The following is a 54,494-nucleotide window of genomic DNA, read 5'->3' as shown; positions in this document are numbered from 1 at the left end:
AAGCACCTCATCGGCGATGATACTGCAGAGTTGTCTGTGGGAAAGTAGCCCGTCGCCAGGACTTTTTTTTCGCCTTCTGAACCCCGCGCCATCCCCGATGGACGCGTCGCCTGACGGCCGCGTCTTCAGAAAGGGAGTTCTCCTGGCGGAAGTGCCTTCTAACGGCAGTGCCACTCCAAACGGGGACTATTTCTGTGGCATCACCAAACGGCCAGGCCTCCCATCAAAGACACGACGCACTCTCGAAAGAGAAAACGCCAAAACGCCCGCGTATCGTATGATGCGCGGGCGTTTTGGCGTTTGTGGGCTTGTAATCTGCGGGAGGATGGAAGGGCGAGACGGTGAGCGGATCGACTCCGATTCTCTACTGAACATCTCTGCCCTGAGGGGGACATGTGGGCAGAGACTCTCCCGTGTCTCGGGCGCAACCACAATCTCGCAGCTAGGCATATGACTCCCGTGCTGCCAGGATTCATGGATTTCCAAACGAAAGAGGAGATTCGGCGTGGAAACACCCAGCCCTCGGTCACTCCCCGCCTCGTCATATCGCCTCATGGCGGCCTGCCTGCGCTCTGTCTCAAAGGAAGAGGAGATTTTGGGCAATTCCTTATTTCCGAGCCACATACAAAATGCTCATCCCGGGCTGAGACGCTTCCTCAACGATTCACAGTTTCTCACCCAAGGTCCAACGCCGTCGTTGAATCGTCTGCACGATTTCGACCGTGGGATACTCGTTAGCACTATCTCTGGACATACCTCCAGCACTACCTCCTAGGTTGGCGGGGGTGTCCGGTCAAAATGGGGACCACCTCTGGGCTACTTTGCACATTCGATTGTCGGACTTGAAAACATTTCCCACCTCTCGGTGTTTTATTCAATTTTTCATCACAAAAACCGTGTGTCTTGAGGCGGAAATGCCGCTTTTCATCCCTGTCTTCCCACTATGGGGGTTATTGGGTTTTGTACCGGTTTGCAACAAGTGGTGATCGTGATCACCATACTGATATTCTTGGAAAAACTTGGCCTGAAAAAAGTGAAAAAACAGCTTTACATTCGGGGCAATCTGCCTATTTTCCATGCCTCCCTAGTCGGTATTGAAGGCATCCTTTCACCAGCTACACAGGACGCCAAACGTGGCGTCCTGTACGGTACTACAATGACACAGACAGATTCAAAGAAGGCGACCACGGGTCTGCTCGCGCTACTCGGGGCGTACTTCATTTGGGGATCCCTGACCCCCTATTGGAAGAGCTTGTCCCATATCGACATTTACACGGTGCTGTCACACCGCCTGATATGGCTTGTGGTGTTCACCTTTGTCGTTCTGCTGCTTCAGGGACGCCTTGGCGAGGTCCGGGCTATTTTGAGGGACAGAAAGACCACTGTGCGTCTTGCGCTGTCGTCCGTGATGTTCGCCATGAACGCGATGACGTTTTATATCGCGGTGAACTCCAACCGTGTTCTGGAAGGAAGTCTTGGCGACTTTCTCACGCCGCTCATGACAATTGGCCTGGGCTGCGTCATCCTGCGTGAACGGCTTTCGCTGTTGCAGGGGCTTGCCGTGCTGCTGCCGTGTCTGGCCATGGTTTCCAGCTTCTTCACCTTGGGCACAATTCCGGTGATGGCCCTTATCATTGGCGCGTCGTTCGCGTTCTATGGGCTTATTCGCCGCGAAGTCACGGCCAAGCCGTTGCCCAGCATGCTTGTGGAGAGTCTGACCCTGCTGCCCGTGTCCATTGCGTATCTGGCCTACCGCAAGGTTACCGGATTCGAGGTCTGGGGCGGAGCCGACGCGCCCACCGTGCTGCTGATCATGGGCACCGGTGCCATCACGGGTTTGGCGACGCTCCTCTTTGCCCTTGGGGCGCCTCATGTGCGTATGGCCACCCTTGGCATCGTCCAGTACCTGTCCCCGACACTCATTTTCTTGATGGGAGTCATTCTGTACGATGAAACCTTGACCCTTTCCACCGCGCAAACCTTTGCTCTGACGTGGACGGGCATCATTTTGTATACCTTTGACAGCATGAGGGCCCGGCGCAGGAACCGCCGCAAGCTGTATCAGCCCAAGCCTGCCCACGCCTAGAGCTCATCAGCGACGCTTGCACAGCCCGCCAGGTCATGGAACCGGCGGGCTGATTTTTTTTGAGGATCACCTCTGTTTGTTCTTGGGCGGCATGTTTCGTGGGGATAAAAGCAAAAAGCCCTTCAGTTGAACTCAACTGAAGGGCTTTTAAGCCTTGGTACCCGGGGCGGGGCTTGAACCCGCACAGACCGAAGTCCGAGAGATTTTAAGTCTCTTGTGTCTACCAATTCCACCACCCGGGCAGGTGCGTTTTTCCTCTATACCGAGGCGCGCCTCATCGTCAATGATTCTGGGTGAGAGGTTTTGGTGTGCCGGGGCCGTTATTCGGAGTGTTTTGCCAGTCGGACGAGGGTTCCGCCGTGGCAGGCGATGAGCGGCGTTCCGTCTCTGTCGATGGTCAGGGCCAGTACGGCGGGCAAGCCTTTTGCCGCAAGCGTGCGTTCGCCGGATGGCGTAATCGCCCAGACTTCTCCCGACAGTGTTCCCACGAAAACGGTTCGCAGTCTGTCCACCGCGATGGCGCTGGGGCGGTCGAGTCCTTGGGCAAGGGGCGTTCTGCTGCCGTCGGCCCACACGCAGTCGATCTGCCCGCTGTCATGGTTGGCCATGTAGACGACGCCCTTCGCGTCCAGTGCGATTGCGGTCGGCAGGATGGGCGTGTCGTCGTCCGCATGGGCGGGGGCGGTGAGCATGCACAGAATGAGAGCCGCGCAGGAGATGTATACGGCGAAGAGACGGATTGATTTGTGAACGATATTGATCGATACTTTTTTAATCATGTTGTCCTCCATTGATTGACAGGTATGGTCTGAATTTGCAGAAGGTGGGCGAAGAGGTCCAATACCTGTTTTGCGTCGAACGATATCTCGGAGGTATCGAAGATGGAGTTGAGGCATTTGCGATACTTCGTGACGGTTGCGGAGGAACTGCACTTCGGGCGTGCCGCGAAACGGCTCAATATGTCGCAGCCGCCGCTAAGTCAGCAGATTCGGCAGCTTGAGGACGAGCTTGGCGTGACGCTTTTCGAGCGCACGAGTCGAAGCGTGGAGCTGACCCGTGCCGGAGAGGCGTTTCGGGACGATGCCTACCGCGTGCTTTCCGAATTGGACAAGGCGGTCAGGCATGCGCGCGACATTGAAGCTGGCGAGGAAGGGCGTCTGCGGATCGGTGCTGTCAGCAGGGCGTACATGACGGATTACCCACTGGCGCTGAAGGCCTTTCGTGAAGCGTATCCGCGTATCGCTCTCGACCTCGGTGAATATTCGACATCCCGGCAGCTTCGGATGTTGCGGGAGGGCGAGCTTGACGTGGGGTGCGTCGGTGTCGTGGACAAGCCGTGTTCCGCCTTCGAATCCATGCTGCTCGATGGACGGCAGGAGGCGCTCATGGTCACGCTGCCGGATGGTCACAGGCTTGCCCGGCGCGACAGTCTGTTCTTTAAGGATTTGGACGGCGAAGCGATGATCACCTTCCCGAGATGTCAGCACCCCGAATGCTACGACGTGCTGTTCAACGCGTTTCGCGATGCCGGGGTGGAGCCGAGAGTCGTTCAGGAAACAGAGCAGTTGGAGACGGAGCTTGCGCTGGTGGCCAGCGGCCTCGGTTTTGCCGTGCACTTTTCGTCGGCACCGCTTGTGGCGCGCAGGGGCGTGGTTTTCGTGCCGCTGGACGAAAACCTGCCCAGCCCGACATTGTGGGTCGTCTGGCGCAAGGATGAGAAGAATCCGGCCGTCCACAAGTTCATAGAGGTGGTGAGGGCGCGTGTGGAAGCGGGCGAATAGGCTACTTCGCCTTTGCGGACGTTTGTGATACCCCATCGCCCATGCAAACGACCGAACGTCCCCGCATGGTCGTCCTCGGATTGGACGGCATGCCCCTGTCCCTGCTGCGCGAGCTCTGCGAGGCTGGCGTCACGCCACATCTCGCCCGCCTTGCCCTGTCCGCTCAGGCCCACGAAATGCGGGCTGAACTGCCCGAGCTTTCGCCCGTCAACTGGACCTCTTTCGCCACCGCCGCCGGACCCGAGGAGCACGGCGTATTCGGCTTCACCCGCATCGACCCGCGCAGCTACGCCGTGGGCATCGTCGATTCCACCGCCGTACGCGTGCCGACCATTTTTGACCGCATCGGCGAGCGCGGCTTGTCCTCGCGCGTCGTGAATCTGCCCAACATGTACCCGGCCCGCCCCATGCGCGGCATGCTGGTGGCGGGCTTCGTCGCTCCGGAGCTGTCTCGCGCGGTGTTTCCGCCTTTCCTTGCCGGACAACTCCGTGCCATGAACTATCGCCTCGAAGCCGACACCGTGCGAGGGCGAGATAATCATGACCTGCTGCTTTCGGAGCTGTCGGCCACCCTCGATGCCCGACTGGCTGCGCTCGATCTCTTTTGGCGCGACATGGCGTGGGATCTGTTCGTGTTCGTGCTCACTGAGCCGGACCGGCTCTTCCATTTTCTCTTTCCGGCCATGCGCGACGTTGCGCATCCCCTGCATGGCGCGTGCATGGAGCTGTTCCGGCATCTGGACCGCGTGGCTGGCGCGCTGCTGGAGCGCTACGACGCCCTGCCCGGACCGAAGCGCCTCGTGGCCCTTGCCGACCACGGCTTTACGGATCTCGTCACCGAGGTGGATATGAACGCGTGGCTGGCCGGGCATGGCTATCTGCGTCTTGAAGGCCATGCGCTCTCGGAGCTGGATGCCTCGGTCATCACGCCATCGACCACGGCCTTCGCGCTCGATCCGGGGCGCATCTATCTGCACACGGCGGAGCGTTTCGCGCGCGGGCGGCTTGGCGCTGTCGACGCCATGGCCCTGCGCCACAGGCTGCGCGAGGAGTTGCTACGCATGGAATACGCCGGACGTCCCGTGATGCGGGCCGTGCACCTGCGTGAGGAACTCTATCCCGGCCCCATGGCTCCCTTCGCTCCGGACCTCGTGTGCGAGGCGCAACCGGGCATGAGCCTCACCGCGAAGTTCGATGGTCGAAGCGTGTTCGGGCTGCACGGGCGCAGCGGAGCGCATGCAGCGGACGGCGCATTCTTCTACGACAGTGCAGGCGAGCGAGCGCACACCACGCGCGACGCGGGCAGGCTGGTGCTGGACTTTTTCGGGTGCAGCACGCAGTATTGACGACCCGCTCGCTGGCGGCGCGCTCCGGTGCCCCGGCCTTGTGCGCACTCGTTGAGCCTTTCGCCGGGCGGCCCGCCGTCCCTGCCTTTTCACGCCGCCTTTGCGGATAAACACGAAGACCATCGCATTCGATCGAACATGATAGATTTCAGGAAAGAATTGAATCCGGCCCAGCGCGAGGCCGTGGAGACTCTCGACGGCCCGGTGCTGGTCATTGCCGGTGCCGGTTCGGGCAAGACCCGCACCATCGTCTACCGTATGGCCAACATCGTGCAGCAGGGCCATTCGCCGGACAGCATCCTGCTTCTGACCTTCACCCGCAAGGCGGCGCAGGAGATGCTCGACAGGGCAAGCCTGCTGCTCGGTGCGCAGGGACTGTACGGTGTCACCGGCGGCACCTTCCATTCCTTCGCCTACGCGTGGCTGCGTCGCTATGCCGAGGCGATGGGCGCGAAGAATGGCCTGACGGTCATGGACCAGTCCGATGCCGAAGGCATCCTGCGCGACATTCGCGACGATCTGCGCCTTGGCAAGGGCGACCGCTCGTTCCCCAAGCGCAGCACGCTGCTGTCGCTCATCAGCAAGAGCCGTAACAAGGAAATGCCCATCGCCGACATCCTGCGCGGTGAGGCCTACCACCTGTCGCGCTACGAGGACGAGATCGGCCTCGTGGCCAAGGGCTACGAGAGCTTTAAGACGCGTCACGGCCTGCTTGACTATGACGATCTGCTTTTCGGCCTCGAACGGCTGCTCTCGGACCACGCTCCGGCGTTGGAACTGGCCCGTGCGCGCTACCGCTTCGTCATGGTCGACGAATTTCAGGACACCAACCTTGTGCAGGCGCGCATCGTCCGGCTTCTGGCCGGGGATGGCGGCAACGTCATGGCCGTGGGCGACGACGCCCAGTCCATCTACGCCTTTCGCGGGGCCAACGTGCACAACATTCTGGATTTCCCCAACCAGTTCCCCGGCGCGAAGATCATCCGGCTGGAGCAGAACTACCGTTCCGCCCAGCCCGTGCTGGATCTGACCAACGCCATCCTCGAACAGGCGCAGCTGAAGTTCCGCAAGCACCTGTTCTCCGAGCGCAAGGACGGTCCGCTTCCGCAGGTTTTCCGCACCCTGTCGGACCGCTCGCAGGCCAACGCAGTGGTGAACAAGGTTCTGGAGTTGTCCAAGAAGTACCCGCTGCACGAGATCGCCGTGCTGTTCCGCGCGGGCTATCACTCCTACCCTGTGGAAGTGGCCCTGAACAAGCTTGGCATGCGTTTTCAGAAGTTCGGCGGCCTGCGGTTCTCCGAGGCGGCGCACATCAAGGACGTGCTCGGCTTCATGCGCCTCGGCCAGAATCCGGCGGACGTGCCTTCGTGGCAGCGCGTGCTGTCGCACATCAAGGGCGTGGGACCGAAGACGGTGGGGCGCATCTATGAGGCGGTTTTAGCGGGAGACAACGCCCACCTCGCCGGAGTGCGCAGGCGTTCGCCCGAGATCGGCGAAGTTCTCGATTTTCTCGACGAGCAACGCGCGCTTGGGGGGACCCCAGCGGCCATGCTCGCCCGCGTGCTCGAATTCTACACGCCGATTCTCGAACGCAAGTATCCGGACGACTATCCGCAGCGCCGGTCAGGGCTTGAGCAGCTGGAGCGCATCGCCTCGCAGTATTCGGACCTTGAGGCCTTTCTTGGCGACATCAGCCTTGAGAATCCGCAGGACGAGGACGAGCGGGGCAAGGAGCACGCGCTGGTTCTGTCCACGGTGCATTCCTCCAAGGGCCTCGAATGGTCGGTCGTGCTGGTCATCGACCTCGTGCAGGACCGCTTCCCCTCGCGCCATGCGCTGAACAGCGCCGACGACCTTGAGGAGGAGCGCAGGCTGCTCTACGTGGCCTGTACGCGCGCCCGCGATTATCTGGGGCTGTTCGTGCCGTCCACGGTCTACAATCAGTACAATCACTCAAGCGAGCCGGCCCTCGAAAGCCCGTTTCTCGCCGAGTTGCCGGAAACCGTGTACGAGTCGTGGCGTGAGAATTTCTCGGGGACCATGTCCCGCGCCCGCGATGCCGCACCGGCGCAGGCCCTGGCCTCGCCGCGCTCCTTTGGCGCGTCCGCACCCGCCGCACCCTCCGCCCCGGCTACCGGAAAGGTGCCGCCCTCACGCCTCGGCTATTGCCGACACAAAATCTTCGGGCGCGGAAAGATTGTCGCCACCGTGGATGGCGACAAGTACCGCGTCAATTTCCCCGGCTTCGGCCTCAAGGTCATTCTGGCCAACTTCCTCGAACTCGAATAGCGCAGTGGCGCGGACCGGTCTCCGGTCCGCGCCACTGTTCGACTTTTCCTCCACCATCCCCCTCACTTCGCGAAGTCGTCGCGTGAATCGCGTCGAACTCGTTTTGTGTCGCTTGCTGTGATGCATTGCGTCTGCATGGTGCGAATAGTCGCATCATATCCGAATGTTGCATGGTTGAGCGCGTGTCGTGTGCTGTGCATCCCATCATAGTGTGGTGCGCTGCGCGTTTCTCCCGTGCTGCTTGATATTTTCTTCAGATTCCTTTTTAGTATGGAGTTGAGTCTCTATGCGTCGGGGTATGTGTGATCATGGTCGCGGAGCAAGGAGAAGGGCATGTCCTTTTTCAGGGAACTATCGGAGAAGATGCGCGAGATGTCCGCGCCTGATGAACTGATGGGCGAGGTGCTCACGCGTGAAGGGGTGATAACCGAGGCCCAGCTGGCCAAGGCCGTGGAACATCAGCAGGCGGCAGAGCAGCGCGGCGAGCCGGAGAATCTCGCCAAGGCTGTTGTCTGTCTCGGATTTGCCGAAGAAGGCCGCGTGCTGGGGGTGCTGAACCGAGCATACGGCATCGAGGCCAAATCCGTGGATGAGGACATCGAGAAGCTCATCGAGGAGCAGGCGAACAGGAATTTCTTCACGCGCATGCGGGTACCCATCAGGTTCAAGCTCTCGGTCACGCTGGCCTTCTTCCTGCTTCTGTCCATGTTCGTCCTCAGCTATTTCCTGCTCCAGCGTCAGGCCAACAATCTCTACAAGGAAAGCATCAAGGCCGGGAAGATCAGCCTGACCTACTTCGCGGACGAGGCCAAGGTCCCGATCATCAACGAGGACACGCTGCGGCTCAATTCGCTGGTGCGCAAGGTTACCGAGGTGGAGGGGCTGCTTTATGCAGCCATCGTGGACCGCGAGAATCTGACCCTCGCCCACAACGACCTTCAGAAGGTGGGTAAGCCCCTTACCCTGCCGGGGCGAGTGGGAGCGGAAACGCAGGAGGGCAACCTGTCCTACTTCCGGCGCGTCACCGTGGACGGCAGGGAAATCCTCAACATGTCCAGTCCTGTTACCTTTCAGGGCAAGGAGCTGGGCACGGTCCATGTGGGCATATCGCTGGACTTCATTCAGGACCGCATAGCCCACGAGAAGGTGTTTATCTACGTGGTCACCGTGGCCTTTTTCCTCGCGGGGATGGCCGTGGCCGGGCTGCTCGGCACCAACTTTTCGCGGCCCATTTCGCGGCTGGTGGTGGCCACGCGCGAGATTTCCAGCGGAAATTACCATCACAAGGTTGATTTCAAGCGCAAGGACGAGTTTGGCGACCTCGCCCGCGCGTTCAATTTCATGAGCCATGAGCTGTGGCTCAAGTCCATCATGCGCGAGAGCTTCGGGCGTTACGTGTCCACCACCATCCGTGACCTCATCCTTGCGGACCCGCAGAGCGTGTGGCTCAAGGGCGTGCGCAACGAGGCCACCATCATGTTCGCCGACGTGCGCGGATTCACCAAGTATTCCGAGGCACACGAGCCGGAGGTCGTCGTCGAGCAGTTGAACGAATTCTTCGACACCGCAGCAAAATATATCGCCCAGTACGGCGGCTACATCGACAAGTTCATCGGCGACGAGGTGCTGGCCGTGTTCGGCGGGTTGCCCAATTCCACGGGTGACCACGCGCAGAACGCCGTGCGCGCCTCGTGGGCCATGCAACAGGAGCTGGCGTCGCGCGCGTCGGACCGCAATCCGGTCCTCGGGCGCGTGGGCGTGTCCATCAATACCGGTACCGTGGTTTCGGGCAACATCGGCTCCGAGGTGCGCATGGAGTACACGGTCATCGGCGACTCCGTGAACGTGGCCTCACGCCTGAACGGATTGGCCGGGCCGGGGGAAATCGTGCTCAGCGAATCGACCTTCGAGCGTGTGCAGAGCTTCGTGGCCGCATCGCAGCTTCAGCCGCAGATGGTCAAGGGCAAGACCGCACCCTTGCAGCCCTACAGCGTGGACCGGGTGCTCGCCCCGGACGAGGGGCCAGCTCCGCCGCCGAAGTTGTTTTCAGGGACCGGGGTGGCCGCACCGCCGCCGCCCAAGGCCGGGCCTGCCGCCGCCGCGCCGCCTCCGCCGCCGAAGACGCGCCCCGTTGCTCCGTCGGCTCCTGATGCGGGAAAGACGGCAGCTCCCAGACCTTCCGCGCCAAAACCGGCGGGAGCGAAACCGGCGGGAGCGAAACCGGCCCAGCCAGCGGCAAGGCCCGCTCCGAAGCAGGCTCCGTCCGCATCCGGCACACCGCAGGACACCCAACAGCGGCCCGCGCCCAAGCCCGGACCGCCCAAAAAGTGAGGGAGAAATCGTGAACAGCCGCTTGTCGCGCATGCTTGTGCAGCTGGTCGCGCTGGCCGTGACCCTGTCCATCCTGTCCGCCTGCGCCACCACGTCGCGCCGGGTGGTCAGCACCACCCGCTCGTCGCGCACGTATACGGTGGTCAAGCCACGGGCTGGCGATTCGCTGTCCTCGCTGGCCAATCGATTTTTGGGCGATCCGCGCAAGGGATGGGTCATCGGCGACTTCAACGAGACGGTCGAGGTCTCGCCCGAGCGCTTCCTCATCGTCCCGCTGACGCCGGTCTATCGCGGCGGTCTGTCGGCTGATGGCTACCAGCGGGTTCCCGTGCTCGCCTATGGCGCGTTCAACGAAACAGGACGCGACGTGTTCGCCATCGACAGGGCGGGCTTCGCGGAGCAGATGCGCTATCTGAAGGACAATGGCTACACGCCGATCACCCTTGCCGAGTTCGTGCGCTTCATGACCTTCGAGGACCAGATTCCGGAGCGCTCCGTGCTCATCACCATCGACGACGTGGGGCAGAACACCTACGAGGTCGCCTTTGACGTCCTGAAGTCCTTCGGTTTCCCGGCCACGGTCTTCGTGTGTACGGACCTGTTGGCGGAGCGGCAGGGCGCGCTGGACTGGAACCGCATCCGCGAGATGCGCGACGCGGGGCTGTCCATCCAGCACCGCACCAAGACCCTGCGTAACCTGACGCGCCGGATGACCGGCGAAACGCTTGAGGATTACATTGTGGCGGTGGACCGCGAACTGACCGTGGCGTCCCTCGCCTTTCGCGCCGAACTGGGAGAGGAGCCGCAATGGTTCGCCTATCCCTACGGTGCCACTAACGAGATGGTCATCGAATTGCTGAAGAAGAATGGCTTTCGTGGGGCCTTCACTCTTGGTGGTGGGGCGGTTCCGTTCTTCGCGGATGACTACCGCATGGACCGCATCACCGTCTCGGGGGATTATTCGCTGGATCAGTTCGTCAAGCTTCTGGATACCGGAGCCGCGCATCCGGGCGGCGGGGGCGTCATTCCGTCCATGCAGGCGCTGTTCGACCCTTCGGGCGGCGATCCCTACGAGGCCGTGTCCGCGCGGTTTCTCGAACTCGCCAAGGAGCGCGAGCAGGCGGGCGACAACATGATGGCCCTCGAATACTTCCGCATCACCGGAACGCTGAATCGCAACGCTCCGGGGGTGCGCAAAAGCGCCATCGAGGTGCGGGACCGGGTGGCGGCTGACGCCGTGGAGCATCTGGTGGCGGCCCGCGCGGCGCGAGATGGTGGGAATGCCGATGAGGCCGTGGCCGAGTATCTTGAGGCATTGCGCCATGACCCGGAGAATGCTGAAGCGCTCGGCGAACTGAAGGACATGATGACCCTCGAAACGGGCAGGGCATATGAGATTACGCAGAATGACGTCCTGCGACGCATAGCAGAGCGCGAGTACGGCAATTCCGATGTCGAAATTTTGCTGTCCAAGATCAACAACATCTCCGTGGCCGAGATTCTGGAGCCGGGCGAACGCATCGTGCTGCCCCTTCTGTCGGCGGAACTGTTGCAGGTCAGCGAGGAGGCGGCCAAGGCCACACCGGCGGTGACTGTCGTACATCCCGAGGAGCCGTCCGGAGCGGGAGTCGCCCACGCCGCAGTGCCGGTGGCTGCGCCCGTCGCCGAAGTGCCCATGGCGGACCGCATCGCGCCGCTGGTGGCCATGTGCAAGCTCCAGTTCGCCAATGGCAACTACGAGACCGTCGCCTCCATCACGGATGAGATTCTCCAGATGGACCCTGGGCATGCGGACGCCGTGGAGATCCAGCGCGCGTCGTACTACGCCATGGCCACGGACTACTACAAGCAGGGTAGCAACGTGCGCGCCATGAGGATGTTGCGCAATCTGCCCGGTAGCTACAAGGATACCGCCGCCAGAATGGCCGACGTGCAGAAGGCGCTGGATGACTCGGCGGAGCCGCTCTATCTGCAGGGCGTCAACGCCTTCATCAACGAGGATTTGGAGAAGGCCGTGGAGTCGTGGGAACTGACGCTTCAGGCCAACCCGTGGCACAAGAAGGCCAAGCAGGATCTGGACAAGGCGCGAAAGCTCCTCGAAGCTGTGCGCGGTCTCTAGCCGAGCGGGTGCATAAGACATGAGAAACGGCCGCCGTCCGATGGGACGGCGGCCGTTGTCGTTTCGGCGAATGATTGGCTGCGGTTCAGCGGCGCGACAGCTCGGCGAGGATGTCCTCGATGTCCGGTTCGAGGATGACCGGGACCGGCGCGATGCGCGCGATGTCGAACCCGGCGGCGAAATCCTGTGGGCGGGCCGGGGCTGGCGCGGCGAGGAGACCGGCGCGTGCCGCGAGATAGCCGATGATGGCCTGCGCGGACACGCCACGTTCGCGTAGCATGCGGATTTCGTAGTGGCGGTGGCGTTTGGCCAGTCGTTCGCCCTGCGCGTCGAGGACGAGGGGAACGTGGGCGTAGAGCGGTGGTGTCGCGCCCAGCAGTTCGTGCAGCAGAATCTGGCGCGGTGTGCAGTGCAGGATGTCGTCCCCGCGCACCACGGACGTGATGCGCTGGTCCATGTCGTCCACGGCCACGGCAAGCTGGTAGGACACGACGCCGTCGGAGCGGCGCAGGGGAAAGTCTCCGCCGCATTCGGCCCAGCTCATGGTCACGGTGCCGCGCAGGCGGTCGGTGAAGCTGACATTGTCGTGCGTGCCGTGCAGGCGGATGGTGGCGTGGCGGCCCTCGGCGACGAGGGCGGCGCGCTGTGCGGGCGAAAGATGCAGGCAGGTGCCGGGATAGGCGGGGCCGAAGTCCCCGGCGTGCGGTGCGGACGCGAGGGAGCGCAGTTCCTTGCGCGTGCAGAAGCAGGGATAGGTGAGTCCCATGGATTCCAGCCGGTCCATGACCTCGGCGTAGCGGTCCAGCCGTTCGCTCTGGGTGTAGGGCCCGTAGGGACCGCCGCGGTCCGGGCCTTCGTCCCAGTCGATGCCTAGCCATTCGAGGTCGCGCATGATGTCTTCGGCGTACTCGGGGCGAGAGCGGTCCGGGTCGATGTCCTCCATGCGCAGGACGAGCGTGCCGCCCGCGCTGCGCACGTCGAGCCAGCAGAGCAGGAAGGACCAGATGTTGCCGAGATGCAGATGCCCGGTGGGGCTTGGCGCGAGCCTGCCGCGAACCGGGGCTTTGGGCTGGTGAACCGTGCTGTCCATAGGCGATGTGGAAGCATGGCGGGTGGCGATTGTCAAGCGACGCTCCGTGCGGGCTACCAGCGTTTGGGCTTGGTGCCGAGGGTGATGGGAGCGCTCGCGCGGCCCTCGCGCAGGGCGGCCATGTCGTCAGGGGTGTTGATGTTGACGAAGGAGGCGAGTTGCGGGTCCGCGCCCCGTAGGGCGTCGATGGCGACGGCGCGGGTGCGGACGTGGTCGAACAGGCGGATGACCTGCCGCATGCCCTGCGCGGCCAGCGCCTCGATGGCCGGGATGCAGGCGCGGGAATAGACGGCGGTCAGCGGATGCCAGAATCCGTCATCCTGTCGGGGTACGGCGGCGTCGCAGTCGTCGGTCGCGGCGTCGCGCAGCATGCGCAGCAGGTCGGGATTGAGAAAGGGTGCGTCGCACGGGACCACGAGGACCCATTCGTGCCGGGCGTGGACGAGGGCAGAGTGGATGCCCGCCAGCGGTCCTGCCACGGGGAGCATGTCGGGCACGCGGCGCAGGGACGGCGGCAGCGGTCCGCCGCAGTGCCCGGCGATCATGATGTCGTCCGAAAGCTGGCGCAGGATGTGTGTCTGTCGCTCCAGCAGGGATTCGCCGTCGATGGCGATGAGGGCCTTGTCCGCGCCGCCGAGGCGTTCGCCGTGGCCACCGGCCAGAATGGCGGCGGACAGGGGCGGCTGGACGGGATGGAATTCATGTTCGCGCATGGCCGCGTCGTAGCACGATGCGTGGGGATTGCCCAGAGCGGGCGGCCGTCAGCTTGGCGTGCCTTCCCAACCCTGTAGATAGGGAACGAAGCGCTGCGGCCAGTCCGTGATCAGTGCGTTGACGCCCATTGCCGCCAGTTCCTCTGCCCGGTCCTCGCCGTTGACGGTCCACGTGTTCACGGCGATGCCCGCCGCGCGAAATGCCGAGACGAGGATGGGGACGAGGAGCGTGTGGTCCGGATGGAAGGCCGCCGCGCCGAGGTCTGCCGCGTAACGGACTGGGGCTTCCGGCAGCGAGCCTTCAACGAGCACCCCGCGCGGGATTTCCGGGGCGAGTTCTCGCGCCCGGCGGAGGTAGCCGTGATTGAAGGACGAGAGGAGTACCATGCGGGGCATGCCCAGTTCGCGCACGCAGTCGATGATCTTGTCGGTGACTGTCGCGTCGCCGGGGCGTCCGGCGTGGTCCTTGATTTCGATGTTCACGGGAAAGGCGTTGTCGCGCGAGAAGATGAGCGCCTCGCGCAGGGTGGGCACGTGTACGCCGCGTAGCGCATCGGGCGCTTCGACCTCGCCGGTGGCGATGGTGCCGTAGGGGTCGCGGTCCACGAACCATGATCCGGCGTCGAGCTGGCGGATTTCGTTCAGGGCTAGCGCGTCGGCGCGGTATGGGGCGAGATGGGTCAGCTCCGCGCGGACGGCGGCGTCCGTGGTGCGCGTGAGTTCGTCGTCATGATGGACCACCAGTTCGCCGTCGGCGGTCATCTGCACGTCGAGCTCCCAGAAGTCCGCCCCGGCGGCAAGCCCGGCCTTTGCGGCGGCGAGCGTGTTTTCGGGGGCGATGGAACGTGCGCCACGGTGGGCGCAGACAAGGGGCCATGCCTCGCGTGTGCGGAAGGAGAAGAACATTCAGCGATCCTCTCGGGACAGAAGCAGGCTCGTTAGCGCCAGCGCCGCCGTGCCCATGATGAGCAGCAGCGAAATGGCGTTTATGACCGGCGTGGAGCCGTCGCGGACCTGCAGGTAGAGGTTGATGGGCAGGGTGGGCTGCGGCCCAACTAGAAAGAGCGTGGTGTTGAAGTTCTCGAAGCTCATGAGAAAGGCCACGGCGGCGGAACTGATGATTGCCGGACGCAGGAAGGGCAGCGTGATGTGCCGGATGACTTGCATCCTGTTTGCCCCGAGGTTCATGGCCGCCTCTTCGAGGCTGCGGTCGAACTTTTTGAGCCGCGCCGAGACCACGAGGGTCACGAAGGTGGTGATGAACGAGAACTGTCCCAGCACCACCAGCCAGAAACCCGGTCGCAGTAGCCCCACGTCCCAGCCGAGGCGTTCCTCAATGAACAGGCCAGCTGTGTTGGCGGCGAGGAGGATGGAGATGCCGAGAATCACGCCGGGGATGACCAGCGGCGCGAGCATGAGCAGGTAGAGCGCTTCCTTGCCGGGGAATTTTTCCTGCTCGAAGAGGAAGGCTCCGCAGGTGCCGACTGTTGTGGACAGAAGCGCCACCCAGAACGCCGTGTGCGCGCTGACGCGGATGGAGCGCAGGTTGTGGGCGTCATGCAAGATGCCGATGCGCTCCGGGCCAGCGCTGGTGAACCAGTCCAGCGTGAAGCCGTACCACGGCAGCGAGGGAAAGGGCGAATCGTTGAAGGCCAACAGGCACGTCACCCCGAGCGGCGCGAAAAGAAACACGAAGAACGCGCCGACGTAGATGCGGTAGAGCGCGGTGTACGCGCCGGAGCGTGGCAGGCTGCGGATCATCGCGCCACCTCCCCGAGGGTTTGGCGGGTCAGTTTCAGCCCTATGCGGATGATGATCGTGGACAGCGCCAGCAGCAGGAAGCCGAAGGCGGAACCCTGGTTCCAGTTGAAGCTGGCGATGAACTGGTTGTAGATCTGCTCCGTGAACCACAGGGAATTCTTGCCGCCGATGAGGTTCGGGGTGAGGTAGTTGCCGAGCGAGAGCATGAACACCACGATGCAGCCCGAGGTGATGCCCGGCTTGGCATGGGGGATGATGATGGTGCGCCAGATGGCGATCGGACCGGCACCGAGGTCGTGCGCGGCCTCGATGAGGCTGTCGTCCAGGCTGTCCATCACCGAGACGAGCGGCACGACCATGAACAGCATGCAGGTGTAGACGAGGCCCATGATCATGGTGGCGTCGTTGTAGAGCATCTCCACTGGTTTGGCCAGTAGCCCGGAGGCGACGAGGATGTGGTTCAGCACCCCGCTTTCGCGCAGGAGGATCATCCAGCCGTACACCCGTACCAACTCGCTGACCCAGAAGGGGAGCAACAATAGGATCATCAGCATGCCGCGCAGGCGCACGGCCGCGATCTTGACCACGAAGAAGGCCACCGGAAGCCCGATGGCGAGCGTGATGAGCGTGGTGAGGATCGAGTAGACGCAGGTGCGCAGGAAGGTGTTCCAGTAGATGGGCTCTGCGAAGAACGTGGCGTAGTTGGCGAGCGTCCATTCCGGTTCGCCCATGCCGTTGCCCCGGCGCAGGGACATGACGAGCAGGTCCACGTGCGGCAGCACGATGAGGAGCACCAGCCACGCCAGAACCGGCGCGAGGAACAGCCAGAACAGGTGGCTGCGCCGCATCAGTCGCCGTCCTTCGCGCCGAAGCACAGCGCGGCCTGCGTATGCCAGCCCACCCGCACGCGGCTGCCGGGAACGAGATGGTCGAAGCGGCGGTTCTGCGGCAGGGCGATAGTGAGTTCCGTGCCTGTCGCGTCGTCGGCGCGGGCCAGCAGGCGGCTGTTGGCTCCGTCGAAGAGCACCGAGTCCACCCGTACGGTGATAGCCGTCAGATCCGGGGTGTCGTCCGGTTCGATGATGAAGGCCTCGGGCCGCACGAAGAGGAGCGCCCCTTCGCCGCTTCCGACTCCGGCCCCCGCGCGGCAGCGGCAGGCAAGGCCGGACTGCGTCTCGACGAGGGCCGTGTCCGCGTCGGCCTCGCGCACGCGGCCGCGCAGGATGTTGGTGTCGCCCACGAAGCCCGCCACGAAGGGCGTGGCCGGGTTGTCGTAAAGGTTGCGCGGGGTGTCCACCTGCTCGAATCGGCCGCTGTTCATGACGGCCACCGCGTCGGACATGACGAGGGCCTCGGACTGGTCGTGGGTGATGTAGACGAAGGTCGTGCCGACCTTGGTTTGCAGGGCGCGTAGCTCCACCTTCATCTGCTCGCGCAGTTTGAGGTCCAGTGCGCCGAGCGGTTCGTCGAGCAGCAGCACCGACGGTTCGAGCACGAGACAGCGGGCGATGGCCACGCGCTGCTTCTGACCGCCGGAAAGTTGGTCGATGCGCTTATCGCCGAATCCGCCGAGGTCCACGCGCTCCAGCGCCTCGGCCACCTTGCGGCGGATGTCCGGCGTGCGTTCGCGGCGTCGGCGCAGACCGAAGGCCACATTCTCGGCCACGTCCATCATGGGGAACAGCGCCAGATGCTGGAAGACGAGGTTCACCGGGCGGCGGTTGGGCGGTATGCCCGCCATGTCGCGCCCGCGGATGGCTATCGTTCCGCCGGTCGGCGTTTCGAAGCCCGCGATCATGCGCAGCAGCGTGGTCTTGCCGCAGCCGGAGGGGCCAAGGATGGAGAAGAAGCGCCCCTGCGGCACCTCGAAGGAGACGTTGTCCACCGCGGTGAACGTGCCGAAGCGCTTCAAAAGTTCGTCAACGCGAAGATCGGTGTCCATGTTTTCCGTCCGTGGGAGGTCCGGGCGCGGGGAGAGGACGCGCCCGGACCGATGGGGCTATCGGGAGGCCTTGACCTTGTCCAGAATGCGGCCCTCGATGGCCTCGATCTCTGCCGGAACAGGCGGGTACCAGCGGATGCGCTCGATGTCCTGCTGGCTGAAGGAGCGCTCGAAGTTGGCGCGCACGGCTTCGTCGAGGAAGGGATTCACGCCTTCGCAGGCCGTGGCGTACTTCTCCATGTTGGTGAAGACGGCCGCGTTCTCGGGGCGCATCATGAAGTTGATCCACTTGTAGGCCGCGTCCACGTTCTTGGCCTTGGCCGGGATGGCGAAGGTGTCGATCCAGCCGAGGGCGCCGCTGGCCGGGGCGATGAAGTCGATGTCCGGGTTCTCGTCATGGAGCTTCCAGCCGCCGTTGTCCCACGCCATGGCCACGTGCACCTCACCGGAGCGCATGGACTGGAGCAGGGCGTCGCCGTTGGTCCAGTAGTTCTTCACCAGCGGCTTGGCCTCGATGAGCTTGTCGCCGATCTTATCCATGAGCGCGGTGTAGGCTTTCGTGTCGCCGTATAGGGCGAAGGGGTCGTCACCCAGCGCGAAGGCGAGGGCGATGAGGGTGGGGCGCTTGAGGCGATAGCTCACGCGGCCGGAGTAGGCAGAGTCGAGCAGGGCGGTGTAGTCGCGGGCCTCGGGCGCAGCCTTGGCGTTGACTACCAGCCCGGAAGTGCCCCAGCAGAAGGGCGCGGCGTGGGACTTGCCGTCCACCATGGTGTTCTGCTTTACCGCAGCCAGCATGGAGGGAACGAAGAGCTTGGCGTCGAGTCGGTCGTAATCCATGGGCTGATAGATGCCGAATTCCTTCTGCACGGAGGAGATGCGGTCCTGACTCGGCTGGGCGAGGTCGAAGCCCGCGCCGCGCGTGGCGCGCAGCTTGGCGATCATCTCCTCGTTGTTGGAATAGGTGACTTCGACGGTGATGCCCGTCTCGGCCTTGAATTTGTCGATGAGCTGCTGCGGGGCATAGCCTTTCCATGTCAGCAGCTGCATGGTTTCGCCTGCCATGACGAGCTGGGCCGAGGCAATGAAGACGGCTGCGGCAAGAAGCAGAATGCGTTTCATCGTCGTTTCCTTTTGTTGCATTTGTGGAATGAAGACTTTGAAATGATTGCAACTATAATTGCATGTATCGGTTTGTGCAAGCCCGTTGCGTTTCTTTCGTGTGACGATGTGAGGAAAATTCTTCGCACATGGGAAGAAAGACCCGCCGAAGGCTGAAGGGAAATGGTCAGGATTGAGGGGAAGCGTTTCGATTGCGGGCGGTTGTGCGCGCGGCTAGCGGGCCACGATCATGACCACGGAGGCCTGAACCGTGTTGGCGTGGTGCGCCAGCGTGTTCGGTTCGGGGAGGTTGATCTTCGGGCAGCCGAGTCCGAAGGTCTTGCGTAGCGTGGACGCCAGCCCAGTGCGACCGTGCGGCACACGCGCCAGCAGGGCGCGCACGAGGTCCGCCCGCAGGGCATAGTTCATCTCGCCCGGCAGTTCGCCCGTTTCCATGAAGACCTTTTCGGCGTTGATGCGGGCCTGCACCACGCCGACGACCTCGCCCGAGAGGTTGACCAGTGGCCCGCCGCTGTTGCCTGCGCTCACCGGGACGGAGATGGTGTAGGTGCGTGGGTCGTCCTGGATGCCGAGCATGCCGCTGATGCGTCCTGTGGCGAGTTTTGGTGACGAGCCGAGAATGGCCGCCTGCGGGAAGCCGACGGTGAAGACATCCGCACCCAGTTCGGGGGCCTTGGCGGCCAGTGGCAACGCGGGCGGAAGCGCGCAGGGATCGTCCACGGCGAGCAGGACCAGATCGTTTCGCTCGTCAACATGGGCGATGGCCGCGTCGAGTTGCGTGCCGTCCGAGAGGAGCAGGGTGATGCTCGTCGCCCCTCGGACCACATGAAGGTTTGTGACCACGAAGCCTTCGGCCACGGGCCAGCCCGTGCCAGTGGAAAGGGATGCGTCGTCGCGGGTTCCGTCCCAGCCGCCCCGGCGCAGCATTTCGGTGATGGCCTTCACGGAGGGGTGTCCGGGCGTGATGGCGCTGATGGCGCGGGCGCATTCGAGGGCCAGATTCGTGCGGCCATGCGTGGCGAAGGCCACCCCCGCATCGGCCAGCATGCCCACCGCCTGCGCCGTGTTGCGCTGCATTCCTTCGCCGTGGGCGCTCATCATGCCCAGCAGGTATTGCGCGTCCGGCACGCGTTGCTCCGCTGCCAAGCGAAGCCACGGCAAGGCGGCGGCAACGTCGCGATTGGTGCCAAGCCCCTGCGAGAGCAGGTAGCCGAGGGCGAATTGCGCCTGCGGGTGCCCATGTTCCGCCGCTTTGCGAAACCATGTGCTGGCCTCGCGGTAGAGCATGCGGGCCTGCCCGCGCCATCCTGCGCGGTTTTCCTCCTCGGCCCTTACCGTCAGCACCACGCCGAGAATGTACTGGGATTCGGCGTTGCCCTGCTGGGCGGAGCGGCGAAGACGCGTGTCGTCAGTGCGGTTCGGTGCGCAGTCGCTGAAGAAGGGCGAATCTGCGGCGCACGGGTGGGAGAGCGCGAGGAGAAGCGCCGTTGCGGCCAGCAGGATCAGGGGGATGAGCCGGGGCAGTACTGACACGCGGGGCCTCCGTGCTGTGGGCATCTAAAAAGTCAGGAACTCCAGTCATCGTAGCATTCACAAAGGGTCGAGAGCAACTGTGGCGGGTTTTCGCGGGGCTGATGCTTGACTCTTGCGTGCGCAACGTTTAAGACGTGACCACACGTGCGGCGGACAGGTTTCGCCGCGTGAAAAGGATGGAAACGATGACGCAATTCACGAGAACGCTTCTGGTGCTGGCGATCCTCATGGTCTGGAACGCCACGCCCTGCGTGGCCTAGCGCCGGTTGTCGCATGCGCCGCGCACGACGCGCGCCGCCGACGGACCGCAGGTCCACACGAACAACGACGAACGGGTGCCGCTTCCTTTGGAGGCGGCACCCGTTCGCTTTTTGTCGTGGTGTTGGGCTGGTGGTCAGCCGTTGGCCTGCGGCAGGCCGACGTTGATCCAGAATTCGACGTTCGTTCCGACACCCACGCGGCTTTCGACGGTGATGATGCCCCCCATCCGGGACACGAGGCGCTTGACGATGCCGAGCCCGAGACCGGTGCCTTCGTACTTGCGAGACTTGCCCCAGTTGAGCTGGATGAACGGATCGAAGATGGTTTCGATTTGATCCTCGGGGATGCCGATGCCGGTGTCGCGCACGGAGAAGAGCAGGCGCGCGGTGTCCGGGGCCGTGGATTTGCGCAGGAAGTGCACGTTGACGCGCACATGGCCCTTGCGGGTGAACTTCACGGCGTTGCCGATGAGGTTGAAGAGAATTTGGCGGATGCGCCCTTCGTCCCCCACGAGGTGCTGCGGGACGCTTTCGTCGAGTTCGTACGAGAGGCTAAGCCCCTTGCGGCGGCTCTGCTGGAGGAACGTGTTGGCGACCATGCGCATGGTGCGCCGCAGGTCGAACTCGTTATGGGAGAGGGTGATCATGTCGGCCTGGAGTTTCGAGAAGTCCAGTATGTCATTGATGATGGCCAAAAGGCCCTCGCCCGCCTGAAGCGCCGTTTCCACGCAGTCCTTCTGTTCGGCGTCGAGCTGCGTGTCGAGCAGCACATCGAGCATGCCGAGCACGCCGTTGAGCGGCGAGCGCAGCTCGTGGCTCATGTTGGCCAAAAATTCCGTCTTCATCTTGTTCGCGTTTTCGGCGAGGTCGCGTGCGCGGCGCAGGTCGTCCTCCATGCGTCGCGCTTCAGTGATTTCGCGCGAGACCTTGATCAGGCTGCCCATGCTGCCGTCGGCGGCCGGGATGGGATAGCTGTGCACTTCCCACAGGGAGCCGTCCGCGTGGCAGACCTCGCTGCGGATGCAGCTTCCGGCGCTGGCCGCGCGCGGCATGGGGCAGTCCGGGCACGGGGAGTCGTCGTGCATGAAGACTTCATGGCAGAGCCTGCCGACCATCATGTCCGAGGGCATGCCCGCCGCGCGTCCGGCCGCCGCATTGGCCCAGATGATTCTGAAGTCCGGCGTCTGGTGGACCACGGTCTCGGTGATTGTCGAGAGGATGAGCCGTTTTTCGGCTTCGGCTCGTCGTAGCGCCCGTTCATGGCCGATGCGCTGCGAGATGTCGTTGATGGTGACCACGGACAGTTCGCGGCAGCCGTATTCGTCGTAGATGGCGTTCACGCGGACATCGGCCCAGAAGCTGGTGCCGTCCTTGCGCAGGTAGCGTTTCTCGACGTGACGGGTGGGTTCGCCGCCGTCCGTGGCGGCGATGACCATGCGCGTGGTTTCCATATCCTCGGGGTGGGTCAGGGCGTCGGGCGTCAATCCGAAGAGTTCCGAGCGGTGATAGCCGAAGAGCTCGCAGGCCTTGCCGTTGGCGTCCACGATGCGGTTGGCCGCGTCGACGATCATGATGGCCGAGGGCGAGCCGTCGAAGATGGCCTTGAACAGGTTGGAACGGACGCGCGCCTTGCGCGTGGCCTCCCGCTGGGTGGTGATGTCGATCCATATTCCGGCGATGCGTGGCTGCCCGTCAGGAGCGTCCGCGTCCGGGACGCATTCGTCGCGCAGCCAGCGCCATGAGCCGTCGGCATGGCGGAATCGGTATTCGTGCACGCGGCCCTTGGGCGGCACTGGCTGGGCGAAGTCGATGCGACGCCGGTCGTCGGGATGGACGTGGGAGAGCCAGAAGTTCGGTGTGTGGCGCGCGATGTCGCTTGGATGACCGAGAACGCGGGAGAAATTTGGGCTGAGCGAGAGGAGCGGGAAACCTGGGATGGGCGAGGCGGTGTAGATGATGACGGAACTGCGGGAGAGAAGATCGTCGAAGGGGACGGATGCGTAGCGTGGGGTGCCGATGTCGCATCCGGCGCGGACGACGTCGTCGTTCATGGGCAACGTGCGTGCTGTCGGTTCCTTGCGGGGCAGGTGCTCGTGCATGGCTCGGTCTTCATCGCGCCCTTGCGGGCGGTTTCGGGAGTTGCTGCTGCGGAGTCCTGTCTGGAGCGCTACGGATATATGCCGCTCCGGGCGAATATGTCAATGCGAGGGGAAAAAGTGGGAAAAGTCTCTGAAATTCGGCCAATGTCGGGTGTTTCCTTGCGCTGTCGCAAGTTTTTCGCGATTTGCGGTCCATTCGGGGCGGGAATTCGTCCATGCGCGACGTGTGTTGTCTATGTTTGCAAACTCGGGTAAGGATTTGCCATTCTTGCACATGGAGGCGTGAGGTGGAGTTTCAGGAGACGGATTTTCCCGGGCTGTTCGTCATTCGGCCCAAGGTGCACGGCGACCGGCGCGGATTCTTTCTGGAGAGCTGGAGCCGTCGCGAGTTTGCCGCTCATGGCGTCGATGTCGATTTCGTTCAGGACAACCATGCCCGCTCGCTCAAGGCCGGGGTGCTGCGTGGGCTGCATTTCCAGACGCCGCCCGCAGCGCAGGCCAAGCTGGTGCGCGTGACGCGCGGCGCGGTCTACGACGTGGTCGTGGATCTGCGCGTCGGTTCGCCGACCTATGGCCGCTGGCACGCCGAGACGCTGAGCGACGAGAATTTTCTGCAGATGTTTGTGCCCGCGGGCTTCGCCCATGCCTACGTCACCCTGTGCGACGAGGTGGAGTTTCAGTACAAGGTCGATGCGTTCTACGCGCCGGGGAGCGATTCCGGAATCATCTGGAACGATCCGGACCTTGCCATCACGTGGCCGGTGGAGAATCCGGTCCTTTCGGACAAGGACCTGAAGCTTCAGCGGTTCCGGGATTTCGTGTCGCCGTTTAGCTTCGATCCCCGCTGAGTTCTGGCGCTGGCGGCACGCCGCACCACTGGTTTTTACACGTCAACGGAAGGAATCATCCGATGAGCGAACGCGCACATGCCGCAGGCATTCTTGAGGGCTGTCAGGCCATCGTGCTGGCCGGAGGTTCCGGAACGCGCCTGTGGCCGTATTCCCGTAGCCTTTTTCCCAAGCAGCTTCTGGCGCTGACGGGCGAGAAGACGCTGTTGCAGGAGACGGTGGACAGGGCGCTCGACGTCTTCGACGCTGCGGATTTGTGGGTCGTCACCAACGAGGAGCATGTCTTCGAGGTGCGCGGCCAGTTGCGCAGCATGCATCCCGGCTTGGACGCGCAAGTGCTCGCCGAGCCGATGCGTCGCAATACGCTGCCCGCCATCATGCTCGGAATGGAGCGCGCCGTGCGGCGCGATCCCGACGCCGTGGTGGCCGTGTTTCCCTCGGATCACACGATCCACCGCCCGGAATTGTGGCACGGGGCGCTCGAACGCGGTGTGCGGCTCGCCCGCGAGGGCTGGTTCGTCACCTTCGGTGTGACGCCCGACAAGCCCGAAACCGGCTATGGCTACATCCACCGGGGCAAGGCGCTTGGCGACGAGTGCTACGAGGTTGCGGCCTTCGTCGAGAAGCCGGACCTCGCCACCGCCCAGCGCTACCTCGATGGTGGTGAGCACTACTGGAACAGCGGCATGTTCGTGTTTTCCGTGAAGGCCTTCATGGAGGCCGTGGCCGCCTTCCAGCCCGAGTTGGACGCATGGTGGAAGGCGCGCGACGAGCGGCCCCTCGTGGACGGCTACGCTGGCATCCCGGACATTTCCGTGGACTACGGCATCATGGAGAAGGTGGGGCGACAGGCCGTGGTCCGGGCCGATTTCGGCTGGGACGACCTCGGCAGTTGGGAGGCCCTGCATCGCCTCGGCGAGAAGGACGCCGACGGAAACGTCGTCAAGGGCGACGTGCTCCAGATCGACTGCTCCAACAGCCTGCTTTTGTCGCGCGGCGGCAAGCTCGCCGTCGTGGAGGTGGACGGGCTCATCGTCGTGCAGACGCGTGACGCCACGCTGGTGTGCCCGGCGGACAAGGTTCAGCGCGTCAAGGACGTTGTATCGCAGCTCAAGGCCGAGGGAAGCCCCCTTGTCGAGGCGCATGTCACCGTGCGCAGACCATGGGGGAGCTACACGGTCCTTGAGGACGGGCCGCACTACAAGATCAAGCGTATAGAGGTTCTGCCCGGAGCCAAGCTTTCCTTGCAGAAACATCACCATCGCAGCGAACACTGGGTCGTGATCAGCGGAACGGCACAGGTGCTCGTGAATGATCGGGAAATGCTTCTCTACGAGAATCAGTCCGTAGATATCCCGAAGACGGCAATGCACCGTCTGGGCAATCCCGGAAAAGTCCCTGTAGAGATCATCGAAATACAGAGTGGCCCTTATCTTGAAGAAGATGACATCGTTCGGTTCGACGACGTTTATGGGCGCATAAAAGAGGTAAACGAACCCGGAAAGATTGATGATTGATGATCGTGAAATTTTTCATTAGGCCTTGACACGTCTTGGTTCTCATGACTAGAACTGCACCGGCCATAATGGGAAATTTCTAGGATTTTCGCTCCGGTGGGGGCGCAGTGCGGCACGTGAAAGCGTACCGACGAACCGGACTGCGCTTCGCGGGGGTTGTGGCGAGGGCCTTAGGGCAGTCTTTCCCGGAACCGGGAGGGGCCGGGGCTCCCCGGCGGTCGTAACTTTCTACCTAAGGATGAGGCGAGAGCATATGGTGAAGAAAACTTCGAGCAGTGGAGGGGCGTTGCCATTTTTCGTCGGATTTGTGGCGATGCTCTTCGTGGGATGGTGGGCTTTCCCGCGCATGTTGTTCAGCGAGGTGCAGCAGCCGATCCGCTTCAGCCACGTCGTGCACGTGGAGGAGCAGGAGATGGCCTGCGAGGACTGTCACTTCCTCAATGAGGATGGGTCCTTCAACGGCATTCCTTCCACCGCGTCCTGTGCCGAGTGTCACTCCGACGTGCTTGGCGAGGATCCGGATGAAGCGAAGTTCGTGGAACAGTATGTGAACGAGGAGAAGGAAGTCGAGTGGCTGGTCTACCAGTATCAGCCCGATAACGTCTTCTTCTCCCATGCGGCTCACCAGGGCAAGGATTGCACCACCTGTCACCCCGACGTGGCCAAGTCCGACACGCCGCCGACCTACTACCAGAACAAGCTCACCGACTACTCCAACGGCGGTTACAAGATCGTCTTCGGACGTGGCGTGGGTGTGGACCCGGCTTACAGCCGCGGTACCATGAAGATGTGGGAATGCGAGCGGTGCCATGCCGAGAACGGCCAGAGCAACGCGTGCTACGTCTGTCATCGATAAGAGTGAGGTGGCGCAATGCTGAATAGAAGAGCTTTTCTGTCGTTTTCCGCGGGTGCCACTGTGGGGCTGATGATCACCCCCATTCCGTGGAAACTGACTGACGACGCGTCCATCTGGACGCAGAACTGGAAGTGGAACCCCAAGGTGCCCAAGAGGGCGATCTATTTCGCCGAAATGGCATCCAAGATGGATCCCTCCGGCGCGGGCATCCGTGTGGCCTCCGTCGAGGGCTGCCCCGTCGGCGTGGCTGGAAATCCCGACCATCCGATGGGCAAGGGCGCCGTGTCCGCCATGGCGGCGGCCGAGATCGGCCTGCTCTACAGCCCCTCGCGTGTGAAGACCCCCATGGTCCGCACCGAGTCCGGCTTCGCGCCCATCTCCTGGGAGAAGGCCGAGGCCATGCTCACCGAGAAGCTCGGTGAGGCCCGTGGCCGCGTGGCCATGGTCAGCGGTGACGAGACCGGTTCCGCCAATGAAATCTTCAACGCGCTGGTTGCCAACCTCGAGGGCGAGTTCTTCATGATGCCCGGCGAGGCTCAGAGCGCCGCGCGTTCCTGGAAGATGATGGGTGGCGAAGGCCAGATTGGCTACGACATCGAGAACGCCGACCACGTGCTGTTCCTCGGCGCCGACGCGCTGGAGTCCTCCGGCACCGCCGTGCGCAACGCTCGTGCCTTCTCCGCCACGCATCCCTCCGGCAAGGAAGCCCTCGCCAAGTACGTCTACGCCGGTCCGGTGCTCAACAGCACCGCCACCGTCTGCGACGAGTGGGTGCAGGCCCGTCCCGGCATGGCCGCCACCGTGGCCATGGGACTCGCCAACATCCTCATGTCCGAGGGAATGACCGCCGCGTTCTCCGGCTTCGACGCCTTCCGCGCCGAGGCTGCCGCGTTCACCCCGGCCCGCGTCGAACGCGAGACCGGCGTGCGCGCCCGCGATCTCATGCGCATGGCCGCCGAACTGCGTTCCGCTCGCCGCCCGCTGGTGGTTGCCGGTTCCGAGTTCGGTCAGGGTGCCGGTGCCCGTGCGGTGCTCGCTTCCCTGGGCCTCAATGCCGTTCTGGGCCGCATCGGCGCAGAGGGCGGCGTGAAGGCCGTGGCCGAGGCTCCGGTGGTGGTGCCCGGTGCCGCGTCCCGCAGCGAGATGTTCCAGGCCGACTTCGTCGCCTTCATGCAGAAGGTGGCCGAGGGCCGTGCCGACGTCGACGTGCTCATGGTGTACGACGCCAACCCCGCCTACGGTCTCCCGCAGGCAGAGATGATGGCCAAGGCCCTCGAAAAGGTGCCCTTCACCGTGAGCTTCAGCTCCTTCATGGACGAGACCGCCAAGACTGCGGACCTCATCCTGCCGTCTTCCATGCCGGTGGAGCGTTACGACGACGTCTACACCCCCTACGGTGCCGCCGAGTCCTGCTACAACGTCAACAGGCCCATCGCCAAGGCCGCCTTTGACACCCGGCACACCGCCGACGTGCTCCTCGGCGCGGCTTCCCGCATGGGCATGGACCTTGGCTTCATTGCCTTCAAGGATGTGCTCAAGGCCAAGACCGTGGCCCTTGGCGCCTCCTGGGGCGATTTGAAGAAGGGACAGACCTGGACCGCAGCCGCCGCCCCCGTGCGTCAGCTGAATATCGCCGCGTGCGCCGTGCCTTCCGTCGAGCCCGCCGGAAACGGTGCGCTGGCCCTCGCTCCGGTTGCCAAGAGCCATCTCGGCAACGGAAAGATCGCGATTCCGCCGAGCAACGTGTCCACCATCCGCGACACCGAGTTCGACGGTTCCGACTGCATGGTGCAGATGAACGCCAAGACCGCCCGCATGAGCGGTGTGAAGGCCGGCCAGAAGGTCAGGCTTTCCGGACCCGGTGGCGAGATGCTCGCCAAGGTCTGCATCACCGAGAAGGTCATGAACGGTGTTGTGGCCGCGCCGCTGGGCTTCGGTCACACCGCTTGGGACGAGTTCTCGTGCGGAATGGGCGATAACGCCTACAAGCTGCTTGCAGCCGTCGCCGAGCCGGAAACCGGCCTCACCGCCTGGTCCGGAACCCGGGTCGAGATCGCCACCGCATAAAAAGAGGTACGCATCATGTCAGCATTCAAAGAGTTCCCTATCAGATGGGGCATGGTCATCGACATAGACAAGTGTACGGGCTGCGGCGCGTGCACGGTGGCCTGCAACAAGGAAAACAATATCGCGCCCCAGCCCCAGCAGCTTGAGCGCATCGCGGGCAAGGGCTTCCCCACCCGCTTCAAGAAGCTGGAGTGGCTGACTGTCTACGAGCTGTCCAACGGCGTGCAGGGTTCCGGTCATGACACCGCCTACCTGCCCCGTCCGTGCATGCAGTGCGGCATGCCCTCGTGCGTGTCCGTGTGCCCGGCAACGGCCACCGACAAGAACGAGAATGGCGGCATCGTCAGCCAGATCTACCCCCGCTGCTTCGGCTGCCGGTACTGCATGGCCTCCTGCCCCTACCACGCCCGCGTGTTCAACTGGGATCAGCCGGTGTACCCCGATGGCATGGAGAAGCAGCTGACCCCCAACGTGTCCGTGCGCTCCCGCGGCGTGGTCGAGAAGTGCAACTTCTGCCACCATCGCTGGATGTACGCCAAGGACGCCGCCCGCGTGGCGGGTGAGGATCCCAATGCGCTGCCCGAGGATGCCTACATCCCGGCCTGCGCCGAGGCTTGCCCCACTGGCGCCATCTACTTCGGCGACGTGAAGAATCCCGAGCACAAGGTCTACGAGCTGATCCACAGCCCCTACACCTTCCGTCTGCTCGAACGCCTCGGCACCGACCCGCAGGTTTACTACATGAGCAAGCGCGAGTGGGTCCGCAGGCAGGGCGACAACTACCTCGAAAATGAAGCGGGCCCCGTGGCCCACGGCAATGGAGGTCTCCATGGATAGAGCTCTCTGGCCTGAAGGAGTCGAGCGCTGCTCGCTCGGCAAATTCCTGCTGTGGCTTGGTTTTGTCGGCGTGATCCTGGCTGCCGGTCTCTACGAGTTCTTCATGATCCTCGTGCCCGACGGTCTGGCCCGTACCGCGCTCGACAACTACTTCGGATTCGGCCTCTGGATCACCTTCGACCTCGCGGTCATCGCCCTCGGCGCCGGTGCGTTCTTCACCGGTCTGCTCAAGTATATCCTCGATATCAAGGAGCTTGAGAAGATCGTGAACCTCACCGTCATCGTCGGCTTCATCTGCTACTCCGGCGCCATGCTCGTCCTGGCTCTGGACGTGGGTCAGCCGCTGCGGTCGTGGTTCGGTTACTGGCATGCCAACGTGCACTCGATGCTGACAGAAGTTATGTTCTGCATCACCTGCTACCTGTGCGTGCTGGCCATCGAGTTCCTGCCGAACATCCTTGAGAACAGGAAGCTCAACGAGATTCCCTACCTGCACAATCTCGCGCACAACATGCACGTTGTGATGCCGCTGATCGCAGGTCTGGGCGCGTTCCTGTCCACCTTCCACCAGGGCTCCCTCGGCGGCATGTACGGCGTGCTCTTCGCTCGTCCCTACATCCTGCGCGACGGATTCTTCATCTGGCCGTGGACGTTCTTCCTGTTCGTGCTGTCCGCCGTTGCCTCCGGTCCCTGCTTCTCCGTGCTCGTCGTGAAGATCATGGAGCTCCTGACCGGCAAGCAGCTCGTGGACTACAAGGTCAAGGCTCTGATGTGCAAGATCGCCGGCACCATGCTGTGCCTGTACCTGTTCTTCAAGTTCGCCGACACCTGGGCTTGGGCCACTGACGTCCTGCCCCGCTCCGGCCTGACTTGGGACCAGATGTTCAACAGCGATCTCGGATACGGCGAGTGGCTGCTGTGGGTCGAAATCGGCCTGTGCGGCGTCCTGCCCGCCATCCTGCTCATGGTGCCCAGATTCCGGAATACTCCGGCCCTTCTGTACACCGCCGCCATCCTGAACTGCACCGGCGTGACCATCAACCGTTACGTCTTCACCGTTCAGGCTCTGGCCATCCCGGTCATGCCCTTCGACCAGTGGTACAATTACGTGCCGAACTGGGCCGAGTGGGCGCCGTCCATCGGCGTGCTGGCCTACGGCGCGCTGCTCCTGTCCCTGTCCTACCGCTATCTGCCGGTCTTCCCGCAGGAGATCGAGCTGAACTACAGGAAGCAGGCCCCGGCCGCTCCCGCAGCTCCCGTCGAGGAGCCCAAGGAGGCCGAGGAGGCCACCGCTACCGCCTAGCGTTCGGACACTGCGCTGACGCAGTATACGGCCCGGTCGGAGCAATCCGACCGGGCCTTTTCTTTGCGGAAAAGCGCGAGGCCGCACGCTGTCATACGCAGTGCGGTTCCCCAGCGATTCTGGCAAAGGACGCGGGTTGCAGATGGCTGCACGTTTAGTTGGTAAAAGGGCGTTGTGCTGCGCCATGCGGGTACGTCGCACGGATGCGCGGTATCGATTTGACGGATGGTTTGACGCATTGTGCATCGATATGTGTCGCATGTGTGGGGCGCAATGAGACGTTGTATCGAGAGTGGGTTCGGAGTTGTTGACTGGCGGGGCTTCACCGTTTATCGTCGTTGAACGATTAAGACGGAGGAAACATGCAGTCCGACGAAGATCGACAGGGTGCGGCGCAGATTGCGGTCATGACTGACCGGCGGTTTCTTGCCGATATATGCAAGGCCCTCGGGCACCCGGTGCGCCTGCGCATGATCGCCTTCATTCGCGACGCCGGGCAGTGCCTGTGCGGCGATATCGTTGACGCGCTACCGCTGGCGCAGTCCACGGTCAGCCAGCATCTCAAGGTGCTCCGGCAGGCCGGACTGGTCCGCGCGGTCTCCGACGGAGTGCGCATGCGCTATAGCGTCGATGCGGACGCCATCGAACGGTTCAAGCGGAAGATTTTGTCATTGTGAATGCAATGCCTGAGGGTCAGGCAAAGGGTAGCGATATGGATAAGCTCGAAAAGCGGGATACGGAACTCGGCAAGGCCGAGGCTATCGTACCGTTGGTCGAGGGCGCGTTCTGCATGATCAGACGTCCCTCGGGCTGCGGCGAGGAGCCTGGCTGAGGGCCGCGTCCCGGGCCCGGGTTCGGGCCTGAAAACAAACCCGGCTACACGGTGTGCCACTTCGTCCGCGATTTTGCGCGCACGCCGGTGGGCCATGTGCCGCGCGTCATGTCGTACATGACCCCGCGTGATTGGGCGGGGAGCGCTTTCGCTCGGCTTGGTGTCATCCGCGACAACTACAAGGTCGTCCCCGGCCTGTACTGCGTGGGCTTCCCCGACGAGGATTCGCCGGTCATCGTTTCGGCCAACTACAAGCTCACCTTCGATGCCCTCCGGCGCGAGCTGTCCGGCATCGACGCGTGGATTCTCGTCGTGGACACGCGGGGAATCAACGTGTGGTGCGCGGCGGGCAAGAATCTCTTCTCGTCGGAGGAAGTGGCGAGGGTCGTTCGCGCCGCACGGCTGAGCGAGGTCGTCTCGCATCGGCGGCTCATCCTGCCGCAGCTTGCTGCCACGGGCGTCGGAGCGCGCAAGGTCAAGAAGCTGTGCGGGTTCGACGTCGTGTTCGGGCCTGTCCGTGCGAGCGATCTCCAGCGCTATTTCGAGAACGGGTCCGAGGCCACGCCGGATATGCGCGAGGTGACGTTCACGCTTGCCGAACGCGCCGTGCTCATTCCTGTCGAGCTTGTATTGCTCTGGAAGACGATGCTTACGGCGCTGTGCGTCGCCTTTGTCCTGTCGGGAGTGGGGCCGGACGTGTTTTCGTTCTCCGCCGCCGCCGAGAGGGTGGGGGATGTGGCGCTGGCGCTGGTGGCCGGAGTCGTGTCGGGCGCCGTTGTGGTTCCGCTACTCCTGCCGTGGCTTCCGGGGACGGCCTTCTCCGTGAAGGGGCTGTGGCCCGGAGTGTTCGCGGCGGCGGGGCTGCTGACTGTCATGGGCATGGACGAGCCAATGGCCGGTGCGGCGCTCGCCGCGTTGAGCGTGAGCGTGAGCAGTTACATGGCCATGAATTTTACGGGGTCCACGCCCTTCACCTCGCCGTCCGGCGTCGAGCGCGAGATGCGTTCGGCCATGCCGTGGCAGCTTGGGGGGCTTCTCGTGTGGGCCGTGCTGTGGGTCGCGCTGCGTTTCGCGGCATGATGGAGGGCTGACGAATGGAAGGTTTCAGATACATCCCCGGCGTGGTGTCGCTGGAATTCGACGAGAAGGCGTGCGTGGGCTGCGGCCTGTGCATTCAGGTCTGCCCGCATAGGGTCTTCGAACTGGTTGCCGGACGCGCGCGCATGCGCGACCGCGACGCCTGCATCGAATGCGGAGCCTGCGCCCTCAATTGCCCGCCCGAGGCGATACGCGTTACACCCGGCGTCGGCTGCGCCGCACACATCATCAAAAGCTGGCTCGCCACCCTCGGCTTGTGTCGCTCCTCGTCGTCCTGCTGCTGAGGCGCGCACAATACGTCACGCAAAGCGGCCCGATCGGTTCATCCGGTCGGGCCGTTTTTTTGCGTCTGTGGATGGCCCGTTTGTCGGGACGAATGCGTTACGATGTCCGTACATACGGTGCGTCGCGTGAAGAGCGTCGGCATTGCGCGGGCTGACAGGATGGGAAATATGGAATAGACATGCGTGGAAAATTCATCGTCAAGAATGGAGATAACGCATGTGTGGTAGTGATGTCTCGGATTGGCGGCCATTGTATCGCTATTGGGGCAAGGCTGGTGATTGCGAGGATGGTGCAGTCGGCTTCCATCCGCTCGTCCTCCACAACGTCGATGTTGCCGCAGTGGCAATTGCTCTCTTTGACGCAGATGCGTTGATCGCGCGGCGGATGGAGGCGTTGTCGCCTGTTCCTATTGCCGAACTGCGATCGCTCGTAGCCTTTTTTGCGGCCATTCACGATATGGGGAAGTTTTCGAGAATCTTTCAGAGCAAGAGGGCGGACCTGTGTGCGCGTACGGGAATTGCTCCGTGGGGACGGGCATGCGATGCGCAGAGCGGACATCACACGCGGCTCGGGTTCGCGTTCTGGAAGCTTTTCGAGGTGGACTTTACCGAATCGTGTGGACTTTCAACAGGCGAGGCGTTCGAACCCTTGTGCAACGCCGCCTTTGGACATCACGGGGAACCTCTGGCCGAGAGTGTGGTGCCACGGCGTTTTTCGGCAGACGTCGAGGATGATGCTCGGGCATGGTTCAATCAGTGCGCCAAATGGTTCCTGTTTGGCGGCATGCCCGGTTTTGCCCCCGTGGGCCTTGATGATGATTGGGATCAGACGACTTTTCCCGGCTGCTCGTGGCTCATGGCTGGATTGCTTGTCCTTGCTGACTGGATCGGCTCCAACGACCTCTGGTTTCCCTATGTCGATTCGTGCCCTGCGCCACGGCAATATTGGGATGATGCCACCGCCAGAGCGCGCTTGGCACTTGCCCGGACCGGTGTGTTGCCTGCGGCTCCCTCGCCTGCACGATCCTTTTTCGACCTGCTGCCGCACATGCCCGCGGACGTCATCCCATACCCCATGCAGCGAGCTGTGCTGGACCTGCCGCTGCAAACAGATCCCGAGCTTCTCATCTGCGAAGACCTGACAGGAGGTGGCAAGACCGAGAGCGCCTTGCTGGTCGCACATCGTGCTATGCGTAGTGGGCAGGCTTCCGGGCTGTACGTTGGTCTGCCGACCATGGCGACGGCCAACGCCATGTACTCGCGCCTATCCGAGACCTATCGGGCCTTGTTCGCGTCGCCGGATGCCTCGCTGGTCGCTGCGCATGGCGGACGCCTGCTGAATCGTGCCTTCATGGAGAGCGTGACCCCGCTTGCGCCCATGGGGCTGGAGCAGGTTCCTTCGCGTTCGGAGGATGGCGAGGATGCCGGAGCCGTGTGCAGTGCATGGATTGCCGACAATCGTAAGAAGGCGCTGTTGGCCCCGTGCGGCGCTGGAACGCTCGATCAGGCACTGCTCGGGATTCTGCCTTCGCGGCATCAGGCATTACGCCTTTACGGTCTGGCGCGCTCGGTGCTCATTGCCGACGAGATCCATGCCTACGATGATTATACCGCGCGGCTTCTGGAGCGTCTGCTAACCTTTCATGCAGCTTTCGGGGGGACGGCTGTCCTTCTGTCGGCGACGTTGCCGCATGCCATGCGGGCGCGCTTCATCGCCGCATGGGCGAAGGGGCGCGAGTTGGCCGGAGTGGAGGCTGACGCGGCGTTGCCGACGGAGAAGGGGTTTCCGCTTCTCACCCGCGTGACCGACGGTGGCGTAGAGGCCGCTGGAATTGGCACGACGCGTACGCTCAATGTGAAAATTCGTCCGGTGCATGACGAGCTGGATATGTACGATGCAATGGCGAAGGCGCATCGGGTTGGCGCGTGCGCATGCTGGATTCGGAACACGGTAGACGATGCGTTGGCCGCTCGTCGGAGGTTGGTGGAGGAATACGGCATTCCCGAGGCCATGATTACGTTATTCCACGCGCGCTATGCCGGGTGTGATCGGGCCGTCATCGAGTCGGATGTTCTGTCGCGGTTCGGGCGGGATTCCACGCCGGAAAAGCGCGCCGGGCGGATACTTATTGCCACGCAGGTTGCGGAGCAGTCTCTTGATCTGGATTTCGATGTGCTGTTGTCGGACCTTGCGCCCATGGAACTCATGATCCAGCGGGCGGGGCGCTGCCATCGTCACAAGCGTGCGCAGCGGCCAGTGGGATTCGATACGGCGCAAATGTTTGTTCTGATGCCGCATCCGGAAGATGATGCGGACGAAAATTGGTACGCTGCATATTTCGCCAAGGGGCAATATGTCTATCCTAATCATGCGTTGCTGTGGCGAACGGCGCGGCTGCTGCGGGACCGGGGCCAGCTTGTGCTGCCAGAGGATGCGCGGGCGCTGGTGGAGGGCGCATATCAGGGCGACGCTCCGGAGGGGTTGCAGAGCAAGGACGATTGGGCTTTTGGCGATAGGGCGTCCAAGCGGAGCATGGCACAGTTCGCAGCTTTGGATTTTGCTGATGGCTATGCGCGGGCGGGGGATGGCATGCGTTGGGATAGGGATGTGAAGACCCCGACGCGTCTTGGCGAGGAAACGCGTCAAGTGCGGCTCGTTCGGTGCGAGCCAGAGGGGTTGCGGCTCTGGGCGGATATGCGGGGAGGCAATGTCGGCATGACGGCCTGTCTTGCCTCGGAGCTTCGGATTGGTGCATGGAAGATCGCAGAGCCCGAACTCTCGCGTGATGAGACGCAAGCTTTGACGGATTTTGCACAGACCCTGCCGGACAAGGCGCACTGGTGTATGCTTTTGCCACTTTGTCCGTGCGGTGAAGGCGGATGGTCGGCAACCGTTCGCGATGGGCAGGGTCGGTTGAGAAGGGTGTTTTATGGTTCGGATGGCCTGTTCTTTGGAGAAGCGGAAGACGTGTAATTTGGGCGAAAAATGCGCCTGAATAATCGGTAGATTTTGAATGTGGATTATTGTTCAATTATTCCATACTCTTCCCGGAAGAGTGTTCCCCGCGCACGCGGGGATGAACCGGCCGCATTGAGCACGGCTGGAGCCTCGGCCTTGTGTTCCCCGCGCACGCGGGGATGAACCGTCGGTAAGCGTCACGTTGAAGGCAATGGCCGTGTGTTCCCCGCGCACGCGGGGATGAACCGATTCGAAACCTTGTCTTTCAAAACCTCTATATGTGTTCCCCGCGCACGCGGGGATGAACCGGAAGTTGGCGGCGGGCTGAAGCAACTGTATTGGTGTTCCCCGCGCACGCGGGGATGAACCGCGTATGAAAAATCAATTTCAACGCTGTAATGAGTGTTCCCCGCGCACGCGGGGATGAACCAGATGAATCCTTTATTTTGTTCAAAAATAACGGAGTGTTCCCCGCGCACGCGGGGATGAACCGCGCGGGGAACGCACGAGGCCGCAGGGGTAGTCGTGTTCCCCGCGCACGCGGGGATGAACCGCTTTACAGGTCGTTTCAGGCTGGGGCTGTGGAGTGTTCCCCGCGCACGCGGGGATGAACCGTTTATCCTGCGATTATTTATTGTGGAATGAACGTGTTCCCCGCGCACGCGGGGATGAACCGACAAATAAATCAGCAGACATTGTGATAATTAAGTGTTCCCCGCGCACGCGGGGATGAACCGCATTAAAGCTTGGGTTGATTGATAGCATCAAAGTGTTCCCCGCGCACGCGGGGATGAACCGTATTAATATAGGAAATGTTATTCCTACCAATAGTGTTCCCCGCGCACGCGGGGATGAACCGGCGTTTTGCCCGGCGAATGCGGTGTTAGTGCCGTGTTCCCCGCGCACGCGGGGATGAACCTTCTGGCGAGTGTACTTGACAGCACCTTCGGACGTTCCCCGCGCACGCGGGGATGAACCGCTCCGCAGCAAAGGCAAAATCTAAAGGAGACTGTGTTCCCCGCGCACGCGGGGATGAACCGATTATAGACCTCGACGCAAAATTCCCAACCATGTGTTCCCCGCGCACGCGGGGATGAACCGCATCCGCCTGTCTGACGACGTGATAGATTGGGTGTTCCCCGCGCACGCGGGGATGAACCGCCGTTGCGTAGACCAACAGCGTTTGCGCGACGGTGTTCCCCGCGCACGCGGGGATGAACCGTACGGCTCGTCCGACGGTGACCGCCAGTACCTGTGTTCCCCGCGCACGCGGGGATGAACCGCGTGTATAGGACTCGCGGCGCACGGCATCGAGGTGTTCCCCGCGCACGCGGGGATGAACCGAGGTATACCCAAGCCCAGCAAATGACTGGACGGTGTTCCCCGCGCACGCGGGGATGAACCGGTCGCGGAGCAGGGCAAGCTGACATCGACAGCGTGTTCCCCGCGCACGCGGGGATGAACGGGCCCTCCCCCTGTGCACCGCCAGCTGGAACGAGTGTTCCCCGCGCACGCGGGGATGAACGGTGGGCGAGCATCACGGCCTTCGGGGGGCAAGGTGTTCCCCGCGCACGCGGGGATGAACCGACGCGGGAGCTTTTGGAACGCTGGTGACGGTCGTGTTCCCCGCGCACGCGGGGATGAACCGATAAACTTGCCCTTCAAGTGAGCGAGCTGATCGTGTTCCCCGCGCACGCGGGGATGAACCGTCCGCCGTGGTCTCGCGTCCCTCGATGTTCAGGTGTTCCCCGCGCACGCGGGGATGAACCGCTCCCATGTTGCGCCGGGAGCCTTCTGCAGGCGTGTTCCCCGCGCACGCGGGGATGAACCGGCGGAAGCATGGAATTCCTGACCCATCAGGGCGTGTTCCCCGCGCACGCGGGGATGAACCAAAGAACCGACACCGCTCACATTATCGGTGAACGTGTTCCCCGCGCACGCGGGGATGAACCGAAAATGGCCCACCTTTCGATGGGCCAACTAGGGTGTTCCCCGCGCACGCGGGGATGAACCGGCTGATATCGATAGTGCGGTAGCCTACTACGGGTGTTCCCCGCGCACGCGGGGATGAACCGTTCACATACGGCGGATTAATCGGCATTGCGCAGTGTTCCCCGCGCACGCGGGGATGAACCGATCAGATGATTCGACTTACGCGCACTGGTCCAGTGTTCCCCGCGCACGCGGGGATGAACCGTTCACACTGATTCATGGCGTTAGCTCCATCTGGTGTTCCCCGCGCACGCGGGGATGAACCCCCACGCGTTCCGTTTCGTCCACCTCGACGCTCGTGTTCCCCGCGCACGCGGGGATGAACCGCGGGCCGCTGTGCGCCGGGTGCTGCGCATCGAGTGTTCCCCGCGCACGCGAGGATGAACCGACGGGGGGTAGGCTGCCCAGTCCCGTGCAGGGTGTTCCCCGCGCACGCGGGGATGAACCGAAATCCGAGATTCTCTACGCCGTGACTGACCGGTGTTCCCCGCGCACGCGGGGATGAACCGGCCGCTTCCTGTGCAGGGGTCATGTTCCCCCAGTGTTCCCCGCGCACGCGGGGATGAACCGATGTTTGGTGTCCTTCTGGTATACTGCTTGTTTGTGTTCCCCGCGCACGCGGGGATGAACCGGACTCCTGGAACATATCGGCAAGAGGCGCGCTGTGTTCCCCGCGCACGCGGGGATGAACCGACTCCGCGCCAACCTAGACGCGGAGCATAAATGTGTTCCCCGCGCACGCGGGGATGAACCGGCCTCCAATGGGGCCTGCTATTGCTGTTCCTAGTGTTCCCCGCGCACGCGGGGATGAACCGGTGTTCCAATCACTTGGTGCAACCACTAAACGGTGTTCCCCGCGCACGCGGGGATGAACCGATGCGCCGCAACTCGTCGCCTGTTTTGCCAGTGTGTTCCCCGCGCACGCGGGGATGAACCGTCGGGCAACGCCGTCTCTGATCCCGTGGTGTGGTGTTCCCCGCGCACGCGGGGATGAATTTGCTTCTGTGATTTGCTGGGTGACTTTTTGTGAGCCTCCGAGAGAGTATTGGAGGTAGATATTCTGATATTGTTTTTTGTGCTTTCGGATAGACTTTCCTTTTCCTTTGAACAGGGGTAACGGAAATCAATTTGCACTCAATTGAGATCCATGGAGAAACCCCATGTTCAATCTGCTTGAAGAACGATGGCTTCCCGTAATCCGCGCCGATGGGACACAGGGCGTGATTGCGCCGTGGGAGATTGCTGCGGGGGGGTCGCTTCCCGTGGCGCTTCATGTGCCCCGGCCGGATTTCAGGGCGGCCATGATGGAGTTCCTTGTGGGACTTCTACAGACAGTGCGGCCTCCAGCGAGACGCAAGGATTGGCTGGCTCAATTGCGCCAGCCACCATCGCCGGACGAACTGCGTCAGGCCATGCGCCCGCATGTGCCATTCTTTGAACTCTTTGGGCAACGTCCGCTCTTCTTGCAGGACCTGACGCTCGAAGCTCCCGCCAAGGCGAAGGATTTTTCCGACATCTCCGCCTTGCTCATTGATTCCCCCGGCGAAAACACCCTCAAGAATAACGGCGATTTCTTCGTCAAGCGTGGGCGCGTCAACGCGTTGTGTCCTGCCTGCGCCGCCATGGCCCTCTTCACGATGCAGGCCTTCGCCCCGGCCGGAGGCGCTGGGATTCGGACCTCACTTCGCGGCGGCGGACCGCTCTCAACCATGGTCGACATGGTTCGTGACGACGGCTCGGCGTCAACGCTCTGGGAAAAGCTCTGGCTCAACGTGTTGTGCTTGCAGACTCGTGCCGCGAGCGTGCAACCCGCACCAACGGAGTTGGCCGGGGTGGTCTATCCGTGGGCGGCTCCGACCCGCACCAGTGAGGGGGGAGAGCAAACCCATCCGGAGGACGTACATTGGCTTCAGGCCTACTGGGGCATGCCTCGCCGGGTTGTGCTCGTGCCGGAGGATGCTGAATCCGGCGAGGTCTGTGATGTCTGCGGTGCGCAGTCCGCGAGGATGGTTCGCCGGATGTATGCCCGGAAGGGAGGCACGAATTATGGCCCGACATGGCAGCATCCGCTGACGCCCTATCGCGATCAGAACGACAAGCCGCCCCTGTCCATCAAAGGCTCCGCCAATGTTACAGGCTACGGCCACTGGCTGGGTGTGGTCTACGACCAGTTGACTGCAAAGGGCATCAGGCGCTCGGCCAACGTGGCTCATGTTCACGAGTCCTTGAATGACGCGCTACATCTCGGTGTGAATGTCGCCGGGTACGACATGGACAACATGAAGGCCCGCCAGTGGTGCGAATCCACGTTCCCGGTCTATCCGGTGGCGGAAGATCGGCTAGCGGATTTCCGTGGCTGCATCGAAATGATGGTGGCGGCTGCGGACAAGGCGAGGATGAATCTGGCGGGCATGCTCAAGGAAGCGCTGGTCAACGAGGCCGGACACAAGCAGGCCTCGGTGGACAAAACCGTTTTCGCCAATGCGCAGGCTGAACTCTGGAGTCGGACCGAGGCGCGGTTCTACGAATTGGCCAAGGACGCCGCGAGAAGTGAGGGACAGAAGGACGAGGATCGCGTCAAGGACGCGTGGCGCGACCATCTGTGCCGGACCGCTCAGGATATCTTCCATGGCCTTGCGGAATCCGGCCGTGTTTTGCCGGAGCGCATCCGCCGAGTATGCGATGCAAGCCGAAAACTGTGGGCCTTCAACGACAAGGCCTTGCGCAAGATACTGGAGCTTCCCGAAAGAGGAGGTGCGAGATGATTCCCTTCAAGGATGACGCATTCATGACCGCCATCAGCGAATGGTGGGAAAGTCTGGAAGATGATCGTGGGCAGCGGGCAGCCTTGCGGCGTTGTGCCGGAAAGCCCGGTGATGCATCTCTGCTCCCGGAATACCACAGAGGCTTCGTGCGCTTTCTGAAAACGCGCGGGTTCAATCTCGATGACCGCGACTGGGAAAACATTGCGCCAGCCGTCGTGGTGCTTGCCTGTGCCAAGCGACTTTCCGATACGAGCCTGCCCCGGCTCATGGCGCAGTCCGACAAGGGAAGCGAGCTGGTGCGCGATGCACGCTTCCGAAGGCTTCTGGCCATCCGCGACAGGGACGGGCTGGCCCTTGGCCTGTGCCGGTTGGTCAAGCAACTTGACGGACAGTGCAACGCGCAAAGCGTTCTGAAGAGCGTCGTGTTTTGGAATGACATGACGCGGCGCGCATGGGCGCGGGAATATTATTCGGTTCAGCAGCAGTAGTTCGACATATCTCAAGGAGAACGATCATGCAGAAATATATTCAGCTTCATGTTTTGACCAGCTACCCGGCCTCCAATTTGAACCGTGACGACCTCGGCCGTCCGAAGACCGTCGTCATGGGCAATTCCCAGCGCCTGCGGATTTCTTCGCAGAGTGTGAAGCGTGCGTGGCGCACGTCGGAGCTTTTCCAGCAGGAACTTGGAGCCGAGATTGGCGTGCGGACAAAAAGCATCGGCATCTACGTGCATCAGGCGCTGACGACGGGCGTGGGCTTCGGTGATGCCATGGAGGGCGCGTCGGGCGGTAGCCTGCCGACCATCAAGGACAAGGCTGCCCGTGAAATCGCGCGCGCCATCGCTGGCGTGTTTCGTGCCAACAAGAGCGCCGAGAAGGGCAAAAAGGACGAAGAAGCCAAGGCCAAGGCGGAATTGGAGAAAGAGCCGCTTGCTCACTTGTCCCGCGCGGAGCTTGCGGGGATTGCCGCGTTGGTCGAGGAATGCCGGGAGAGCGGCAAGACGCCCGAGAAGGACGCCCTTGAACTCCTGCGTCGGGACAATATGGCCGTTGATATTGCGTTGTTTGGACGCATGCTGGCCAAGAACAAGCCTTTCAACATCGAGGCCGCTGTGCAGGTTGGTCATCCCATGACCGTGCATTCCGTGGAGGTCGAGGACGATTTCTTCACGGCAGTGGACGATCTCAATCGCGACAGCACCGGAGCGGGGCACATGGGTGTCTCGGAATATGGTGCGGGCCTGTTTTATCATTACATCTGCATCGACACGGAATTGCTCGTGCGGAACCTGAACGGCAACGAGGAATTGGCGGAGCGCGCCGTGCGGGCGCTGACCAAGGCCTGCTGCATGATCAGCCCCACGGGCAAGCAGAACAGCTATGCCTCTCGCTCCTACGCGTCCTACTGCCTTGCCGAGCGGGGGGACATCCAGCCGCGTACGCTGGCCGCCGCGTATCTGGAGCCGCTTGATTTCAAGCCGGAGGTGGAAGCCGTCAACTATTCAGGATGTGCTGATTCTGAAAGGAAAAATCTCTTTAACCGTGCCGTGACCGAACTCACCACCCTGCGCGAGAACTATGGCAAGGTCTACGGCTTCCAGACTGAATCCGCGTCGTTCAATGTTCCCAAAGGAGTCGGCTCGCTGGACGAAATCTGCAATTTCATCACGGAGTAGGCCATGCGTAGGCATTTGGTCTTTACACTCCATGGCCCGTTGCAGGCGTGGGGAACCGTGGCCGTGGGCGAAGTGCGCCCCGTGTCCGGCCATCCCACACGTTCCGGCATTCTCGGGCTGCTGGCCGCGGCGCTGGGTGTTCGTAGGGATGAAACTTCGCGCCTTGGCGCATTGCATGAGGGGTATGGCGTAGCCGTCCGGGTGGACGCGCCCGGCGTGCGTATGCTCGACTATCACACCGTGCAGACTCCGGGGCAGAAGTCGAAGCGCGAGTTCTACTGCCGCAGGGACGAACTGGTCCAGAAGCTCGAACCGTTCGAGGAATTGAACACCATCCTCTCGACGCGCGAATACGTCGCGGACGCGTGCTTCACGGCATGCGTCTGGGCGGAGGAGGGTGCGCCGTGGAGCGTGGAGCAAATGCGCGATGCGCTCATGCGGCCACGGTTCACGCCGTACCTCGGGCGCAAGAGTTGCGTTGCCGCACCGTTCGTTCCGCAGGTGATCGAGGCTGACGAAGCGGGGGCGGCATTTGCCCTCTACGGCTATGTCCCGGAGGTTCTTAGTCGGGTGAAGGCGCGGGATTCGCGCGATGTCTTTACCGATCCGGGCGGCGTTGACGGCGTGCCAGAGCAGGTCTTCACCGTGCGTGACAGGATGCTAGCCCCGGCCACGCGGCGCTTCGACGTGCGCGCCGAGCAGCTTTTCCGCATCAACCAGCATGGCGAGGGGTAGCGCATCATGTATATGAGCAGAATCGTCTTCGACCCGAGGGCGTTGATTCGCAACCACCTCTATGACGAGCATCAGGCGCTGTGGAAGGTCTTTTCCGACGGACCGGAGCGCAGGCGGGACTTCCTGTTTCGCCGGATCGAAACGGATGGGGCGCGTGGAGCGGGGGCTGGCGACGTGGCCTACCTCGCTGTGTCGAAACGTCCGCCCGTGGAGTCTGGACTGATCCGACGTGTTGACGTGAAGGAATATGCGCCTCGGGTCGACGCGGGAGAGCGCGTGCTCTTCTCCTTGCGCGTGAATCCTGTCCGCAAGATTCATGACGAGAACGGGCGGCAGGTGCGCTACGACATCGTGCAGGATCTGCGGATGCGCATGATGAGCGAGGGGGTTGCAAAGGACAAGCTCCCCACCCGTCAGGAATTGGCCGAGGAGGCCATCGAAGCGTGGCTGGCGCAGCGTAGCGCCGGGTTCGGGTTCGATGTCGAACGGGCCGAAGGTTGGCGCGGGGCGGGGATGAACCTCGTGGTTGAACGCTATGAATATGACACCTTCCGCAAGCCCAAGGGCGGGGGGCGGGTGACGGTCGCCACGGTGGACCTTCGAGGATTTGCCACAGTGACGGACCCCGAGGCGCTGACTCGTGCTCTATACGAGGGGATTGGCCCGGCCAAGGCCTTTGGCTGCGGGTTGCTGCTGATTCGTCGAGCATGACGAGAGGCCTTTGAAGGTCGAGTCCTGCGGGGGAATTCTCCACGATGCAGGCCAAATCGAAAGGAGCGAAGCCATGCTTCCGAAACTCAAGCCATTGGCTGTGAAGGAGCGGCTCTCGCTCCTTTTCCTTGGCCGGGGGCAGTTGGATGTGCAGGATGGGGCTTTTGTCCTCGTGGATTGCGAGGGGGTTCGGACGCATATCCCTGTTGGCGGAGTGGCGTGCCTCATGCTGGAGCCGGGAACTCGCGTCTCGCATGCGGCTGTCGTGCTGGCCGCGAGGGCCGGGACGCTTCTCGTCTGGACCGGTGAGGCCGGAGTGCGCGTCTATTCCGCAGGGCAGCCCGGCGGTGCGCGTTCCGACAGGCTTCTCTATCAGGCGCAACTGGCGCTAGAGCCAGCGGCGCGTCTGAAGGTGGTGCGGCGGATGTTCGCATTCCGTTTTGGCGAGGAGCCGCCGGAGAAGCGGAGTGTCGAGCAGCTTCGTGGTATTGAGGGAACGCGGGTTCGCGCCATCTATGCGCAGTTGGCCAAGTCGTTTGGGGTTGCGTGGAACCGCAGGGACTACGATCCGCACGAGTGGGGAGCGGGGGACGTGGTGAACCGCTGCCTGAGTTCGGCAACAGCTTGCCTGTACGGCGTGAGCGAGGCGGCGATTCTGGCGGCTGGCTATGCTCCGGCCATAGGTTTTCTGCATACGGGAAAGCCGCGGTCCTTCGTCTACGACATTGCGGACCTGTTCAAGTTCGAAACCGTCGTGCCCGTGGCGTTCCGCGTGGCGAGCCGGAATTCGTCCGACCCCGAGGGCGAGGTGCGACGTGCCTGCCGGGATGCGTTCCGCAAGACGAAGCTGCTGCACAAGATTATTCCAACCATCGAGGATGTGCTGGCCGCTGGTGAGATTCCAGTTCCGGAGCCGCCCGAGGACGCTGTGGGACCAGCTTTCAGTGACGAGGAGGGGATTGGCGATGCTGGTCATCGTAACTGAAAATGTCCCGCCTCGGTTGCGGGGGCGGCTTGCGGTGTGGCTGTTGGAGATACGGGCGGGAGTGTTTGTTGGGAACTACTCCGTCCGCGTGCGCGATATGGTCTGGAAACAGGTCGAGGCGGGCGTTGAGGATGGTAACGCCGTGATGGTCTGGTCCGCCGCTACGGAAAGCGGCTTCGATTTCAGGACGATTGGTCCCAACAGGCGACTGCCGAAGGACATGGACGGCATCCTCCTGTGCGCCTTCCATCCCGAGCGGGAGGCTGGTGTTGGCGAACAGCGGGGAAGCCTAAAAACGGACAGAGAAAATCGGTAGATTTTTGTCGAGCATTTTTGTTCAATGAAATCCGAAAGTTGCAGGAAGAGTGTTCCCCGCACGCGCGGGGATGAACCGACATTCCTGAACGGCTATATGAGCAGTGGGAAGTGTTCCCCGCACGCGCGGGGATGAACCGGATGATCATCGCCCGCGACATTCCGGAAGTCCGTGTTCCCCGCACGCGCGGGGATGAACCGAGATTTGGGCCGACTCCGGAGCCAGACCCAGAGTGTTCCCCGCACGCGCGGGGATGAACCGGATCCCGGTCAGTTTATCTTGAAGGCGAAAGAGTGTTCCCCGCACGCGCGGGGATGAACCGGCCATAGAGGCAGAGAGAAGGGCATTGCCCCAGTGTTCCCCGCACGCGCGGGGATGAACCGAACACCCCCTGACCAAGAATCAGCCCCAGGGTGTGTTCCCCGCACGCGCGGGGATGAACCGGTCCCGTCGAATTTTCCTGTGCATCGGTGGTAGTGTTCCCCGCACGCGCGGGGATGAACCGTGGGCTGTATCCGCAGTTGGATGCGGCCGTACGTGTTCCCCGCACGCGCGGGGATGAACCGACGGTCGCGCAACTGGGCACTGCATCAGACCTGTGTTCCCCGCACGCGCGGGGATGAACCGACGTTTTCGGGACCGGGCGGAGAATTCTGTAAGTGTTCCCCGCACGCGCGGGGATGAACCGGGGTGTGAAGTGGCTTCTTTTGGGCGGCAGGGGTGTTCCCCGCACGCGCGGGGATGAACCGTTGAATATGAAAGTCTGAATTTCCCAAAGGTGGTGTTCCCCGCACGCGCGGGGATGAACCTAGACACCAGCAATGCAACGTCTGCTCTGCATTGTGTTCCCCGCACGCGCGGGGATGAACCGGATTCGGAAAACGTGTCGGCGGCGATGTTGCCGTGTTCCCCGCACGCGCGGGGCCGCATGAGAATGTCCCGAGGGGGACGCGTCGCCCATCGAACGGGCGCGAGGCGTGGGGTGCGCTGTGGGCGCGGTTGAGTGTCGCTCAGCCGCGCCCGGTCGTTTCAGCGGGCCTGCGCGCGGTTGGGGTCGAAGGCGTCGCGCACGGCTTCGCCGATGAAGACGAGGAGCATGAGCAGCCCGCCAAGGACGGCGAAGGCTGAGAGTCCGATCCATGGGGCCTGGATGTTGGCCTTGCCCTGCGCGAGGAGTTCGCCGAGGGCCGGGGAGTCCGGCGGCAGGCCGAAGCCGAGGAAGTCCAGTGAGGTGAGCGTGGTGATTGAGCCGTTGAGGATGAATGGCAGGAAGGTGATGGTGGCGACCATGGCGTTGGGCAGGATGTGCCGGAACATGATCACCCTGTCCGTGACGCCGAGGGCACGTGCGGCCTGAACGTAGCAGAGGTTGCGCCCACGCAGAAATTCCGCCCGCACGATGTCAACCAGTCCCATCCAGCTAAACAGCAGCATGATGCCGAGGAGCATCCAGAATGTCGGCTCCACGAAGCTGGCGAGGATGATGAGCAGATAGGTCAGCGGCAGGCCGCCCCAGACCTCCATGAAGCGTTGGCCCGCGATGTCGAGCCAGCCGCCATAGTAGCCGAATGTCGCGCCGACGCAGACGCCGATGATGGACCCGAAAGCCGCCAGTGCAAGGCCGAAGAGCACGGAGAGCCTGAAGCCGTAAAGCAGACGCGCGAAGACGTCTCGTCCGCTGTCGTCCGTGCCGAGGATGTTGTCGCGGGTGGGCGGCGTGGGGAATGGGGTGGCGATTTCCCGATTGACCGTGGCGTAGCCGTAGCGGATGGGGGGCCACAGCATCCAGCCCTCGGTTTCGATGCGTTCGCGGACGGCGGGATCGCGGTAGTCCGCAGGTGTCTCGAAGGCCCCGCCGAACGTCGTTTCAGGATAGTCGCACAGGATGGGCGCGTAGAGGCTGCCACGGTGCATGAGCAGAAGCGGCCTGTCGTTGGCGATGAGCTCCGCGCACAGGCTGAGGCCGAAGAGTGCGAGAAAGATGATGAGGGCCCAGTAGCCGCGTGCGTTGTCGCGGAAGGTGGCCCAGCGGATTCTGCCGATTTCGCCGAGGCGGGGGCGCTGCATGTGTGGTCTCACTGGTTGACGGATTGGAAGTCGATGCGCGGGTCCACAAGGGAATACGTCAGGTCGCTCACAACTTTTACGACCAGCCCGAGCAGCGTGGAGATGTAGAGGGTGGCGAACATCAGCGGATAGTCCCGCTGCATGGTCGCCTCGAAGCCCATCTGGCCCAGCCCGTCCAGCGAGAAGATGACTTCGATGAGCAGCGACCCGGTGAAGAACATGCCGATGAAGGCCCCGGGGAAGCCTGCGATGAAGATGAGCATGGCATTACGGAAGACGTGTCCGTAAAGCACGCGGGATTCGGTGAGCCCTCTGGCCCTCGCGGCCACGACGTACTGCCTGCCGATTTCGTCGAGGAAGCAGTTGCGCGTGAGCAGGGTGGTTCCGGCGAAGCTGCCGATGACCATGGACAGGACGGGAAGAGCCATGTGCCATGCGTAGTCGGCGATTTTCCCCATCGTGTCCAGGGATTCGAAGTCTGGGGAGACGAGGCCGCGTAGCGGAAAGACGTTCCAGTAGCTGCCGCCGGCAAAGAGGATGACCAGCGCGATGGCGAAGAGGAAGGTCGGAACGGCACTTGCCGCAACCACGGCGAAGCTGGTCCACGCATCGAAGGGCGTTCCGGCGCGTATGGACTTGCGTATGCCGAGCGGAATGGAAATCACGTACGAGATGAGCGTGGTCCACAGGCCGAGGGACAGCGACACCGGGAGCTTCTCGCGGACCAACTCAAGAATGGACTTGTCCCTGAACAGGCTGTCGCCGAAGCGGAAGCGGGCGAAGTCTGCCAGCATGTTCCAGTAGCGTTCGAGGATGGGCCTGTCGAAGCCGTAGAATTTCCGGATGCGGTCCACGAGTTCCGGGTCCAGCCCGTCTGCACCGCGATAGGAGCCCATGTTGTCCAGCGAGCTTTGCACCACCCGGATTTCGTCCTGCGTGGAGCCGCCGGTGCGCTCCAGCACGGAGCGTTCGGTGCCCTGTATCCGCGCGAGCATCTGCTCCACCGGGCCACCGGGGCAGAGCTGGATGACGAAGAAGTTGATCGTCAGGATGACCAGCAGCGTTGGTATCACGAGCAAGAGCCGTTTGAGGATGTAGTGGATCATCGTGCGTCTCCGGTGGATGCGTCGGCGGGCGCGGCCCACCAGGTATTGATCTGGACGGTGTGCCTCGGTGTGCGCTGCGGTTTCGCAAGGCTCCTGCGGTAGGCGATGCGGTAGACGTCGGACGCGCCGAGCGGAACCACGTATTCCCCCCACAGCAGCACGCGGTCCAGCGCGCGGCAGGCGGTTACGGTGGCCTTTCTGTCTGGAGCGGTGACGATGGCATCCACGAGGGCGTCCACGGCGGGATCGTCGAGGCCGATGACGTTGCGTCCGCCGTGGAGGTTCTTCGAGTCCGAGTGCCAGTAGAAGCGCAATTCCCTGCCGGGGCACAGGGTGTGCCCGAATGCGCTGGAGATCATGTCGAAGTCGAAGTCTTGCCCCTTGCGGGCAAAGAGCGCCGTGTCCGCCACGAGGATGCTCATGTCGATGCCGAGTTTGCGCAGATTGCGGGCAAAGGGCAGCGCGACGCGGCGCATGGACGCGGAATCCGTGAGCAGCTGGAAGCGCAGCGCTCTGCCCGTGCGCGAATCCGTGAGTGTGCCGTCCTTGAGAACGAAGCCAGCCTCACGCAGCAGGTCTGCGGCGGCAAGGATGTTGCTCCGGTTGAATCCGCTGTTGTCGGAGGTCGGAAAGGCGTGCTCGGCGGTGAACGTCTCCGGCGGCAGGCTGTCTCGGAATGGTTCGAGCAGGGCGAGTTCCTCGGGGGAGGGCAGGCCGGAGCAGGCAAGGTCCGAGTTGGTGAAGTAGCTCGTGGTGCGCGGAAGCTCGTTCCAGAAAAGTTGGCGGTTGGTCCATTCGTAGTCGAAGGCGAGGACGATTGCCCTGCGGACGCGTCTGTCCTGAAACATGGGGCGGCGCGTGTTGAAGAAGAAGCCCTGAATGCCGAGAGGTTCCCGATGCCGGACGCGCTCCATGACGATGTCTCCCGCGTCGAAGGCGGGGCCGGTGTAGAGGGTTCGCCAGCGCTTGGCGGAATGCTCCTCGCGGATGTCGTAGTGTTCGGCGCGAAAGGCTTCGAGGGCGACGGTGGCGTCGCGGTAGTACTCGTAGCGGATGGTGTCGAAGTTGTGGAATCCCTTGCGCACCGGCAGATCGCGTGCCCAGTAGTCCGCGCAGCGTTCGTAGACGGCCTCCTGGCCGGGTTTGCACGAGACCATGCGGTAGGGGCCGCTGCCGACGATGGGTTCGAGCATGGTACGCGAGAGATCGCGGCTCTCCCAGAAGTGGCGGGGGTAGATGGGGAGCCTGCTGACTTGCAGGGGAATCTCCCGACTGGTGCCGGGGGTGAATTCGTAGCGCACGCGCAGTGTGTCCACGGCCTTCACGGACGTGATGTCCGCGAAGAAGCGCTGCATCACGCTGCCGATGTTTCGCATGGTGGCCTCGTAGGAAAAGACGACATCCTCGGCGGTGATGGGCGTGCCGTCCTGGAAGCGGGCGCGAGGGTCGATGTGGAATTCGACCCACGAACGGTCTTCCGCCATGACGATTTTTTGCGCCACCAGACAGTATTGCGTGAAGGGCTCGTCATCGGATGTGGTGGTGAGGCTGTCGTGCAGCAGGCCGTATCCGGAAGGAAGCTGGCCCTTCGGTGTGAAGGGATTCATGTTGTCGAAGGTTCCGATGGCGCACTGGCGCAGCGTGCCGCCCTTTGGGGCGTTGGGGTTGGCGTAGGGGAAATGGGGAAAATCTGCGGGTAGTTCCGGCGGTCCGGAGAGCGTCAGCGCGTGGGTGACGATGACCCGCTCGGCAAGAAGCGGGCTGGGGAAACAGGTGATGCCCGCCACGAGGGCGAGCAGCAAGAGGGACAGTCGTGTCATCGTTGCTCCATGCGCCCGGCCTCGCGGAGCGAAGCCGGGCGCTGCCTTGTCTAGAACTCGTAGGAGACGGACATCTTGATGTTCTGGCCGATGTCGTATCCGCCGTTGGAGGTCTGGTAGCGGGTGTCGAAGAGGTTATCCACGCCAAGATCGAGACGGAAGCCGTCGAAGTTGCGGAAGCTGGGGGTCCACGTCAGCCCTATGCCGTGGACGGTGTAGGGATTGTAGGTGACGGTCGCGTCATCGAACATGTTGAAGGTGCGGTACGCGCCAACGAAGCGCGACTTCCAGTATACGGTGAGGTTGCGGCTCGGGAAGGCGTAGCCCGCCCGCAGGGAGAGCTTTTCGGGGCTGCCGCCGGTGCGGTTGCCGGTTTCCTCGTCCCAGCCGAGGGTTTTGCCGTAGGAGGCGGAGAGGCTCAGATTGTCGATGATGTATTCCCCTTCCAGCTCGTAGCCGAAGCGGTGCACGCTTCCCACGTTGATGCTCTGGTAGTGGATCTCGCCCGCGGGCGGGGTGGCGAAGCCTTTGGTCTGCTGCGCCTCGATGAGGTCGTCCACGTCCTCGCGGAAATAGGTCGCCTTGAGCCGGAAGGGATCGTTGTCCGTAAAGAGCCGGTCGAGACCGACGTTGAAGCCCATTTCCCACGTCTCGGCCGTTTCCGGCTTGAGGTTCGGGTTGGGCAGGACCCTTATCTTGCCCCACGGCATGTCGTGGTCGATGGCGAAGTAGATTTCGTCGAGCGACGGCGGGCGGTAGGACTGGGCGTAGGTGCCGAAGACGCTCAGCCACGGGCACACCTCGACCTGCGCGGTGAACTTCGGCGTCACCTTGCTGTCGTCCTGATCGGTGGCTGTGTCCGAATCCGAGGTGCGGCTGTAGGAGGTGAAGCGCAGCGCCGGGATGAGCTTCACGCGATCGAGGATGGTTATCTCGTCCTGGATGAACAGGCCGAGATCCTCGGCGGAGGCGTCGGGGCGCGAGGGGTCCGGTTCGCCCATGTCCGTGCCTTCCTGATGATCGCGGTAGAAGTCCACGCCGTAAGTGAGGGCATTTTCGGCGACCGGGCCGAAGGCGAAGCGCGAGGTGTTCTGCACGCTGCCGCCCAGCGAATCGAACGTGTCCTTCAGTTGCCGGGGCACGTCGTTCAGGTATTCGTTTTCGCGCCATTCGCCCTGCGCGGTGAGCTTCAGGTCCATCCAGCGGTTGTCGCTTGGCGCATACTCGTAGTTGCCTACGAGGCGGTGCTGCTCCTCGGTGAAGGTGCTCACCGCGCGTGTCGAGCCGAAGAATCCGTCGTAGTAGTTGTAGCTGAGGGAGAGTGCCTGATCTTCGGTGGGGCAGGCCGAGAGCTTCAGCATGCCGGATTTCGAGTATCCGGTGCGGTAGCTCGTGTCCTTCGTGGGCGAGGGGTTCGTCGTGTGGGTGTCTCCGAAGTCGCGGTAGGCACCTTGTCCGAGAATGTCGAAAATGCCCTGACGCCCGTAGAGCGCGGCGGAACTGAGGGTCTGGGAGGTGCCGGACTGGTAGCCGGTCTTCAGGCGCGCCCCGAACGTCTCATCGGGTTCGAGGAAGTCCGCCGCGTCCTTGGTGCGCAGCGAGATCACGCCGCCAATGCCGCCGCTGCCGTGCAGAGCGGAGGAGGGGCCACGCAGCACCTCGACTTCTTTGAGCATCTCCGGGTCCGCGACGAGGGGCGAATGCCCAATGCCCGACTGCGACGAGTAGTTCTGCCGCGCGCCGTCGATCTTGAAGGTCGTCTGGTTTGTGTTGAGGCCGCGCAGGGACGGCTTCTGGATGAACGGATTCGTGGGGTCGGAGAATTCGACGTTGGGAACGTCCTCAAGGATATCCTTGACCGTCCGGGCCTGCGTGCGTTCGATGGCTTCCTTGCCTATGCCGATGACCGAGGCCGGGGCCTCGAAGGCCGTCTGCTCCGTGCGCGTGGCGCTGACCACGACCCGGTCGAGTGTCGTTTCGGGGAGCTGGTCTCCTTTTGCTTCTTTGGCTTGCGTTGCGGGTTTGGCCGCTGGCGAAGCCCCCTCGTCCGCCATGACCGGTTGGCCCAGTATGAGGCCGGTTATGAGAAATGCCGCCAACATGGCGACCATGCGATTGCCCATTGCCCTACTCCTTATCTGTGTGGTTTGGGGAGAATCCCGCGCGACTAGCGGGAAAGAGCCTCTTTCCAGATGCCGAAGTTCGCCGGATGGCTGAGAGGCTCCGCACTGCAACAGTGGGGCAGGGCGTAGACGGCCTGATTCTTTAGGGCGGGCACGCTGTGTGCCAGCGAGGGGCAGCGGGCGAGCGCTTCGCGGATGGCCAGTTGGCCGGTGAGCGCGTCGCCGGTGAGGGCGATGACGTCGGGGGCGATTTTTTCGAGGAGGAGCGGGCCCTCGATGGTCTGCACGCCTTCCATGACGATTTCCCGATCGGGATCGATGAGCGGCTGCCCCACGTTTTCGCAGCCAAGCGGCCGCAGGACGACGTCGTCGAGGTGGCAGCCCGGGGCCTCGATGAGTAGGAAGCGCCGGGAGAACTCGGGATTGGCGATGCCGAGCAGTACGAGAACGCGCTTGCCGAGGGCGGGCTGGGGAGCGTCGATGGTGGCGATGTCCTTCTCGTACGTGCGCAGGAGCTTTGCGGCGGCCTTTTCGCGTCCGAAGACGCGGCCCGCTTCCTCAATGGCGTGGGGGATGCCGTGCGTGAAGTCGATGGTCCTTGCGCGCAGTCCCTTGGCCTCAAGTTCGGGAGCGATGGATGCCGGGTTCGGCTCATCGCCGGAATTCTCCAGCACGACGTATTCGATGCCCATCTTCTCGTACGCCTTGTAGAGCAGCTTGCGCTTGGGGCCCATGACGCAGAGGATGCACTCTAGCTGTTCGGCGAAGGGGTAGGCACGTTCGACCATGGGAACCTGTCCGCCGATCATGGCCTTGGGGTAGCAGCCGAGCGCGCGGGCGACATCCGCGACGCGGTCGCCGACGAATATGGAATTGAGAAGTGTCGGTCCTGAAAGCATTGTTCCTCCTGATGGCAGTCACGTGAAAATGAATTTGAATTTCATCTTCAGCAAATGGCGTGCCACGATGGAGTATGAAAAAGTGACTTTCTGCGGGCATTTTGCGGTGCCGACGGTGGCTTTGGCCGCAGGAGATGGGAGGGAAAATTCTCGCTTGATCCTGCGAAATGCCCGGCGTGGCGCAGTGTGCGCGGGATGCCGGGCGGGTGGGAAGATTTCCCCTGCCGGTGGGAGGAAATCCTCCCACTTTTAGGATGGCCGCAGATCGTAGCGGCGGATTTTGTCGTACAGGGTGCGCCTGTCGATGCCGAGGCGGGTGGCGACCCGGCTTCGGTTCCATTGGTTCGACTCCAATTCCCTGAGCAGAATCTCGCGTTCGAGTTCGGAAAGCCGGGAGCGCAGGTCGCCTTCCGCAGTGGGCTGAGCGGCTTCGAAGGCCGTGGCGTCCGTGCCGAGTGCTGCCGCACCTGGTATTTCCGTGTCGAATATTTCCGCACCAAGCATTTTCGTCCCAAGTATTTCCGGCCCAAGTATTTCAGCGGGCAGTTCGCCGAGGGTGGCGTAGCGCATGGCCGCATTGCGCAGTTCGCGAACGTTTCCGGGCCAGTCGTAGTGCATGAGCCGGGCGAGCAGGCCGCCGGGGAGGGGTGCGACATTTGGGCAGTTGCCCAGAAAGTGGCCGAAGAGCAAGGGGATGTCCTCGCGGCGTTCCCGCAGGGGCGGGATGCGGATGGGGAGGATGTTGATGCGGTAGTAGAAGTCTTCGCGCATGGCCCCTAGGCGGACCCGTTCCGCAAGGTCGCGGTTGGTCGCTGCGACGATGCGGACGTCGGGCGTGAAGGTGCCCGTTCCGCCAACAGGGGTGATCCCGCTCCCCTCGATGGCGCGCAGCAGTTTGATCTGCATGTTCAGCGGGATTTCCCCGATTTCATCGAGAAACAGCGTGCCGCCGTGGGCTTGCTCGAAAAGTCCTGCATGGTTGCGATCCGCACCGGAGAAGGCTCCCTTGCGGTGGCCGAAGAATTCGCTTTCCATCAGGCATTCGGGAATTGCGCCGCAGTTGACGGAAACGAAGGGACCGCTGGCGCGCTTGCTCGCCTCGTGTACGGCGCGGGCCGCGAGCTCTTTTCCCGAGCCGGATTCCCCGAGAATGAGCACGCATTCCCGCGATGTCGCGGCCCGACCGATGACGGTGAGCATGCGTTTTAGCCCCTGTGAGCGGCCGATGATGCCGAGTTGCTTGAAATCGTCGAGACTTGGGGCTTCGCCTCGGCATTCGGCGGCCTCGTTGTGCAGGGCATCCAGCGCGCCGATGTCGTAGAGGGTGCCCTCGACGTACAGCAGGCGGCCGTGCTCGTCGCGGACGGGGGTGCCCTTGTCGAGCACCCGCACGTCCCGTCCCTCGTCCGCCCGGACGATGTAGCTTAGCCGAAAGTGGCTGTTGCCCGTTTCAGCCTCGGCCGCTGCGCTGCGGAAGCGGGCTTCGTCCGAGGGGTGGATCAATTCGTTGAAAGCTATGGGCGAGGGCGAGAACAGCATGCACGAGTGCATGCGCAGAATCCGGCGGCTTCCCTCGTCGGCGTGAAGGAGCCGGAAATCCGGGGCAGGTGTCCTGCGGTAGGCCATCGCGGGGAACGGACGTTCCCGTATTGTGGACTGCGGCTGTTCTGCCAGTTCGATGCCGCGCACGAGGCTCACGATAAGCGGGTGGGGCCCGTATGTGATGGCGTAGCTGCGGACCAGTAGGCCTGCGGTTTTTCGATCCGGAGAGCAGGGCAGTGTGGCGCTGCACCAGCCGCGCGCTTCGAGTTCGGCCCGAGCCTCGCCCGTTGGGGGAATGCGTATGGAGCAGTGCAGGGGGAGGCGATGGGCCGTACGTCCAGTGCCTGGTGCCGTGTCAAGGCGCTCCTCCGGATGGAAGGCGGCGATGAGCTCCCCGCTGTCGCCGTGAAGAAAGCCCTCCTCGCCAGTGAGCGCCAGCGGGCGGGCGAGTGCCTCGACGTGGGACGCATCGATCATGCGCGAGATGTCGCATGGTTCGATGAAGAAGAGGAATCCGTCATTGCGGATGTGCGAGGCACCCAGCCGGATGCTCTGCACCCTCCAGCATTGTCCGTCGATGCGTAGCTTCGTGTGGTGAAAGGGAAGGGTTCTGACCAGCGCGACAAGACGTTCGAGTTCGATGCACTCGTCCAGTGCCAACTCGAAGATCACGCCCGGGGCGATG

At 62.9% G+C, this 54,494-nt stretch carries 39 protein-coding genes, 1 tRNA gene, 1 pseudogene and 2 CRISPR repeat arrays (1 of these 43 cut by a window edge); of the genes and pseudogenes, 23 read left to right on the top strand and 18 right to left on the bottom strand.

The window, feature by feature from the left end; translation table 11 throughout:
- Positions 1-610 precede the first annotated feature (610 nt).
- Positions 611-754 (bottom strand): annotated as a pseudogene (locus GGQ74_RS16585) (IS3 family transposase); the annotation flags it as partial.
- Between the two features lie 234 nt (positions 755-988).
- Here GGQ74_RS16585 and rarD point away from each other — a divergent pair.
- Positions 989-2,086 (top strand): EamA family transporter RarD, encoded by a 1,098-nt coding sequence (gene rarD, locus GGQ74_RS07950; protein ID WP_167940946.1) that lies wholly within the window; start codon positions 989-991, stop codon positions 2,084-2,086.
- Positions 2,087-2,241: 155 nt separating this feature from the next.
- On the opposite strand, the gene GGQ74_RS07945 is transcribed toward rarD, so the two are convergent.
- Together GGQ74_RS07945 and GGQ74_RS07940 are read right to left on the bottom strand one after the other, a co-directional pair.
- Positions 2,242-2,328, bottom strand: a tRNA-Leu gene (locus tag GGQ74_RS07945).
- A 78-nt stretch (positions 2,329-2,406) separates the two neighbouring features.
- On the bottom strand, positions 2,407-2,865 hold the full coding sequence (locus tag GGQ74_RS07940) for a hypothetical protein (protein ID WP_167940945.1): 459 nt from the start codon (positions 2,863-2,865) through the stop codon (positions 2,407-2,409).
- A gap of 102 nt (positions 2,866-2,967) precedes the next feature.
- Between GGQ74_RS07940 and GGQ74_RS07935 the strand changes: the two genes are divergently transcribed.
- The 5 genes from GGQ74_RS07935 (at position 2,968) to GGQ74_RS07915 (ending at position 11,952) form a co-directional block, all read left to right on the top strand.
- The gene (locus GGQ74_RS07935; RefSeq protein ID WP_167940944.1) at positions 2,968-3,867 is read left to right on the top strand and encodes a LysR substrate-binding domain-containing protein; all 900 of its coding nucleotides are present in this window, start codon (positions 2,968-2,970) and stop codon (positions 3,865-3,867) included.
- Positions 3,868-3,908: 41 nt separating this feature from the next.
- Positions 3,909-5,213 (top strand): alkaline phosphatase family protein, encoded by a 1,305-nt coding sequence (locus GGQ74_RS07930; protein ID WP_167940943.1) that lies wholly within the window; start codon positions 3,909-3,911, stop codon positions 5,211-5,213.
- A 138-nt stretch (positions 5,214-5,351) separates the two neighbouring features.
- On the top strand, positions 5,352-7,502 hold the full coding sequence (locus GGQ74_RS07925) for an ATP-dependent helicase (protein WP_209280085.1): 2,151 nt from the start codon (positions 5,352-5,354) through the stop codon (positions 7,500-7,502).
- Positions 7,503-7,835: 333 nt separating this feature from the next.
- On the top strand, positions 7,836-9,833 hold the full coding sequence (locus GGQ74_RS16405) for an adenylate/guanylate cyclase domain-containing protein (RefSeq protein ID WP_167940942.1): 1,998 nt from the start codon (positions 7,836-7,838) through the stop codon (positions 9,831-9,833).
- A gap of 10 nt (positions 9,834-9,843) precedes the next feature.
- Positions 9,844-11,952, top strand: a complete 2,109-nt coding sequence (locus tag GGQ74_RS07915) for a polysaccharide deacetylase family protein (protein WP_167940941.1) — start codon at positions 9,844-9,846, stop codon at positions 11,950-11,952.
- An 85-nt stretch (positions 11,953-12,037) separates the two neighbouring features.
- Here the strand turns inward: GGQ74_RS07915 and gluQRS are convergent, their stop codons facing one another.
- The 9 genes from gluQRS to GGQ74_RS07870 form a co-directional block, all read right to left on the bottom strand.
- Positions 12,038-13,042 (bottom strand): tRNA glutamyl-Q(34) synthetase GluQRS, encoded by a 1,005-nt coding sequence (gluQRS, locus tag GGQ74_RS07910; protein ID WP_167940940.1) that lies wholly within the window; start codon positions 13,040-13,042, stop codon positions 12,038-12,040.
- A 53-nt stretch (positions 13,043-13,095) separates the two neighbouring features.
- The gene (gene mobA, locus GGQ74_RS07905; protein ID WP_167940939.1) at positions 13,096-13,755 is read right to left on the bottom strand and encodes a molybdenum cofactor guanylyltransferase; all 660 of its coding nucleotides are present in this window, start codon (positions 13,753-13,755) and stop codon (positions 13,096-13,098) included.
- A 48-nt stretch (positions 13,756-13,803) separates the two neighbouring features.
- Complete coding sequence (locus GGQ74_RS07900) at positions 13,804-14,661, bottom strand: glycerophosphodiester phosphodiesterase (protein ID WP_167940938.1); 858 nt, start codon at positions 14,659-14,661, stop codon at positions 13,804-13,806.
- Positions 14,662-15,516 carry an ABC transporter permease gene (locus GGQ74_RS07895; RefSeq protein ID WP_167940937.1) on the bottom strand — a complete coding sequence of 285 codons (855 nt, stop codon included), beginning with the start codon at positions 15,514-15,516 and terminating at the stop codon, positions 14,662-14,664.
- Complete coding sequence (locus tag GGQ74_RS07890) at positions 15,513-16,364, bottom strand: ABC transporter permease (RefSeq protein ID WP_167940936.1); 852 nt, start codon at positions 16,362-16,364, stop codon at positions 15,513-15,515. Before GGQ74_RS07890 ends, GGQ74_RS07895 begins: the two co-directional genes overlap by 4 nt.
- Positions 16,364-17,458 carry an ABC transporter ATP-binding protein gene (locus GGQ74_RS07885; RefSeq protein ID WP_167940935.1) on the bottom strand — a complete coding sequence of 365 codons (1,095 nt, stop codon included), beginning with the start codon at positions 17,456-17,458 and terminating at the stop codon, positions 16,364-16,366. Before GGQ74_RS07885 ends, GGQ74_RS07890 begins: the two co-directional genes overlap by 1 nt.
- A 57-nt stretch (positions 17,459-17,515) precedes the next feature.
- Positions 17,516-18,577, bottom strand: a complete 1,062-nt coding sequence (locus GGQ74_RS07880; RefSeq protein ID WP_167940934.1) for an extracellular solute-binding protein — start codon at positions 18,575-18,577, stop codon at positions 17,516-17,518.
- A gap of 213 nt (positions 18,578-18,790) precedes the next feature.
- A complete protein-coding gene (locus GGQ74_RS07875) occupies positions 18,791-20,110 on the bottom strand; it encodes a trypsin-like peptidase domain-containing protein (protein ID WP_167940933.1) in 1,320 nt (439 codons plus the stop codon).
- Between the two features lie 394 nt (positions 20,111-20,504).
- The gene (locus tag GGQ74_RS07870; RefSeq protein WP_167940932.1) at positions 20,505-22,469 is read right to left on the bottom strand and encodes a PAS domain S-box protein; all 1,965 of its coding nucleotides are present in this window, start codon (positions 22,467-22,469) and stop codon (positions 20,505-20,507) included.
- 287 nt (positions 22,470-22,756) lie between these two features.
- Between GGQ74_RS07870 and rfbC the strand changes: the two genes are divergently transcribed.
- The 17 genes from rfbC (at position 22,757) to cas2e (ending at position 44,252) form a co-directional block, all read left to right on the top strand.
- Positions 22,757-23,317: a dTDP-4-dehydrorhamnose 3,5-epimerase gene (gene rfbC / locus GGQ74_RS07865; RefSeq protein ID WP_167940931.1), complete on the top strand. Its 561-nt coding sequence runs from the start codon at positions 22,757-22,759 to the stop codon at positions 23,315-23,317.
- 62 nt (positions 23,318-23,379) lie between these two features.
- The gene (locus tag GGQ74_RS07860) at positions 23,380-24,834 is read left to right on the top strand and encodes a mannose-1-phosphate guanylyltransferase/mannose-6-phosphate isomerase (protein ID WP_167940930.1); all 1,455 of its coding nucleotides are present in this window, start codon (positions 23,380-23,382) and stop codon (positions 24,832-24,834) included.
- Between the two features lie 253 nt (positions 24,835-25,087).
- Complete coding sequence (qrcA, locus tag GGQ74_RS07855) at positions 25,088-25,690, top strand: menaquinone reductase multiheme cytochrome c subunit QrcA (protein WP_167940929.1); 603 nt, start codon at positions 25,088-25,090, stop codon at positions 25,688-25,690.
- 15 nt (positions 25,691-25,705) lie between these two features.
- Positions 25,706-27,757 carry a menaquinone reductase molybdopterin-binding-like subunit QrcB gene (qrcB, locus tag GGQ74_RS07850; RefSeq protein ID WP_167940928.1) on the top strand — a complete coding sequence of 684 codons (2,052 nt, stop codon included), beginning with the start codon at positions 25,706-25,708 and terminating at the stop codon, positions 27,755-27,757.
- A gap of 15 nt (positions 27,758-27,772) precedes the next feature.
- Entirely contained in the window at positions 27,773-28,594 is an 822-nt protein-coding gene (locus tag GGQ74_RS07845) for a 4Fe-4S dicluster domain-containing protein (protein ID WP_167940927.1), read from the top strand.
- Positions 28,587-29,897, top strand: a complete 1,311-nt coding sequence (gene qrcD / locus GGQ74_RS07840) for a menaquinone reductase integral membrane subunit QrcD (RefSeq protein WP_167940926.1) — start codon at positions 28,587-28,589, stop codon at positions 29,895-29,897. The genes GGQ74_RS07845 and qrcD overlap by 8 nt, the downstream gene beginning before the upstream one ends.
- A gap of 362 nt (positions 29,898-30,259) precedes the next feature.
- The gene (locus tag GGQ74_RS07835) at positions 30,260-30,574 is read left to right on the top strand and encodes an ArsR/SmtB family transcription factor (RefSeq protein ID WP_245168147.1); all 315 of its coding nucleotides are present in this window, start codon (positions 30,260-30,262) and stop codon (positions 30,572-30,574) included.
- 35 nt (positions 30,575-30,609) lie between these two features.
- Positions 30,610-31,809 carry a mercury methylation corrinoid protein HgcA gene (gene hgcA, locus GGQ74_RS07830; protein ID WP_252409333.1) on the top strand — a complete coding sequence of 400 codons (1,200 nt, stop codon included), beginning with the start codon at positions 30,610-30,612 and terminating at the stop codon, positions 31,807-31,809.
- 14 nt (positions 31,810-31,823) lie between these two features.
- Positions 31,824-32,111, top strand: coding sequence for a mercury methylation ferredoxin HgcB (gene hgcB, locus GGQ74_RS07825; protein ID WP_167940925.1), 288 nt, complete (start codon positions 31,824-31,826; stop codon positions 32,109-32,111).
- 217 nt (positions 32,112-32,328) lie between these two features.
- Complete coding sequence (gene cas3 / locus GGQ74_RS07820) at positions 32,329-35,085, top strand: CRISPR-associated helicase Cas3' (protein ID WP_167940924.1); 2,757 nt, start codon at positions 32,329-32,331, stop codon at positions 35,083-35,085.
- Between the two features lie 82 nt (positions 35,086-35,167).
- Positions 35,168-38,060: a CRISPR direct-repeat array (repeat unit 29 nt; unit sequence GTGTTCCCCGCGCACGCGGGGATGAACCG).
- 162 nt (positions 38,061-38,222) lie between these two features.
- Positions 38,223-39,827 carry a type I-E CRISPR-associated protein Cse1/CasA gene (casA, locus tag GGQ74_RS07815; RefSeq protein ID WP_167940923.1) on the top strand — a complete coding sequence of 535 codons (1,605 nt, stop codon included), beginning with the start codon at positions 38,223-38,225 and terminating at the stop codon, positions 39,825-39,827.
- The gene (gene casB, locus GGQ74_RS07810; protein WP_167940922.1) at positions 39,824-40,315 is read left to right on the top strand and encodes a type I-E CRISPR-associated protein Cse2/CasB; all 492 of its coding nucleotides are present in this window, start codon (positions 39,824-39,826) and stop codon (positions 40,313-40,315) included. Before casA ends, casB begins: the two co-directional genes overlap by 4 nt.
- Before the next feature lie 26 nt (positions 40,316-40,341).
- Positions 40,342-41,505 (top strand): type I-E CRISPR-associated protein Cas7/Cse4/CasC, encoded by a 1,164-nt coding sequence (gene cas7e / locus GGQ74_RS07805; RefSeq protein ID WP_167940921.1) that lies wholly within the window; start codon positions 40,342-40,344, stop codon positions 41,503-41,505.
- 3 nt (positions 41,506-41,508) lie between these two features.
- A complete protein-coding gene (gene cas5e, locus GGQ74_RS07800; protein WP_167940920.1) occupies positions 41,509-42,240 on the top strand; it encodes a type I-E CRISPR-associated protein Cas5/CasD in 732 nt (243 codons plus the stop codon).
- Between the two features lie 6 nt (positions 42,241-42,246).
- Positions 42,247-42,951, top strand: a complete 705-nt coding sequence (gene cas6e, locus GGQ74_RS07795; RefSeq protein WP_167940919.1) for a type I-E CRISPR-associated protein Cas6/Cse3/CasE — start codon at positions 42,247-42,249, stop codon at positions 42,949-42,951.
- A gap of 73 nt (positions 42,952-43,024) precedes the next feature.
- Positions 43,025-43,936, top strand: coding sequence for a type I-E CRISPR-associated endonuclease Cas1e (gene cas1e / locus GGQ74_RS07790; protein WP_167940918.1), 912 nt, complete (start codon positions 43,025-43,027; stop codon positions 43,934-43,936).
- Positions 43,917-44,252: a type I-E CRISPR-associated endoribonuclease Cas2e gene (cas2e, locus tag GGQ74_RS07785; RefSeq protein WP_167940917.1), complete on the top strand. Its 336-nt coding sequence runs from the start codon at positions 43,917-43,919 to the stop codon at positions 44,250-44,252. The genes cas1e and cas2e overlap by 20 nt, the downstream gene beginning before the upstream one ends.
- Positions 44,253-44,301: 49 nt before the next feature.
- A CRISPR array of direct repeats spans positions 44,302-45,123; the repeat unit is 29 nt; unit sequence GTGTTCCCCGCACGCGCGGGGATGAACCG.
- A 158-nt stretch (positions 45,124-45,281) separates the two neighbouring features.
- Here cas2e and GGQ74_RS07780 read toward each other — a convergent pair.
- From GGQ74_RS07780 to GGQ74_RS07755, 6 genes are all read right to left on the bottom strand, one after another.
- Complete coding sequence (locus tag GGQ74_RS07780; protein WP_167940916.1) at positions 45,282-46,319, bottom strand: ABC transporter permease; 1,038 nt, start codon at positions 46,317-46,319, stop codon at positions 45,282-45,284.
- 8 nt (positions 46,320-46,327) lie between these two features.
- Positions 46,328-47,425, bottom strand: coding sequence for a microcin C ABC transporter permease YejB (locus GGQ74_RS07775; RefSeq protein WP_167940915.1), 1,098 nt, complete (start codon positions 47,423-47,425; stop codon positions 46,328-46,330).
- Entirely contained in the window at positions 47,422-49,245 is a 1,824-nt protein-coding gene (locus tag GGQ74_RS07770; protein ID WP_167940914.1) for an extracellular solute-binding protein, read from the bottom strand. The genes GGQ74_RS07775 and GGQ74_RS07770 overlap by 4 nt, the downstream gene beginning before the upstream one ends.
- Before the next feature lie 50 nt (positions 49,246-49,295).
- Positions 49,296-51,368 carry a TonB-dependent hemoglobin/transferrin/lactoferrin family receptor gene (locus tag GGQ74_RS07765; RefSeq protein ID WP_167940913.1) on the bottom strand — a complete coding sequence of 691 codons (2,073 nt, stop codon included), beginning with the start codon at positions 51,366-51,368 and terminating at the stop codon, positions 49,296-49,298.
- 44 nt (positions 51,369-51,412) lie between these two features.
- A complete protein-coding gene (locus tag GGQ74_RS07760) occupies positions 51,413-52,267 on the bottom strand; it encodes an ABC transporter substrate-binding protein (RefSeq protein ID WP_167940912.1) in 855 nt (284 codons plus the stop codon).
- A gap of 249 nt (positions 52,268-52,516) precedes the next feature.
- Positions 52,517-54,494, bottom strand: partial view of a sigma 54-interacting transcriptional regulator gene (locus GGQ74_RS07755; RefSeq protein ID WP_167940911.1) — the 3' portion only. 143 nt of this gene lie beyond the right edge of the window; the window shows 1,978 of its 2,121 coding nt (coding positions 144-2,121); its start codon lies off the right edge, out of view; it ends in the stop codon at positions 52,517-52,519.

It is taken from the genome of Desulfobaculum xiamenense, assembly GCF_011927665.1.
In the GTDB taxonomy this organism is placed as follows: domain Bacteria; phylum Desulfobacterota; class Desulfovibrionia; order Desulfovibrionales; family Desulfovibrionaceae; genus Desulfobaculum; species Desulfobaculum xiamenense.
The sequence above is the reverse complement of the archived record's forward strand: the minus strand, read 5'-3'. Positions and strand labels throughout refer to the sequence as shown.

Bases quoted from the DNA above. Each gene is read 5' to 3' on its own strand.
- GGQ74_RS07780 (WP_167940916.1), bottom strand. From the start codon at position 46,319: ATGCAGCGCCCCCGCCTCGGCGAAATCGGCAGAATCCGCTGGGCCACC.
- GGQ74_RS07895 (WP_167940937.1), bottom strand. From the start codon at position 15,516: ATGATCCGCAGCCTGCCACGCTCCGGCGCGTACACCGCGCTCTACCGC.
- GGQ74_RS07940 (WP_167940945.1), bottom strand. From the start codon at position 2,865: ATGATTAAAAAAGTATCGATCAATATCGTTCACAAATCAATCCGTCTC.
- GGQ74_RS07880 (WP_167940934.1), bottom strand. From the start codon at position 18,577: ATGAAACGCATTCTGCTTCTTGCCGCAGCCGTCTTCATTGCCTCGGCC.
- GGQ74_RS07835 (WP_245168147.1), top strand. From the start codon at position 30,260: ATGCAGTCCGACGAAGATCGACAGGGTGCGGCGCAGATTGCGGTCATG.
- GGQ74_RS07890 (WP_167940936.1), bottom strand. From the start codon at position 16,364: ATGCGGCGCAGCCACCTGTTCTGGCTGTTCCTCGCGCCGGTTCTGGCG.
- qrcA (WP_167940929.1), top strand. From the start codon at position 25,088: ATGGTGAAGAAAACTTCGAGCAGTGGAGGGGCGTTGCCATTTTTCGTC.
- GGQ74_RS07765 (WP_167940913.1), bottom strand. From the start codon at position 51,368: ATGGGCAATCGCATGGTCGCCATGTTGGCGGCATTTCTCATAACCGGC.
- GGQ74_RS07925 (WP_209280085.1), top strand. From the start codon at position 5,352: ATGATAGATTTCAGGAAAGAATTGAATCCGGCCCAGCGCGAGGCCGTG.
- GGQ74_RS07770 (WP_167940914.1), bottom strand. From the start codon at position 49,245: ATGACACGACTGTCCCTCTTGCTGCTCGCCCTCGTGGCGGGCATCACC.
- gluQRS (WP_167940940.1), bottom strand. From the start codon at position 13,042: ATGGACAGCACGGTTCACCAGCCCAAAGCCCCGGTTCGCGGCAGGCTC.
- casA (WP_167940923.1), top strand. From the start codon at position 38,223: ATGTTCAATCTGCTTGAAGAACGATGGCTTCCCGTAATCCGCGCCGAT.
- GGQ74_RS07930 (WP_167940943.1), top strand. From the start codon at position 3,909: ATGCAAACGACCGAACGTCCCCGCATGGTCGTCCTCGGATTGGACGGC.
- cas7e (WP_167940921.1), top strand. From the start codon at position 40,342: ATGCAGAAATATATTCAGCTTCATGTTTTGACCAGCTACCCGGCCTCC.
- GGQ74_RS07900 (WP_167940938.1), bottom strand. From the start codon at position 14,661: ATGTTCTTCTCCTTCCGCACACGCGAGGCATGGCCCCTTGTCTGCGCC.
- qrcB (WP_167940928.1), top strand. From the start codon at position 25,706: ATGCTGAATAGAAGAGCTTTTCTGTCGTTTTCCGCGGGTGCCACTGTG.
- GGQ74_RS07775 (WP_167940915.1), bottom strand. From the start codon at position 47,425: ATGATCCACTACATCCTCAAACGGCTCTTGCTCGTGATACCAACGCTG.
- cas6e (WP_167940919.1), top strand. From the start codon at position 42,247: ATGTATATGAGCAGAATCGTCTTCGACCCGAGGGCGTTGATTCGCAAC.
- cas3 (WP_167940924.1), top strand. From the start codon at position 32,329: ATGTGTGGTAGTGATGTCTCGGATTGGCGGCCATTGTATCGCTATTGG.
- qrcD (WP_167940926.1), top strand. From the start codon at position 28,587: ATGGATAGAGCTCTCTGGCCTGAAGGAGTCGAGCGCTGCTCGCTCGGC.
- GGQ74_RS07935 (WP_167940944.1), top strand. From the start codon at position 2,968: ATGGAGTTGAGGCATTTGCGATACTTCGTGACGGTTGCGGAGGAACTG.
- cas1e (WP_167940918.1), top strand. From the start codon at position 43,025: ATGCTTCCGAAACTCAAGCCATTGGCTGTGAAGGAGCGGCTCTCGCTC.
- hgcB (WP_167940925.1), top strand. From the start codon at position 31,824: ATGGAAGGTTTCAGATACATCCCCGGCGTGGTGTCGCTGGAATTCGAC.
- GGQ74_RS07845 (WP_167940927.1), top strand. From the start codon at position 27,773: ATGTCAGCATTCAAAGAGTTCCCTATCAGATGGGGCATGGTCATCGAC.
- GGQ74_RS07870 (WP_167940932.1), bottom strand. From the start codon at position 22,469: ATGCACGAGCACCTGCCCCGCAAGGAACCGACAGCACGCACGTTGCCC.
- GGQ74_RS07885 (WP_167940935.1), bottom strand. From the start codon at position 17,458: ATGGACACCGATCTTCGCGTTGACGAACTTTTGAAGCGCTTCGGCACG.
- cas2e (WP_167940917.1), top strand. From the start codon at position 43,917: ATGCTGGTCATCGTAACTGAAAATGTCCCGCCTCGGTTGCGGGGGCGG.
- cas5e (WP_167940920.1), top strand. From the start codon at position 41,509: ATGCGTAGGCATTTGGTCTTTACACTCCATGGCCCGTTGCAGGCGTGG.
- GGQ74_RS07760 (WP_167940912.1), bottom strand. From the start codon at position 52,267: ATGCTTTCAGGACCGACACTTCTCAATTCCATATTCGTCGGCGACCGC.
- casB (WP_167940922.1), top strand. From the start codon at position 39,824: ATGATTCCCTTCAAGGATGACGCATTCATGACCGCCATCAGCGAATGG.
- mobA (WP_167940939.1), bottom strand. From the start codon at position 13,755: ATGCGCGAACATGAATTCCATCCCGTCCAGCCGCCCCTGTCCGCCGCC.
- GGQ74_RS16405 (WP_167940942.1), top strand. From the start codon at position 7,836: ATGTCCTTTTTCAGGGAACTATCGGAGAAGATGCGCGAGATGTCCGCG.
- GGQ74_RS07860 (WP_167940930.1), top strand. From the start codon at position 23,380: ATGAGCGAACGCGCACATGCCGCAGGCATTCTTGAGGGCTGTCAGGCC.